The sequence below is a fragment of the Verrucomicrobiia bacterium genome (assembly GCA_035765895.1).
In the GTDB taxonomy this organism is placed as follows: Bacteria; Verrucomicrobiota; Verrucomicrobiia; order Limisphaerales; family DSYF01; genus DSYF01.
The window spans coordinates 1-45,920 of the sequence record DASTWL010000044.1 but is presented as its reverse complement, the minus strand read 5'-3'; the positions used below and the strand labels follow the sequence as shown (position 1 = coordinate 45,920).

Annotated in this window: 40 protein-coding genes; 19 read left to right on the top strand and 21 right to left on the bottom strand. The window is 62.0% G+C overall.

The genetic code is table 11. The features are described 5' to 3' along the window. Window positions 1-102: 102 nt before the first annotated feature. The 3 genes from VFV96_09775 to VFV96_09765 all read left to right on the top strand — a co-directional run bounded on the left by VFV96_09775 (window position 103) and on the right by VFV96_09765 (window position 3,262). The gene (locus VFV96_09775) at window positions 103-1,119 is read left to right on the top strand and encodes a M23 family metallopeptidase (GenBank protein HEU5070684.1); all 1,017 of its coding nucleotides are present in this window, start codon (window positions 103-105) and stop codon (window positions 1,117-1,119) included. 67 nt (window positions 1,120-1,186) lie between these two features. Beyond that, entirely contained in the window at window positions 1,187-2,014 is an 828-nt protein-coding gene (locus VFV96_09770) for a prepilin-type N-terminal cleavage/methylation domain-containing protein (GenBank protein HEU5070683.1), read from the top strand. Between the two features lie 72 nt (window positions 2,015-2,086). Then, window positions 2,087-3,262, top strand: a complete 1,176-nt coding sequence (locus VFV96_09765; GenBank protein HEU5070682.1) for a pyridoxal phosphate-dependent aminotransferase — start codon at window positions 2,087-2,089, stop codon at window positions 3,260-3,262. Window positions 3,263-3,337: 75 nt separating this feature from the next. Here VFV96_09765 and VFV96_09760 read toward each other — a convergent pair whose 3' ends face one another. The 4 genes from VFV96_09760 to VFV96_09745 all read right to left on the bottom strand — a co-directional run bounded on the left by VFV96_09760 (window position 3,338) and on the right by VFV96_09745 (window position 7,296). Further along, window positions 3,338-3,670, bottom strand: a complete 333-nt coding sequence (locus VFV96_09760; protein ID HEU5070681.1) for a P-II family nitrogen regulator — start codon at window positions 3,668-3,670, stop codon at window positions 3,338-3,340. 274 nt (window positions 3,671-3,944) lie between these two features. Next, window positions 3,945-4,883, bottom strand: a complete 939-nt coding sequence (locus VFV96_09755; protein HEU5070680.1) for an aldo/keto reductase — start codon at window positions 4,881-4,883, stop codon at window positions 3,945-3,947. Window positions 4,884-5,031: 148 nt separating this feature from the next. Further along, window positions 5,032-5,799 carry a DUF4412 domain-containing protein gene (locus tag VFV96_09750; protein HEU5070679.1) on the bottom strand — a complete coding sequence of 256 codons (768 nt, stop codon included), beginning with the start codon at window positions 5,797-5,799 and terminating at the stop codon, window positions 5,032-5,034. 54 nt (window positions 5,800-5,853) lie between these two features. Then, window positions 5,854-7,296 (bottom strand): deoxyribodipyrimidine photo-lyase, encoded by a 1,443-nt coding sequence (locus VFV96_09745; protein ID HEU5070678.1) that lies wholly within the window; start codon window positions 7,294-7,296, stop codon window positions 5,854-5,856. 172 nt (window positions 7,297-7,468) lie between these two features. On the opposite strand from VFV96_09745, the gene VFV96_09740 reads away from it, so the two are divergent. Then, complete coding sequence (locus VFV96_09740) at window positions 7,469-7,660, top strand: hypothetical protein (GenBank protein ID HEU5070677.1); 192 nt, start codon at window positions 7,469-7,471, stop codon at window positions 7,658-7,660. A 70-nt stretch (window positions 7,661-7,730) separates the two neighbouring features. On the opposite strand, the gene VFV96_09735 is transcribed toward VFV96_09740, so the two are convergent. Continuing rightward, window positions 7,731-9,509, bottom strand: coding sequence for a phosphoenolpyruvate carboxykinase (GTP) (locus VFV96_09735; protein ID HEU5070676.1), 1,779 nt, complete (start codon window positions 9,507-9,509; stop codon window positions 7,731-7,733). 188 nt (window positions 9,510-9,697) lie between these two features. Between VFV96_09735 and VFV96_09730 the strand changes: the two genes are divergently transcribed. Genes VFV96_09730 through VFV96_09720 form a run of 3 tightly spaced genes read left to right on the top strand, consistent with a single transcriptional unit; the run spans window position 9,698 to window position 13,177 of the window. Further along, on the top strand, window positions 9,698-10,282 hold the full coding sequence (locus VFV96_09730) for a universal stress protein (protein ID HEU5070675.1): 585 nt from the start codon (window positions 9,698-9,700) through the stop codon (window positions 10,280-10,282). Between the two features lie 56 nt (window positions 10,283-10,338). Continuing rightward, window positions 10,339-12,678, top strand: coding sequence for a heavy metal translocating P-type ATPase (locus VFV96_09725; protein HEU5070674.1), 2,340 nt, complete (start codon window positions 10,339-10,341; stop codon window positions 12,676-12,678). Between the two features lie 31 nt (window positions 12,679-12,709). Next, window positions 12,710-13,177: a nucleoside deaminase gene (locus VFV96_09720; protein ID HEU5070673.1), complete on the top strand. Its 468-nt coding sequence runs from the start codon at window positions 12,710-12,712 to the stop codon at window positions 13,175-13,177. 22 nt (window positions 13,178-13,199) lie between these two features. Here the strand turns inward: VFV96_09720 and VFV96_09715 are convergent, their stop codons facing one another. Then, window positions 13,200-15,005 carry a SulP family inorganic anion transporter gene (locus tag VFV96_09715; GenBank protein ID HEU5070672.1) on the bottom strand — a complete coding sequence of 602 codons (1,806 nt, stop codon included), beginning with the start codon at window positions 15,003-15,005 and terminating at the stop codon, window positions 13,200-13,202. Between the two features lie 122 nt (window positions 15,006-15,127). Then, window positions 15,128-16,165, bottom strand: a complete 1,038-nt coding sequence (nadA, locus tag VFV96_09710) for a quinolinate synthase NadA (protein HEU5070671.1) — start codon at window positions 16,163-16,165, stop codon at window positions 15,128-15,130. Between the two features lie 555 nt (window positions 16,166-16,720). On the opposite strand from nadA, the gene VFV96_09705 reads away from it, so the two are divergent. The 3 genes from VFV96_09705 to rny are packed head-to-tail and all read left to right on the top strand — an operon-like array spanning window position 16,721 to window position 20,153. Then, entirely contained in the window at window positions 16,721-18,001 is a 1,281-nt protein-coding gene (locus VFV96_09705) for a replication-associated recombination protein A (GenBank protein HEU5070670.1), read from the top strand. Next, a complete protein-coding gene (locus VFV96_09700; GenBank protein HEU5070669.1) occupies window positions 17,994-18,572 on the top strand; it encodes a 5-formyltetrahydrofolate cyclo-ligase in 579 nt (192 codons plus the stop codon). The genes VFV96_09705 and VFV96_09700 overlap by 8 nt, the downstream gene beginning before the upstream one ends. Before the next feature lie 18 nt (window positions 18,573-18,590). Further along, complete coding sequence (gene rny, locus VFV96_09695; GenBank protein ID HEU5070668.1) at window positions 18,591-20,153, top strand: ribonuclease Y; 1,563 nt, start codon at window positions 18,591-18,593, stop codon at window positions 20,151-20,153. Between the two features lie 8 nt (window positions 20,154-20,161). Here the strand turns inward: rny and VFV96_09690 are convergent, their stop codons facing one another. Then, entirely contained in the window at window positions 20,162-20,314 is a 153-nt protein-coding gene (locus VFV96_09690; GenBank protein HEU5070667.1) for a hypothetical protein, read from the bottom strand. A gap of 15 nt (window positions 20,315-20,329) precedes the next feature. After that, on the bottom strand, window positions 20,330-21,088 hold the full coding sequence (locus VFV96_09685) for a hypothetical protein (GenBank protein ID HEU5070666.1): 759 nt from the start codon (window positions 21,086-21,088) through the stop codon (window positions 20,330-20,332). A gap of 179 nt (window positions 21,089-21,267) precedes the next feature. Here VFV96_09685 and VFV96_09680 point away from each other — a divergent pair, with 179 nt between their 5' ends. Further along, window positions 21,268-22,449: an aldo/keto reductase gene (locus VFV96_09680; protein HEU5070665.1), complete on the top strand. Its 1,182-nt coding sequence runs from the start codon at window positions 21,268-21,270 to the stop codon at window positions 22,447-22,449. 47 nt (window positions 22,450-22,496) lie between these two features. Here VFV96_09680 and VFV96_09675 read toward each other — a convergent pair whose 3' ends face one another. Genes VFV96_09675 through dnaB form a run of 3 tightly spaced genes read right to left on the bottom strand, consistent with a single transcriptional unit; the run spans window position 22,497 to window position 26,970 of the window. Next, the gene (locus tag VFV96_09675) at window positions 22,497-23,120 is read right to left on the bottom strand and encodes an OmpH family outer membrane protein (protein ID HEU5070664.1); all 624 of its coding nucleotides are present in this window, start codon (window positions 23,118-23,120) and stop codon (window positions 22,497-22,499) included. Window positions 23,121-23,132: 12 nt separating this feature from the next. After that, entirely contained in the window at window positions 23,133-25,550 is a 2,418-nt protein-coding gene (gene bamA / locus VFV96_09670) for an outer membrane protein assembly factor BamA (protein ID HEU5070663.1), read from the bottom strand. Further along, complete coding sequence (dnaB, locus tag VFV96_09665; protein HEU5070662.1) at window positions 25,513-26,970, bottom strand: replicative DNA helicase; 1,458 nt, start codon at window positions 26,968-26,970, stop codon at window positions 25,513-25,515. Before dnaB ends, bamA begins: the two co-directional genes overlap by 38 nt. A gap of 464 nt (window positions 26,971-27,434) precedes the next feature. Here dnaB and VFV96_09660 point away from each other — a divergent pair, with 464 nt between their 5' ends. After that, window positions 27,435-27,950 carry a rhodanese-like domain-containing protein gene (locus tag VFV96_09660; protein ID HEU5070661.1) on the top strand — a complete coding sequence of 172 codons (516 nt, stop codon included), beginning with the start codon at window positions 27,435-27,437 and terminating at the stop codon, window positions 27,948-27,950. Between the two features lie 88 nt (window positions 27,951-28,038). On the opposite strand, the gene VFV96_09655 is transcribed toward VFV96_09660, so the two are convergent. From VFV96_09655 to VFV96_09640, 4 genes are all read right to left on the bottom strand, one after another. Beyond that, window positions 28,039-28,713 carry a response regulator transcription factor gene (locus VFV96_09655; protein ID HEU5070660.1) on the bottom strand — a complete coding sequence of 225 codons (675 nt, stop codon included), beginning with the start codon at window positions 28,711-28,713 and terminating at the stop codon, window positions 28,039-28,041. A 13-nt stretch (window positions 28,714-28,726) separates the two neighbouring features. Then, entirely contained in the window at window positions 28,727-29,860 is a 1,134-nt protein-coding gene (locus VFV96_09650; protein HEU5070659.1) for a hypothetical protein, read from the bottom strand. A 32-nt stretch (window positions 29,861-29,892) separates the two neighbouring features. Further along, complete coding sequence (locus VFV96_09645) at window positions 29,893-32,802, bottom strand: Ig-like domain-containing protein (protein ID HEU5070658.1); 2,910 nt, start codon at window positions 32,800-32,802, stop codon at window positions 29,893-29,895. Window positions 32,803-33,012: 210 nt separating this feature from the next. Then, a complete protein-coding gene (locus VFV96_09640; GenBank protein HEU5070657.1) occupies window positions 33,013-33,699 on the bottom strand; it encodes a response regulator transcription factor in 687 nt (228 codons plus the stop codon). A gap of 167 nt (window positions 33,700-33,866) precedes the next feature. Between VFV96_09640 and VFV96_09635 the strand changes: the two genes are divergently transcribed. After that, window positions 33,867-35,567 carry an MFS transporter gene (locus tag VFV96_09635; GenBank protein ID HEU5070656.1) on the top strand — a complete coding sequence of 567 codons (1,701 nt, stop codon included), beginning with the start codon at window positions 33,867-33,869 and terminating at the stop codon, window positions 35,565-35,567. Here VFV96_09635 and VFV96_09630 read toward each other — a convergent pair. The 3 genes from VFV96_09630 to VFV96_09620 form a co-directional block, all read right to left on the bottom strand. After that, a complete protein-coding gene (locus tag VFV96_09630) occupies window positions 35,564-36,757 on the bottom strand; it encodes a coproporphyrinogen-III oxidase family protein (GenBank protein ID HEU5070655.1) in 1,194 nt (397 codons plus the stop codon). The genes VFV96_09635 and VFV96_09630 overlap by 4 nt on opposite strands. 87 nt (window positions 36,758-36,844) lie before the next feature. Next, on the bottom strand, window positions 36,845-37,051 hold the full coding sequence (locus VFV96_09625; GenBank protein HEU5070654.1) for a cold-shock protein: 207 nt from the start codon (window positions 37,049-37,051) through the stop codon (window positions 36,845-36,847). A gap of 236 nt (window positions 37,052-37,287) precedes the next feature. After that, a complete protein-coding gene (locus VFV96_09620; protein ID HEU5070653.1) occupies window positions 37,288-37,659 on the bottom strand; it encodes a hypothetical protein in 372 nt (123 codons plus the stop codon). Window positions 37,660-37,875: 216 nt separating this feature from the next. Between VFV96_09620 and nusA the strand changes: the two genes are divergently transcribed. The 6 genes from nusA (at window position 37,876) to VFV96_09590 (ending at window position 44,962) form a co-directional block, all read left to right on the top strand. Continuing rightward, window positions 37,876-39,156: a transcription termination factor NusA gene (nusA, locus tag VFV96_09615; protein ID HEU5070652.1), complete on the top strand. Its 1,281-nt coding sequence runs from the start codon at window positions 37,876-37,878 to the stop codon at window positions 39,154-39,156. Between the two features lie 88 nt (window positions 39,157-39,244). Beyond that, entirely contained in the window at window positions 39,245-41,797 is a 2,553-nt protein-coding gene (gene infB / locus VFV96_09610; GenBank protein ID HEU5070651.1) for a translation initiation factor IF-2, read from the top strand. 72 nt (window positions 41,798-41,869) lie between these two features. Beyond that, the gene (gene rbfA / locus VFV96_09605) at window positions 41,870-42,232 is read left to right on the top strand and encodes a 30S ribosome-binding factor RbfA (protein HEU5070650.1); all 363 of its coding nucleotides are present in this window, start codon (window positions 41,870-41,872) and stop codon (window positions 42,230-42,232) included. 12 nt (window positions 42,233-42,244) lie between these two features. Then, window positions 42,245-43,228 (top strand): bifunctional oligoribonuclease/PAP phosphatase NrnA, encoded by a 984-nt coding sequence (locus tag VFV96_09600; protein HEU5070649.1) that lies wholly within the window; start codon window positions 42,245-42,247, stop codon window positions 43,226-43,228. A 9-nt stretch (window positions 43,229-43,237) separates the two neighbouring features. Next, window positions 43,238-43,951: a tRNA pseudouridine(55) synthase TruB gene (gene truB, locus VFV96_09595; protein ID HEU5070648.1), complete on the top strand. Its 714-nt coding sequence runs from the start codon at window positions 43,238-43,240 to the stop codon at window positions 43,949-43,951. 18 nt (window positions 43,952-43,969) lie between these two features. Continuing rightward, window positions 43,970-44,962 carry a bifunctional riboflavin kinase/FAD synthetase gene (locus VFV96_09590; GenBank protein ID HEU5070647.1) on the top strand — a complete coding sequence of 331 codons (993 nt, stop codon included), beginning with the start codon at window positions 43,970-43,972 and terminating at the stop codon, window positions 44,960-44,962. Here VFV96_09590 and VFV96_09585 read toward each other — a convergent pair whose 3' ends face one another. Together VFV96_09585 and VFV96_09580 are read right to left on the bottom strand one after the other, a co-directional pair. After that, complete coding sequence (locus VFV96_09585; GenBank protein HEU5070646.1) at window positions 44,963-45,706, bottom strand: isoprenyl transferase; 744 nt, start codon at window positions 45,704-45,706, stop codon at window positions 44,963-44,965. Next, a partial coding sequence (locus VFV96_09580; GenBank protein HEU5070645.1) for a ribosome recycling factor occupies window positions 45,703-45,920 on the bottom strand: 218 nt, incomplete at its 5' end. The genes VFV96_09580 and VFV96_09585, both read right to left, overlap by 4 nt.

The following is a 45,920-nucleotide window of genomic DNA, read 5'->3' as shown; positions in this document are numbered from 1 at the left end:
CTTGATTTTCACGCCGGACGTCAGCCGGGAGGACGCCGAACTCATCGCCCAGGGACTGGGCCACAAGACCGGCCTGGACAAGCCGATGAAGGACGACCAGTGATGGGCTCCCGATTTCGCACCGGGCTGGGCGCGCTCGCTGCCGGGCTTCAACTGGCTTCCACCTCGGCGCAGCCGTTTCAACTGCCCACCGCCAACCGGGCCATTTTTGAACCGGGCGGTGAGGAACGATTCTTCGTGCCAACGGTCGGCAAAACCTGGGAAAGCGGCACGTTCGGCGCCGTGCGCAGCAACGGCTATCAATTTCACGAAGGCCTCGACATTCGCTGTCTGCAACGCGACCGGCGCGGCGAACCGACCGATCCGGTCATGGCCAGCGCCAGTGGCACAGTCGCCTACATCAATGCGAATGCGGCCCTGTCGAATTACGGCAAATATGTCATTCTGCGGCACAACATCGAAGGGCTGGACGTTTACACGCTTTACGCGCATTTGAGCGAGGTGCGGGCGGGGCTGCGGCCGGGCAGCCCCGTGCAAGCCGGCGAGCCCATCGCCGTGATGGGCCGCACAGCCAACACGCGCGAGGGCATCTCCAAGGAGCGGGCGCACGTCCATTTCGAGATCGACCTGCTCCTGAACAGCCGCTTTGCCGACTGGTATCGGAAATTCCAGCCGGGGCTGCGCAATGATCACGGCGGTTGGAACGGCCAGAATCTCCGCGGCCTCGACCCGCGGCTGATTCTGCTGGCGCAGCAGCGCGAAGGCGCCGCGTTCAGCCTCCTCGCGTTCATCAAGGACCAGACGGAACTCTGCCGGGTGCAGGTGCGCGACACCGATTTCGAGTGGTTGCGGCGTTATCCCCAGCTCACGGTGCGCAATCTGGTCGCGGAAAAGGAAGGCGTCGCGGGCTACGAACTGGTCCTGAACTACGTCGGCGTGCCCATCCGCGTCATCCCCCGGGCCGCGTCCGAGCTGAAGAGCAAGGCCCGCTTTTATCTGGTGTCGGTGAACGCCGCCGAACAGCAAAAGAACCCGTGCTGCAAGCTGGTCACCCAGCGCCGCGGCCGTTGGGAACTGGCCAACAACGGGCAAAAGCTGCTTTCACTGCTGACGTATTAACGCACCCACCGCACTGGCCAAACGGGCGGACTTGGGCAAGGTTGGGAGGCAATCAGGCCCGAATCAAATGCAGCGCCTCGTCCAGTTTTTTCGTTGCCAGCCTCGTCGCCCCGGGGCCAAGGAGCGTTTGGCGGTGCACGCGTTCAGCCTCATTGAGCTGCTGGTGGTCATTGCCATCATGGCGTTGCTCGCCGCCCTGCTGTTGCCGGCATTGAACCGCGCCAAGCAGAAGGCCTGGACGGTTGCCTGCCTGAACAACCTGAAGCAACTGTCCGTATGTTGGCATCAATACGCCGGCGACAACGAGGATGTCATGGTGCCCAACAACTTCGTGTATTACATCACGCCGGGCGGTTCCGGCGGCCCGGCGCCGGGTGAGGACAGCCTGACGTGGTGCCGCTCCCTGGCGCCGCTGGACACCAACGCGATTGGCGAAGCGACGTCCCTGCTGTTTCGCTACAACCAAAGCCCGGCGATCTACCGTTGCCCGGCGGATCGTTCCACGGTGACCGGCCGCCCGGACCTGTTGCGCAACCGCAGCTACAACATGAGCAACAGCATTCAATGCAGCCAGGCGGATCACTATCGCAAATTCACCGAGATTCCCAACACCGCCTCGGTCTTTGTGTTCATCGACACGCACGAAAACGACATCTGGGATTCCACCTTCGGCATGTTCGCGGCGGGAAGCCCCTGGCAGGATTACTGGCTGGACGTGCCCGCGGACCGCCATCAGCGCGGCGCCAACCTGTCCTTTGCCGACGGGCACGTCGAACGTTTCGGCTGGCGCGCGGCGAAGGACGGCTACCTGCTCGGCCAGCACACGGCCAATGCCGACGATCTGGCGGATTTACGAAAACTGCAACAGCACATCAAGGAGGCTGATGGCCACTGAGCGCCGGCCGGCGCGGGCCAGCTCAATTCCACTTGCACCGCTGCGCCGCGCCGCTAATCCTCTGCGCCGCAAATGAACTACAAGATTTCGCAACGCGCCGCCAGCCTCTCCCCTTCCCTCACGCTCGCCATCGATTCGAAGGCCAAGCAGATGAAAGCCGCGGGGGAAGACGTCGTCGGCTTCGGCGCGGGGGAACCGGACTTTGACACACCGCAGCACATCAAGGACGCGGCGGCGCAGGCGCTGGCGGCCGGCTTCACCAAATACACGCCCAGCAGCGGCATCCCCGAGTTGCGCCAGGCCATTGCGGACAAGTTCAAGCGCGAGAACGGGCTCACTTACAAGCCCAGCCAGATCATCGTTTCCAGCGGCGGCAAGCATTCCTGCTTCAACGTCATCATGGCCACGTGCGAAACCGGTGACGAAGTGATCATTCCCGCACCCTACTGGCTGAGCTACCCCGAAATGGTCAAGATGGCGGGCGCCACGCCGGTCATCCTCCCGACCACGGACAAAACGGAATTCAAGGTCACTCCGGAACAGTTGCGGGCCGCCATCACGCCGCGCACGCGCCTGTTCATCCTCAACTCGCCGAGCAACCCGACCGGGTCGGTTTATTCGCCCGCCGAGGTGAAGGCGCTCGGCGACGTCTGCGTGGAGAAAGGGGTGCTCATCATGAGCGACGAGATTTACGAGCACCTGACCTACGACGGCGCCCAGGTGCAGAGCGTGGCGACGTTCAGCCCCGCGCACTTTGAGCACACCATCATCGTGCATGGCCTGGCCAAGGCGTGGAGCATGACGGGCTGGCGCCTGGGTTTTCTCGCCGCGCCCGAGCCCATTGCCAAGGCGATTGACGCCATTCAAAGCCACAGCACGAGCAACCCCACCAGCTTCGCGCAAAAGGGCGGCGTGGCGGCCCTGAACGGACCGCAGGATCATCTGCCCAAATGGCTCGCCGAATTTGACAAACGCCGCACCTACGCGTGGCAGAAGTTGAACCGCATGCCGGGCGTCAGCTGCGTCAACGCCAAGGGCGCCTTTTACCTCTTCCCGAACATTTCGCAGCTCGGGCTCAAGTCGTCGGAGTTCTGCGCCCGTTTGCTGGAACAGGAAAAAGTGGCCGCCGTGCCGGGCATCGCCTTTGGCGCGGATGACTACATCCGGCTCAGCTACGCCACCAGCATGGCCAACATTGAGAAGGGCCTGACGCGCATGGAGAACTTCTGCAAAACCCTGGCGAAGTAGCGCACGGCGGCGCGGGAAGCCGGCGACGCGCGACATTTTAAATAAACCAGCGCTGCGGGGCCCGCCTGACGAAACTCAGATGCCGTCGCGAATGCGGACGAGTTGATGCACGTCGGACACGGAGATTTTCCCGTCCCCGGGATGGCCGGTGCGGGCGATTTGCGTGACCGCCTCCACGATGCTGGAAACCTGCCCGTCCTCGACGATCATGATGAGCAGTTTCTTGGGCACCAGCCCGACCTCCATGTTCGGTCCGCGCCGGACCTCCTCATACACTTCCGAGTGGCCCGGCTGACGCCCGAACCCCAGGCTGTCCACGACGGTAACGCCGCCGACCTGCATCTTCACGAGTGCGGTCAGCACTTCGACCAGCCGGTGCGGCCGGATGACTGCTTCGATTCGCTTCATATCACGCTTCTCTACGAATGCCCAAGTTGCGTCACACCGACGGCAGCCGGCATGAAAAGAAAACTCCTCCGGCCGGCTTCTGAGGGCGGGCCGCCCGCTTGAACGTCATGCGCCTTGGGCGGTAAACACACGACAACCAAAGTGGCTCATCCTATAGCCATGGAACCCGCCAGACTCAAGCCCCGACTCGAAAGTTTGCGAGAAATTTGCCGGCGCCACCGCATCGCGGCGCGCGCGGCGAGTCCGGCTAATCCAACGCTTAAGCAAACCCGCTTCAGTAGGGCCCGCGAATGTGGGCAGCCACGTGGCGCTCGTAAAAATCAGCAAGGCGCGCGTGCAGTTCCGGCGGCAGTGGCGTCAATGCGGAAACCCGCGCGTTGGCTGCGGCCTGTTCAGATTGGCTGGCGCCGGTGATGACCGTGGAAACAGCCGCATGATCCAGAATCCAGCGCTGGGCCATTTCCGCCATCGTCCAGCCGGCAGGCACGAACGGCTGCAGCGCCTCCGCCAGTTCCACCCCTTTCTCAAACGGCAAGCCCGCAAACGTCTCGCCCACGTTGAAGGCCTGACCGTCGCGGTTGTAGGTGCGGTGATCCTTCGCCGGAAACTGCTGGCCCCGGGTCATGCGCCCGGCCAGCAGGCCACTCGCCAGCGGCAGCCGGACAATGATGCCCACGGACTTCTGGCGGGCTTCCGCAAAAATCTCCCGCCGGGGCTTTTGTCGAAAAATGTTGAAGATGATTTGCAGCGAGCACAGTCCCGCCTGCGCCAGGCAGACCCGGGCCTCGTCCATGGATTCGACGCTGGCGCCAAAATGTTTGATTTTCCCTTCGCGCTGCAGGCGACGCAACCAGTCGAAAATTTCCCCGTGCTCCAACACGACGGGCGGCACGCAATGCAGTTGCGTGAGATCCAAAGCCTCCACGCCGAGCCGTTTGAGCGAAGCCTCTGTGGCAGCCCGGACACCGGCCTCGGTGTATTGGTCGGGAAACAGGTCCGGCATGCGGCCCAGCTTGGTGGCCACGAAGAAAGGGCCCGGCCGGCGTTTGAGAAACTGGCCGATGAGCGACTCGCTGCGCCCGGCGCCATAGACATCGGCAGTGTCGAAGAAGTTGACGCCCGCATCGGCCGCGGCGTTCAGGATGGCAAAGGCGCGGGCGTCGTCGAGGGAGCCCCAATCGGCGCCGCCCAATTGCCAGCAACCGAAGCCCATTTCTGAAATCTGAAAGCCCGCTGTTCCAAAAGCACGGTGGTTCACGCTGCTAACATAGGGAAAGGCGCGCGCGCCGTCCAGCGGGCGCCTGGAAAAACAAACCGGCGGGCCGGAAAATCCGGACCGCCGGTTTTGGCCCTCAAGCCAGTCAGTGTTGCGGCGCCGCGCCCGCCGGCCCACCCATGCGATGCATCATTTCCTGCTGCATGAGCGTCATGATCGAATCGTATTTCTTGTAGCCGGTCGGCGGCTCGAACTGGCTCGTGGCGGGCTTGTCGAATTTGACGTGGTTGAACACCAGCACCACGTCCATGTCGCGCTCCGTGGTTTCAATCTTGACCGGAAACTTCTTCAGGTCGGTCGCGTTCCAGACGGTGTATTCGTGCTGCTTGCCCTCCTTGTCGGTGACCGCCACCTTGTTCTTCACGCAGTCGTGGGTCCCGACGGTTTCCTTCCCCAGTTCGGTCACCTTCACGTCAAAGTCCGCGGCGTTCTTGGTGTCGCTCAAATTCTTGACCTGCATTTCGGCGTAGGCCTTCAGGTTCGGGTATATCAGGCACAGCGATTTCTGGTCGGGCAGCGACAGGGTCACGAGGCTGTCCATGCCCATTTTCTTCATTTGCTCCGCGACGCCGGCCGGAATGTTACCGCCCTTGATGTCGGTCATGTTCATCTCAAAGCGGGATTTGCCTTCGAGGTAGGCGAGTTTGCCCGGCATGGAAATGTCCTGCCCGGACTTTTCATTTTTGGCCTGCATCTCGATGTCGGCGGTGAAGGCGGGATTGTCGCTGAACAAGCGCGCCATCGCGCCCGAAAAATCCGGTCCCGAGGGACCGCCACCACCCATTTGGGCGGGCACTGAAATCAGACTGGAGAAAAACGCCGCCAGGGCGAGACAGGGAATAATTCGTTTCATGTTGTTAGGATTGCCCCGCAGGGATAGCCAAAGCGCGAAAAGTTGCGAGGAAAATCAGCCGCGCATCCGGGCGTAGGCCGCCAACGCCACCTCCCGCGAAATGCTCAAACTGACGAGCGGCGCCGGATACGTCTGGCCGAGCCGGACGCTCGCGCGGGCCAGTTCGGCGGCCGGCGCGGCCCAGGGTTGATGAATCCAGGCCGCCGGCAAGCCGGCCAGTTCCGGCACCCAACGGCGCACGTAATGGCCTTCGGGATCAAACTTCGCGCCCTGGCTGACCGGGTTGAAGACGCGGAAGTAGGGCGCGGCATCGGCCCCACAGCCGGCCGTCCACTGCCAGCCCAGCGTGTTCTGCGCCAGGTCGGCATCCACCAGCGTATCCCAAAACCAGCGGGCGCCGTCCGTCCAGGGCAGCAGCAGATTTTTGACGAGGAACGACGCCACGACCATGCGCACGCGGTTGTGCATCCAACCCGTCGTCCACAACTCGCGCATGCCGGCATCGACCAGTGGCACGCCCGTTTGCCCGCGCTGCCAGGCCTTCAGCCAGTCCGCATTGGGCTGCCAGGGAAACTGGGCAAACTCCGCCCGCAACGGTTCCGTGGGCGTATGCGGAAAATGATACAACAAATGATGCGCAAACTCGCGCCAGCCCACCTCCGCCAAAAATTGCGAATCACGCCAGCCGCTTTCTGGGGCGGACTTGCCGCTGGCCGGCGACGCCTGCCGCAAGGCGTGCCAGATCTGTCGCGGCGAAATTTCGCCGAAGTGCAGATGCGGCGAGAGCCGGGACGTTCCGACCAGGTCGGGGCGATTCCGATGCTCCGGGTAGTCCGCGAAGGCGTCGCGCACGAAGCGGTCCAGTTGGGCCGCAGCGCCGGCGGTGCCCGGTTGCCACGCCTCCCGCAAACCGCCCGCCCAGTCAATGACAGGTTCCAACGCCAAATCCGCCAAGTTCAACGAGGCCGGCCAGCGCGCGGGCGACGGCCATTGATGAGGCACCGCCAAGGGCACTTCCGGTTCCGGCAGCGCGAGACAGTGCCGCCAAAACGGCGTGAACACCTGAAAGGGCTTGCCCGCTTTGTTCTGAATCTGCCACGGCTCGTGCAGCAGTGCGGCATTGAAGCTTTCCACCGTGATCCCCGCACCTTTCAACGCGCCCTTGAGCTGGGTGTCCCGCTTGACGATGGCGGGCTCGTAACGCCGGTTCCAGTAAACGGCCTGTGCCCCCGTTTCCTGAAGCAGCGCGCGCAAGGCTGGTTCCGTCGGGCCGCGGCGCAGCACCAGCCGCGCCCCCAGCGCGTGCAAGTCCGCCGCCAACGCGCGCAACGAGTGGTGCAACCACCAGCGCGACGCGCCACCGGGCGGCCATTCGCCCTCCTCTTCCGGCGCCCAGATAAATACGGGAAGCACGGGCTCGCCACGCTGCAGGGCAGCGGCCAGCGCGGGGTTGTCGGCCAGTCGCAAATCTTGACGAAACCAGAGCAAGGTGGGCATGGCGCGCGAATGTTGCGTCACTTTTGATGCGAGTCAAATGCACCCGGCAGCCGGACAAAAAACTCTTTGTCATTTGGAGGAACCCGGGCGAGAATGCCGATGTTCAACCAAGACCTTGAACGGTGGACATCCGGTTTGTCCGCGGTGCGGGTCTTAACCAGTAAATACAAGCATGAAAAAGTTGGTCGCATTAATGGCCCTCGTGGCCTTCACGTTCGCAGTCCAGGCCGGCGCCGGCGCCGACAAGAGCACCGACGCGAAGAAGAGTTGTGACAAGGCCAAAACGGAAGGCTGCTGCCCCGCCAAGAGCGGCAAGTGCCCCGCAGGCGGTGACAAGGCCAAGACCGCCGACAAGAAGAGCTGAACCGCTCGATAATTCATTTGCCCCGCGCGACGCGTCGCGCGGGGTTTTTTGTTGTCCGCCCGGGCGGCTGTTACAAGCGTGAGACGAGCAACTCGCGCTGCATGATGAACTCTTTCGGCAGATGGCCGTAAACTTTCAGGAATAGTTCATCCTGCGAAATCACTTCGCGCCGCCATTCCTCCACGTTCACGTTCATCAGCTTTTCCCAATCCTCTTCGTTGAACCCCTTGATGCCCGTGAGATCGATGTCGCGTTTGGTCGGCACCCAGCCCAGCGTGCTTTCATGCGCCCCGGCCCGCCCGTGGCAGCGGTCCACGATCCACTTCAACACGCGCATGTTTTCGCCGAAGCCGGGCCAGAGGAAATTGCCGTGCTCATCCTTGCGGAACCAGTTCACGTGGAAGATGCGCGGCGGGAACTTCAGCTTGCGGCGCATGTTGAGCCAGTTGTGGAAGTAATCGCCCATGTTCAGGCCGCAAAATGGCTGCATTGCCATCGGGTCACGCCGCACCTGGCCCAGCCCGCCCACGGCCGCCGCGGTCATTTCCGAACCCATCGTGGCGCCCACGTAAACGCCGTGGATCCAGTTGAAGGCCTGGAACACGAGCGGCATGGTCGTGGCGCGGCGGCCGCCGAAGATGATGGCATCGATTGGCACACCGTGCGGATTTTCGACCTCGGGATCGAGCATGGGGTTGTTGCGCATGGGCGCCGCAAACCGGCTGTTGGGATGCGCGGCCTTTTCCTTGGACCCTTTGACCCACAGTTCGCCCTTCCAATCCAGGCATTCGTTGGGTGGCTCCCCGTCCTTGCCTTCCCACCAGATGTCGCCCCCGGCGGTCAGGGCCACGTTGGTGAAGATGGTGTCCTTCGCGATGGTCTTGACGGCGTTGGGATTCGTCTTGCTGTTGGTGCCAGGCACGACGCCGAAGTAGCCCGCCTCGGGATTGATGGCGTAGAGCCGCCCATCCGGGCCGGGCCTCATCCAGGCGATGTCATCGCCGACAGTCCAAACCTTCCAGCCCTTGAAATGCGCGGGCGGAATCATCATGGCGAAGTTGGTCTTGCCGCAGGCGCTCGGAAAAGCCGCTGCGATGTAGCTCTTTTCACCCTGCGGCGATTCCACGCCCAGAATCAACATGTGCTCGGCCATCCAGCCCTCCTTGCGCGCCAGGTAGGAGCCGATGCGCAAGGCCAGACACTTCTTGCCCAACAGGACATTGCCTCCGTAGTTCGAGCCGACGGATACAATCGTGTTGTCCTCGGGAAAATGCGCGATGTAGCGGCGTTCCGGATGCACATCGAGCATGCTGTGGATGCCGCGGTTGAAGTCGTCGCTCTCGCCCAGTTGTTCGTAAGCCACGTCGCCCATGCGGGTCATGATGCGCATGGAGAGAACCACGTAGAGGGAGTCCGTCACCTGAATGCCCACTTTGGTAAGCGGCGAGCCGGGCGGTCCCATGAGGTAGGGAACCACATACAGGGTGCGCCCCTTCATGCAGCCCTTGAGGAGTCCGTCGAGCTTCACATACATGTCGCGCGGCGCCATCCAGTGGTTCGTCGGCCCGGCGTCATCCTCATTCGTCGTGCAGATGAACGTGCACTGCTCGACGCGCGCCACGTCGTTGGGATGGGAGCGGTGATAATGGCATCCCGGCCACTTCGCAGGGTCGAGCTTGATCAGGATGCCCTTCGCGCAGGCCTCGTGCGTCAACGCGTCCTTTTCCATCTCGGAACCGTCGCACCACCAGATGCGGTCGGGATGCGTCAGGCGCGCGACTTCGTCCACGAAGGCGCGGACGTGCTTGTTGGTGAGCTTCGTAACCCCCAGTTTTTTGGTATGCGTCATGATGATGAACGGATTGCCCCGGACGCCAGCCTAGCGAAACGGACCCCGGGTTGTCAGTCAGGTCCAGGGCGCGGCCCCAGAATTCAGCCCCGCTGACACACCGAATTAGCGGGGCGCACCCGCGTCACCCTTGCCCCGGCGGCGCTCCCGGGTGAGAATGACATGGCGAGTTGAATCGCTTCAAGGCTATGAAAGAGAAACTTACCCACGAGCGTGGCGGGGTTGCCCCGCAGCCTGAGCCGCGTGACGTCAAAGCGACCGAAACGGAATGCAAACCAGTCACCGGCAGCGATTCTCGCATCCGGTTGCGCACCATTCTGGCGCCAGTGGACTTCTCTGCGCACTCAGCCAAAGCGCTTGAATATGTGTGGGCCTTCGCCACCCAGTTTGGAGCGAAAGTTGTGCTGGTTCATGTCGTTGAGCCCACTGTCATTCCAGACAATTTTGGCATCGTCCCGCCGGCCTACGATGAAATGAGCACCGCGCTGACCAAATCCGCCGGCGAACGGCTGAAACGGCTGGCCACGGAACTGGGCCCGCTGCCCGGAGGCGCCAGCACGGTGGTCCGCACCGGCCGCGCCTCGTGGGAGGTCGTGCAATTGGCGGAGGAAATCGCCGCTGATCTCATCGTCATCACCACACATGGCTACACCGGGTTGAAGCATGTTTTGATGGGCAGCACGGCCGAGCTGATCGTGCGCCACGCCCCATGTCCGGTGTTGACGGTCCGCAATCCGGAACGCGATTTCGTGCCCCCCCGCTCCGCGGCGTGACGGCGCAAAATCCTGTTGCGAATGCCGGGACGCGTGTAGATTGTCCGCCGCCAAAGATGAAAGAGCGCCCCGCCACCGCCGCGTCCGCCGAGGAGACACCGTGCTGTCTCGCGCGCGCCGTCGTGCAGGCGCTGGAGGCGGAGCCCACGCTGGAGGCAGTCACCATTGACCGCGCGGAGCAGAAGATTTCCGTCGCCACGCTGGGCCGGACCGATGTGCCGCGCATTGCCGAGCGGCTGACGCACAGTTACGAGGAGGCCTGCGCCGGTGAAGCGTCACAACCCTGCCTGTTGCTCGAAGGCAGGGGGGATTGCAGCGTGTGCGGCCATCCGCTCAGCGCGGACGTGCGCCAGCGGCTCACCATTCGCCACAGCGGGGAACAAACCACCATTGCACGCGTCACCTGCCCCACCGCGCCAAGCTTCTGGCGCTGGCGCGACATCCCCCTGCCCAAGGTTGTCCAGCGCGACGTTGAGTTTCTCGAGGAGGAACACGACGTGGATGAATGGAAGGGCCAGTTGGTGCTGGCCGTGCTGTGCGGCGGGCTGGGGTTGCTCGCGGCTTACGCCGTTCCCGCGGCCTGGCGGACTCCGGTTTTCATGCTCAGTTACCTGGCCGGGGCCTGGTTCCCCGCGGAAGAGGTGTGGGAACGGCTGCGGCAACGCGCCATCGACGTGCATTTCCTGATGCTGGCCGTGGCCGCCGGCAGCGCGAGCATCGGTGCGTGGGGCGAAGGCGCCACCCTGCTCTTTCTCTTTTCGTTGTCCGGCGCGCTGGAACATTACGCGTTGGGCCGCACGCAAAAGGAAATTCGTTCCCTGTTCCACGAGGCCCCGAAAGTTGCCATCGTGCTGGATGCAACCGGCGGCGAACGCGAAATTCCCGTCGCGCAAATCCGCACCGGCATGCGCCTGCTGGTGAAGCCGGATTCGCAATTCCCCGTGGACGCCGAGCTGGCCAGGGGCGCAACAGCGGCGGATGAATCCAACCTGACCGGCGAGGCTACGCCCGTCGAAAAAAAGGTGGGCGACACGGTGCTCGCCGGCACCTTGAACCTGTGGGGCGCGGTCGAATGCGTGGTGCTCCGGCCGGTCACCGAGAGTGCGTTGCAGAAAATCATCAAGCTCATCAAGGAAGCGCAGCATCAGAAGGCACCCGCGCAAAAGTTCACCGACAAATTCAGCACGTATTACACTTACATCGTTTTGTTGATGTCGCTCGGCATGTTTTTCGTCTGGTGGCTGGGTTTCCAGCAGGCGCCGTTCAAAAGCGTCAACGAAATCCACAGCGCGTTTTACCACACCATGACGTTGCTCGTGGTCGCGTCTCCCTGCGCGCTGGTGCTGTCGATTCCCTCCGCCGTGCTCGCGGCCATTGCCTGGGGTGCGCGTCACGGCGTGTTGTTCCGTGGCGGGGCGGCCGTGGAAAAGCTGGCCGAAGTCAACGTGGTGGCGCTGGACAAGACCGGCACCCTGACCACCGGCGAACTGCGCGTCGAACGCGTCGAAAGTTTCCCCCCCGGACGCGAAGCCGAGGTGGCGCAGATCGCCTATTCGCTGGAGCGCTTGTCCACCCATCCCCTCGCCCGTGCCATCACCCGGCACGGCAAACAACAACGAATCCAGCCCGTGGAGTTCGCCCACTTCGAATCGGTCACCGGCCAGGGCTTGCTGGCGCGACGCAACGGCACCGTCTGCCGGCTGGGCAAACGCGACTGGGTAATGGCTGCGGCCGCTGCACAATCCCGGCCGCTTCCTGCCGAAACTGACCACGGCATTTCCGAAATCTGGCTCGCGGAAGGCGACCTGCTGGGGCGCATCTTGTTGCGGGATGACGTTCGCCCGCAGTCCCGCCACGTGGTGGATGAATTGCGCGCCGAAGGATTGCGCTCCGTGGTGCTGACGGGCGATCGTCGCGCCGCCGCCGAGCACCTCAAGCAGGATCTGCATCTGGACGACGTGCGGGCCGAACTCAAGCCGGAAGGCAAGGTGGAGGCCATCGTCCAGCTCACCCGCGAAGGCCGCAAAGTGGCCATGGTGGGCGATGGCGTGAACGACGCGCCGAGTCTCGCCGTGGCCCACGTCGGCGTGGCCATGGGCGCGCGCGGCTCGGATGCCGCCCTCGAACAGGCTGACGTCGTGCTCATGCATGATCGTCTGGAAAATTTTCTCGCCGCCTTTCAGTTGAGCGTCCGCGCCCGGCGCATTATCCGGCAGAACCTGGTCATTTCGCTGGGAACCGTGGTCGTGCTCGTCACGCTCGCCATGTTCGGTCAGATTCCCCTGACGCTGGGCGTGGTGGGACACGAAGGCAGCACCGTGGTGGTGGTCATGAACAGCCTGCGTTTGCTCCTTGGGCAGCGGCCGGCGGCCGTCATCGACGCACCCCGCGATTGAGTTTGACGCGCCGATCCTCCAGGGTTGTGGAATGAATAAGGAGTTCATGCGCGAGGCCATCCGGCTGTCGGTGCAGCAAATGCGCGCCGGCCAAGGCGGCCCCTTCGGCGCCGTGGTCGTGCGCCGCGGCCGGATTGTCGGACGCGGCTGGAACTGCGTCACCTCGGACAACGATCCCACGGCGCACGCCGAAATTTCCGCCATTCGCGCGGCCTGCCGGAAGTTGAAAACATTCAGGCTCGACGACTGCGAACTCTACACGAGTTGCGAGCCCTGCCCGATGTGTCTCGCGGCGATTTACTGGGCCCGGATCAGGCGGGTCTTCTTCGGCAACACCCGCAAGGACGCGGCCGGGATCGCGTTCGACGATGATTTCCTGTATCGGGAGGTGGCGCGCCCGCTGGGCCGGCGCTCGCTGCCGATGAAACAGCTCCTGCGCTCCGAGGCACTGGCGGCCTTCACCGAATGGTCGGCCAAGGCCGACAAAATCGCGTATTAGGAGCGGACCGACACTGGCCGCTTCAAATCGAGTAGTCCAGTGCCCGCTCGTCGTCCACCGGCAGTTTTTCGCGTTCGTAGAAAATGCGGATCTCGCCCTCGCCGTGCAGCAGCTTCTGCGCGCGTTCCAAGGCGCGGCGCGTAGAGAGCGTGGGGTTGGCGTCCGCGGGAAAGACATTCTCCTCGCCGATTTCCGCGAGCAATCCGCTGTTGCGCAGCACCCGGGTGACGTCGGGCCGGCAGCCGCTGATCAGCAGGTGCCGGTTGGTCTTGTGCAAATAATCGTCGAGCGACTGCAGCGCCATGATGGTGGTCGCATCGAGATGCCGCGCGTTTTTCATGCGCAGGATGAACACGCGGATGTTCTCGTCCTCCGCCTGCCGGCGCACCTGTTCCTGAAACAGGTCCGCCGCGCCGAAGAACAGTTCCCCTTCGACGTGAATGATGGAAATCTGCGGCGTGGCCCGCTGTTGTTTGTCCCGCATTTCGATCAGGTGGCCGGTGTCGCTGAACACGTATTCCGCCAGGGTCGGCGTGCTGGTTTTCTTGAGAAACAGCACCAGCGCCACGCCAATGCCAACGTAGATGGCCGTGTCGAGCCGGAGAAACAACGCAGCCGCCAGAGTGGCGAAGAAGACAATCGCATCCGACCGCGTGGCCCGCACGGAAATGCGGATTTGCGGGCGGTTGATCAGTTTGTAACCGACCCGCATGAGGTGGGCCGCGAGCGCCGCGACGGGGATGTAATTGAAAATGGGCGTTACAAACAGCAGGATCAACAGCACCACCACGCTGCTGAGCATCGATGAAAGCTGCGAGGCGGCGCCGGTCTGATAATTGACGGCCGACCGCGTGAAGGACGACGACCCGGGCGGCACGCCGAACAGTCCCGCCGCCAAGTTGCCCGCCCCCATGCCGATCAATTCCTGGTTGGGGTTCAGATGCTGGCCGCTCTTGGCCGCCAAGGACTTGGTGATGGCCGTGGCTTCCAGCATGCCGATGATGGCGATGGCGATGGCGGTATTGGCCAAGTGGGGCAGAATCTCAAATTGATCGTGGAGCGAGGGCAATGCGGTCAACTTGGGCAGGATGGCCGTCAACGCCCCTTCATCCTTCACCATGCGGAACGGGATTTCGGGATGAAACGCCGCGAACACCCGGGCGGCAATGCCGAGAAACGCCAGTCCCAACAGCGCCTCGGGCCAGGTGGGGCGAAACCGCTTGATTCCCTCGAAAATCAGCAGGGTCAGCAGACCGATGCCGATGGACCACCATGAGATGTTGCTGGCCGCGAACGCACTGACCGCGCCCTGAAACGTGCTCAAGAAGGGTTCGCCCGCCGGACTGGCATAACCCACAAAATTATGCCATTGACTCGCGATCAACAGCACGCCAATCGCGGTGGTGTAACCCACCACCACGGAACGGGAGATGAATTTGGTCACTTCCCCAAAGTTGAACATTCCAGCGACGAACTGGGTGAGGCCGATGAGAAACGCCAGATAGGCCGCCAGTTGCAACGGATGGAGATTCAGATCGGGGTTGGCCGCAATCGTGGCCGCCGTAATCAACGAAACCGAGGTCGTGGGCCCAAAGACGTGATGATGCGACGAGAAAAACAGTGCACTGACAAACCCGCCCACCACGACCGAGACGATCACGGTGACCGGCGGCAAACCCAGTATCAGCGCGAAACCAATCGCCTGGGGAATGGAAACCAGCGTGAGCGTGGCGCCCGCAATCAGGTCATGCCGCAGCTTTTCGCGCGAATACCCGCGCATTTCGCGCAGAAACGGCAGGGCAATTCTGGGCCGGAAGGCTTGAAGCATTCCGGAGTCGTTCGCGGGACCACTCGCGCTGTTCATGGAGGGGCGTTATGCCAGACATCGAACCACCGCGGCCGCTGCCCGGTGCCGGCGGGCAACGACGCGCTCTTGAAAACACGGAACCTTCAAACTGTCGGGGCCGTAGCGGGCCGCGCCGAAATTTCCAACATCCGCTCGATGGGCAACCGGGCGCGCTCCAGAACCGGCCGGGGCAGTTCGACGCGCGGCGCGAGGTTCTTCATGCAGTCACGCAGTTTTTCGAGCGTATTCAACTTCATGTATTTGCATTCGCTGCACCGGCAGTTGTCTGTCGGCAGCTTCATCACGTTGAACACCGGCGCGCAAAGGAATTCCTTGCCGGGACATTCCTTCCGCATCCGGTGGATGATGCCCGATTCGGTCACGACCACGAAACGTTTGGCGGGCGAATTGCGACAGTAGGCCACCATCTTTTCCGTCGAGCACACCGCGTCCGCCAGGTCGCGCACTTCACGCACGCTCTCGGGATGCACCACGATCCTGGCGTCCGGATACTGCGCGCGGGCGGCCAGCACGGCGTCGCGTTGGAATTCAACGTGTGCGTAGCAATTGCCCTTCCACAACGTCATCGGCCGTCCGGTCTGTTCCATGACCCATTGACCGAGATTTTCGTCGGGCACAAACAGCAGGTCTTTGTCCTTGGGGGCCGCGTTGACGATTTTTTCGGCGTTGCCGCTGGTGACGATGACGTCGCACAGCGCCTTCACTGCGGCGCTGCAATTGATGTAGGCAATTGTCCAAAAATTGGGATTCGTGGCCTGCAATTTGGCGAGTTCCTCCGCCGGGCAACTCTCCTCCAGCGAACAGCCCGCGTCGCGGTCGGGCAAAACCACGATTTTGTCCGGGTTCAGAATCTTCGCCGTCTCCGCCATGAAATGCACACCGCAGAAGACGATGACATCGGCGTTGGTTTTCGCGGCCTGCTGAGCCAGCCCGAGAGAGTCGCCCACGTAGTCCGCCAGATCCTGAATCTCGGGAATCTGGTAATTGTGCGCCAAGATGATGGCGTTGAGTTGCTTCTTGAGCACGAGGATTTCCCGGGCCAACGCCTCGTTGCGCGGCGAGTGGTCCACCGGGCGGAGGGTCAGCGCGGAAACCGGCTGGGCTGTGGCAGCGGTCGTCATTGCTGGCCAAAAGTAGTGCGCACGGCGACGGGCGTCAATGAAGCGCACCGCTCGAGGCGCACGGCACGAAACAAGCTCAGACAATTTTTGCTTGAGGCATCCGACAGCCCGTCGGATAGTGACGGCAGAAAGCGCGGTTGGAACGTTGCCAATACACGCGCGGCTCTTTGAAGAATAATTTCCCTGCCTATGCACGTGATTCGAAACCACGTCCTTTGACCGTAAATTGCAGACATGGGACACCAAAGTTCGGGTGGTGGCCGACAGGCCTTGACTGGAAGTCGAAATCCGTCCGACTCGTTCCATATATACCAAAGCAGTTCAAAGGAACTGTTGAACACGGCACTGGCGGGGGCTCTTTAGGCGGCGGTGAACGCCACCGCCCAGCAAGCCCGCTGTTCAGTCAGCGGGCTTTTTCATTTGGGCAACCCCGCGGCGAATTGCTAGCGTGCCGGCGTGGCCAGTGACGATCTCTTTGCAACCCCGCCCCCGCCGGAACCGCCTCCCGCCGGCGCCGCGGCGGAGCCGGCGCGGCACCAGCCGCTGGCCGCGCGCATGCGGCCGCGGTCGCTGGATGAGTTCGCTGGCCAGGCCCACATTATCGGCCCGGGCCAGTTGCTGCGCCGCGCCATTGAAGCCGACCGCATCCAATCGCTGATCTTCTACGGTCCGCCCGGCACCGGCAAAACGTCCCTTGCGCAAATCATCGCCCGGCAGACCAGGAGCCGCTTCGAACGATTGAGTGGTGTGGAATCGAACGTTGCCGACATGCGGCGCGTTCTGGCGGGCGCCGCCAACCGCCTGCAAAACACCGGGCAGCCCACGATCCTGTTCGTCGATGAAATCCACCGCTTCAACAAATCGCAACAGGACATTCTGCTGCCCGACGTGGAGAGCGGCGTCATCCGGTTGATTGGCGCCACGACGCACAATCCGTTTTTCTTCGTCAACTCGCCGCTCGTTTCGCGCTCGCAAATCTTCGAGCTGCGCCCGCTGACGGATTCAGATTTGCTCGCCCTGCTCCAGCGCGCGCTGGCCGATGGCGAACGCGGGCTCGGTTACTTGAAAATCAATGCGGAAGCGGAAGCGTTGCGTCATCTGGCGACGCTTTCCGACGGCGACGCCCGCAAGGCGCTCAACGCCCTCGAGATTGCCGCGCTGACCACGCCACCCGGGGTGGACGGCGTCATCCACATTGATCTCGCCGCCGCGGAGCAGAGCATCCAAAAGAAGGCGGTGGTTTATGATGGCGACGGCGACGCGCATTACGACACCATCTCGGCGTTCATCAAATCCATGCGCGGCAGTGATGCCGACGCGGCGTTGTATTGGCTGGCCAAGATGATTCACGCCGGCGAAGACCCGCGTTTCATCGCGCGGCGGATCGTGATTTGCGCGGCGGAGGACGTGGGGCTGGCGGATCCGATGGCGCTCGTGCTGGCCAACGCCGCGCTGGCCGCCGCCGAATTCGTGGGCTGGCCCGAGGCCCGGATTCCGCTGGCCGAAGCGACCATTTACATCGCCACGGCCAACAAGAGCAACAGCGCCTACCTCGCGATTGATGCCGCCCTGGAAGACGTCCGCTCCGGCCGGACGTTGCCGGTGCCCGAGCATCTGCGCGACAAAAACTACCGGGGAGCGGAACGGCTGGGTCACGGCCAGGGCTACGAATACGCGCACAGTCATCCGGACCATTTTGTCCCGCAGGATTATCTGGGCGCCGCGCGCCGCTATTACGAGCCCACCGAGCAGGGTGTGGAAAAGAAAATCAAGGAGCGCGTCGAAAAGTGGCGCATGCAACTGGAGCAGGCCCGCCCGCCAAAACCCCATGGCTGAATCGCCCGAACAACGCAAAGCCGCACTACGGGCGGAAATGCGCGCCTGCATTGCCTCCGTTCCGCCCGCCCGCCGCGCCGCCGCTTCGCAGGAGATCTGCCGCCGCCTGCTGGCACAGCCGGTTTGGCAGCAGGCGCGGCACGTTCTGATCTTCGTGCCCCTGCGCGATGAGCCGGACATCTGGCCCCTGACAGCCGCGGCGAAACGCAGCGGCAAGACCGTTGCCCTGCCCCGCTTTCAGCCTGACACTGGCGGCTACGCCGCCGCGGTGGTGGACGATGCCGCACGCAACCTCGCGCCGGGAAAGTTCGGCATCCGTGAGCCGGCGCCCGACTGTCCCGCAATCGCCCTAAACCGGCTGGACTTGGTGTTGGTGCCTGCGCTAGCTTTCGACTGGCACGGTCGCCGGTTGGGCCGCGGCAGGGGTTTCTACGACCGGCTGCTGGCGGACGTGTCCGGGACAACATGTGGTGTGGCGCTCGATGAACAACTCGTGGCCGACATTCCCGTTGAACCGCATGACATTCTTTTGAACTGCATTCTGACACCGTCGCACTGGCTCATGCTCTGAGCCGGTCCCGGTTGGTAAATGTTTTCGACAATCAATATCTGGGAAGGCGTCGCCGGCTTCGCCCTCGGCGCGGGGCTGATTTATCTCCTGCTGTGGTGGCGGAACCAACGCGCGGCCGCCGTCCAGCGCCAGCAAGCCGAGGCCGCAGCCGCGGCGGCACGCCGCGAAGCCGAGGAACTCACCGCAAAGGCCAGGCTCGCCGCCAATGAAGAAGCCCTCAAGCTGCGCCGGGAGATTGAGGACTCCCTTGCCGCCCAGCGCGCCCAGCAGATCGACCACGACCGCCGGCTCTCCGAACGGGAAAGCCTCATCAACACCCAGCTTGAACGCGTGATGCGCGCGGAAAAGGCAGTTGAGGAACGTGAACAGCGGCTGACCCAACAGGCCACGACCTTGGAAGCCCGGCAGCGTGAGCTGGCCGAACTGACGCAACGCCGCCGCGAACAACTTCAATCACTCTCCGGCATCAGCGAGGCGGAAGCCCGCCAGGAATTCCTCAAGGAGGTCGAAACCGAGGCGATGCGTGACGCCAGCAAGCTGTCCCGCCACATCATTGAGGAGGCCAGGACCCGCGCCGAGGAGAAGGCGCGCTATGTCATCAGCACGGCGATTCAGCGTTACGCCAGCGACCACACCGCCGAGACGACCACGGCCACCATCGCCCTGCAGGACACCGAACTCAAGGGCCGGATCATCGGCCGTGAAGGCCGCAACATCCGGGCCTTCGAGGCCGCCACGGGCGTGACGGTGTTGATCGATGACACGCCCAACGCCGTGGTGTTGTCCTCCTTTGACCCGGTGCGCCGCGAAACCGCCAAGGAAGCCATGCTGCGGCTCATCCAGGACGGGCGCATCCACCCGACGCGCATCGAGGAAGTCGTCGCCAAGGTCAGCCAGGAAATGGAGGAATCCATCGTCCGCTTGGGCGAGGAAGCCGTCGTCAAAGCCGGCCTGCCGCCGCTGCACCCCGAGATTGTGAAGCTGCTTGGCCGGCTGCATTTCCGACGCAGCTACTCGCAGAATATTCTCGATCACTCCGTCGAGGTCGCGCAGTTGATGGGCCTGATGGCGGCGGAACTCGGCGTGGACGTGAATCAAGCCCGTCGGGCCGGCCTGTTGCACGACATCGGCAAGGCGTTGAATCATGAGGTGGAGGGGCCGCACGCCGTCGTCGGCGCCGACTTCGTCAAACGCTTTGGCGAATCCGACGCCGTCGTCAACGGCATTGCCTCACATCACAACGATGTCGAGCCCGTCGGGCCGCTGGGCATTTTGGTCAGCGCCGCAGATGCCATCAGCGCCTCGCGGCCCGGGGCGCGTTCGGAGAACATGGCAACCTACCTGAAGCGCGTGGAAGATTTGGAGCGCATCGGCCTGTCCTTTCCTGGCGTGGACAAATGTTACGCCGTGCAGGCCGGACGGGAACTGCGCGTGTTTGTGCATCCCGACCAGGCCACCGACGAACAGGCCTTCGCCCTGGCCCGCAGCATTGCACAAAAAATTGAAAGTGAACTGCAATACCCGGGGCAGATCAAAATCACGGTCATCCGTGAAACCCGGTGCGTCGAAGTGGCGAAGTAGAGGCCGGCTCAGCGGCCTTCGTTGATCCCGGAGGGCAGACCGTTTTCCCAGCCCATCGGCGAATTCCAGGGGCGGGTTGAAACATTGTCCGATTCCGTGCTGGCGCAACCCGCCAGCAAAGCGAGGGAGGCCAGAAGCAGCAGCAGAGAAAGCAGGCGCATGGGCATGAATTGAACTTAGAAGGCCGGAATCGCGGAATCGCCCTCTATGACCTCGCCCAGTTTCCAGCCCGGAACCAGGTTGGCGATACAACGGTCCTTTTCCACGCGCAGCACACGCACCTTGGCAACCAGTTTGCCGTCGCGGTTGATGAGCAGCTCACCCCGATCCAGCACGCCCTGATCCTGACCGATGTTCAGCACCACGAAGTCCCACTTGGGATCGGAAACCAGCACCTTGCCCTTCAAGCCTTCGGGCAGATGGACGCGATAATCGGGATCGCGGTAGTAGGCGAGATCGTTTTCGAGGTTCTTGACCTTGGTCGAGAGGATTTTGTTTTCCTCCTTGGCGACTTCAACCGCTTCCTTGGTCTGGTTCAATTCAGCGATCATGACCTTGATCTGGTCCACGGGAATTCCCAAAACTTTCCACTGCGCCAAATTCGCCTGCGCATCATCGCGTTCCTTCGTGGTTTTATCGAGCCGGGCAGTCAAGTCCACCGCCTTCTTGCGATTCGTCTCCGCGTCGGCCAAGGCCGTGTCACGCGCTTCTTCGGTGGTCTTGAGCTTGTCCTTGGTCACGGCCAGCTCGGACTTGAGACCATCGCGCTCCTTGGTGGTGGTCCGGAGATTCGCCGTGGTGGTGACCAGTTGATTGCTGGTGGTGTTGAGCGTCTCACGTGTGGTGGTGATGACCTCTTTAACCTGGACGAAATTGACGACCGCAACGGCCAAACCGGCCACGATGGCGACAATTAGACTAATGCGAATCAACATGGTGTGCTGAATTGTTGAAAACCGGTGGGAGCGTAGTCCGCAGCCATGGGGGTGTCAACGCCACTTTCAAGCCGGCGCGCCTGAGAGTGATTGAGGAAACACACCCGGCCAGGGCGCGCTCCGTGCAAATTTGGTGTCCCGGATTTGCCCGGCGCGCCAACTTGTGCATATTGCCGGCCATGAATTATCGCCGTTTTGGAAGGACCGGACTGGCCATGCCGGTGTTGACGTGTGGCGGAATGCGTTACCAGTTCAAATGGCAGGATGTTTCGCCGGCGGACATCCCGGCGGACAACCAGGCCAATCTGGAGGCCACCGTGGAACGCGCGCTGGAGCTGGGCATCAATCACATTGAAACGGCCCGTGGCTACGGCACTTCGGAAATGCAGCTGGGTCGGATTCTGCCCCGCCTGCCGCGTGAAAAGCTCATTCTTCAGACCAAGGTTGCACCGCAGGCCAACGCCCGGGACTTTTACGAAACATTCAATCAATCCCTCGCCTACCTCCGCGTGGAGCATGTCGATTTGTTGTCGTTGCACGGCATCAACAACCGCGAACTGCTGGACTGGTCGTTGAAAAAGGGCGGCTGCCTGGACATGGCCCGGCAGATTCAGCGCGAAGGCCGGGCCCGGTTCATCGGGTTTTCGACGCACGCCAATACGGACGTGATCCTGGCCGCGGTCGAGTCCGACGAGTTCGATTACGTGAACCTGCACTGGTATTTCGTGAACGACCTGAACTGGCCGGCGGTGCAAGCCGCCCGGGCCCGCGACATGGGCGTGTTCATCATCAGCCCAAACGACAAGGGGGGCAAACTGTATGAACCGCCGGCCAAACTGGTCGAGCTGTGCGCGCCGCTGTCCCCCATGCAGTTCAACGACCTCTACTGCCTGGCACGACCGGAGGTGCACACGCTCAGCATTGGCGCGGCACGGCCGGGCGATTTCGACGAACACATCCGCGCGCTCGAACATTATGAGCGGGCCGCGGAAGTCATCGCCCCCATCGAAGCGCGCTTGCGCGCGGAAATGGAGAGGCAACTGGGCCGGGACTGGTGCGCCAGCTGGTTCAAGGGCATTCCCAATCATGATGTGGTGCCCAACCAGATCAACGTCCTTGAAATCATCCGCCTGTGGACCTACGCCAAATCCATCGGCATCGTGAACTGGGCAAAAATGCGCTACAACCTGCTGGGCCAGGCGGATCATTGGTTTCCGGGCGAAAATGCGGCACGCGTGCGCGAAACGAATCTAACCGCCTGTTTGCAGAACAGCCCATTCGCAACGCGCATTCCAGACGTCCTCGCCGAGGCGCATGAGCTGTTTTACGAGAAGCCCGTAAAACGACTCAGCCAGAGCTGACGCTCTGGCTGAGGCTGGCCGCAAGGGCCGAAGCTGAAAAAGCCCGCCTATTTTTTGGGCGCAGCCGCGTCGTCCGCCGGCTTGCTGGCCTCCGGCGGTGCGCTGGCATTGAGCTGGGAGAGAATCCCGTCGGTGATGTCGTTGTCTCCCTTGTTGAACAGGACCACCGGCGTGTTGTTGACGGTTTCCGCGGCAACGTCAATCACCAGGGAGTAGCCCGCCGACTTGGACTTGCTATCCACCGCCTTGCGGATTTCGGCCAGAATGTTGTCGCGCATCCGGCGCCGCTGTTCGTCGATGGTCGAGTTGGCCTGGGCTTTGAACTTGGCCATGTTCTCCTTCTGGTCGTTCAGATCCCGCAGCTTGTCCTCTGCCTCGTGCTTTTTCTTGTCCCGTTCGGCTTCGGACATGGCCTGGTCTGTGGAGGCCGCCATCAGCGCCTTGTAGGCATCCGTGGCCTTGTCGTAATCGGCCATCATGCCCTTGAACTCCTTTTCCAAGTCAGCTCCCCGCGCCTTCAGCGCCGCATCGGCCTGCTTGGTCTTCCAGTAACCATCAAAAAGTTTCTTCAGGTCCACCGTGGCAATCTGGCCGTCCGCATACGCCGGAGCAGCCGCCAGCAGCAATCCCACAGCACAGGTTAACGCAATGATCTTCACTGTTCGTTTCATACGGAAAGGGAATCAAAATTCGCGGGTGTAGCCGACTCCAAACTGAAAGCGCCCGCTGGAGCTGACGCCCGGCGGCGAGGTGATGGGGATGCCGTAGTCCAGCCGGAGCGGACCGATGGGCAGGTTCAGGCGCAGGCCAATGCCCCAGTTGTCCGCGTAGCTGCCGGTGTCAAAACCGGGGCCGCGCGACGGATCGGGCGAAAGACTGAATGAGCCGGGATAAACCATGCCGATGTCATAGAACACCGCGAAGCGCAAACGTTCAATGATGGGAATGCTGTATTCAGCCGAGGCGAACCAGTAGGTGTCACCGCCGATGGGCTCGCTGCTGCTGCCGTCGAGCAACTGCTCGCGCGGGCCGATTTCGCGATACCGGTAACCGCGCAGGGAATAGAGGCCGCCCAAGTAATAGCGTTCGTAGAACGGCACGTCTTCGTTGCCCTTGAGGCTGTCCGCCACGCCGGCACGGCCGAATAATTCCAGCACGTGACCGGTGAAGAGCCCCTTGAAATACCACGCGCTCTTGACTTCCAGCTTGTAAAACTCCTTGTCGCCACCGAACGGCCCGCCGGTGAATTCAGTCGAAAGCTCCGTGCGCTGGCCCCGGTCCGGCAGCATGGTGTTGTTGCGTGTGTCATACGCCAGCGACAGGCCCACTTTCGACAACAGGGAATGGCCCGACTCGGAAGTGATCGACGCCGGGGCATTGGTGGATACGTTGACGATGCCCGCGTCTTCAATGGTGTAGCTCAGGCTGCCAATGAGAAAGTCGCTGCCCAACGCCCGCGTCAGGCTGAGCCGCGTGCCCGTCCGTTCCTCATCGTAAAGGCTCTCCAAGCTTTGATAGTTCAGCTCGCGGCGGTAAAGATCCACGCCCAACGACAATTTGCGGCCCAGGAACCAAGGTTCGACGAACGACATCAAGTAATCCTGCCGCTGCGTGCCCAACTGGACGCGCAGCCGGAATTTCTGGCCCGCGCCCGTAAACAGCGGCGGATTCGCAATGTCAAAATTGCCCTGGCTGAATTCCGCAAAGCCGACGATGGAATCCACCGAACTAAACCCGGCCCCCACAGACAGATTGCCCGTGTTCTTTTCCTCGACGCCGATGACGAGGTTTTTGCGATTCGGGATGTCGGTGGGCTCCGGTCGCGTGTCCACCTTGTCGAAGTATTGCAGGTTCTCCAGGCGCTGCTTGCTGATGTTTACGCGCACCATGTCGAACACTTCGCCGGGCGCCACCGCCAGTTCGCGCCGGATCACGCGATCCTTGGTCTTGGTGTTGCCGCGGATTTCAATCTTCTCAATGTAAGACTTCTGCCCCTCGTCCACGTTGTAGCGCAGGTCCATTGTCCCCTTTTCGGTGTTGGGGATTTTTGCCACGCGCAGGTTGCCGGACGAGCTGTTCACGTCGATGTAACCCTTCGCGCCGTAGAAATCCTCGACGCGCTGGATGTCCTTGCCGAGATTGTCGGGATTGAAGACAGCCCCGGGCTTGAGGAGCATTTTGTCCACGCTGTTGGTGGGAAACATCGGCGCGCCCTGAAACGTCACCGCGCCCACCTTGTAGGGCGTGCCCTCGTAAACGCTGATCTTGACGACCATCGTCCGCGGCGTTGGCCGTTCCAGTTGCACGTCCTTGATTTCAAAGTCGAGGTAGCCGTGCTGGCGATAAAACTGCGTCAGCCGGTCCCGGTCCTCATCAAACTGGTCGGCTTTGTAAACGCCGCTGCCGGTGATCCACGAGAGGAACCAGCGTTTGCGGGTCTTGATCACCTTGCGCAGTTTGCCTTGCGGAAAGGCCGTCGCCCCCACGAAATCCACCTCGCGGATTTTGACCTTCGGACTTTCCTTGATGTCAAACGTCACGGTGCCGCGGCCGGCGGCCTCCTCGATGTTCAGGACGTATTTCACCTCGGTGCCGGGGTAGCCGGCCTTTTCATACATCTTCTGGATGTCCTGGCTGTCGGTGAACAGCTTCCGCTCATCCAGCGGGTCGCCCACCCGCGAGGTGATTTTCTTCTTCAGCTTGGCGTCGTCATACTTGTGGTTGCCCTGAAAGCGGATATCGGTGAGCCGCGGCTTGGCCTGCACAAGGTAAGTCAGCGCCACGCCGTCGGCGGTGTTTTCCTCGGCCACGCGGATGTTATAGAAAAGGCCGGTGGCGTAGAGGTTCTTAATGTCATCATCCACGTTGAGGCGGATGTAAGGATCGCCGACCTTGACGCGGATGTTGGCGCGAATCAACTCGTCGCTGACGGTGGCCGGGCCGACGGGCTTGATTTCGATGCTGGCCACCTTGACGGGGTCAAGCTGGGCAAGGGCCGCGGCGGTGAAGAACAGCAACCCCAACAGCGCAATGAGCCAGCGGCAGGCGGACACCGCCGGTTGCTCAACCCGGCACATCTTCTTCGCTGACTTTTGCGGCACTTTCAAAACGTGTAATCGAGTTGAGGAACGTCAGGTTAACGTCGCCGGTCGGACCGTTGCGTTGCTTGGCGATGAGGAGGTTGACGGGGCGTGAGTCTTGATCTCCGCTGCCGCCGCCTTCTTCATCGTCCACGCTGGGCTTGTAAAGCAACCCCACCAGATCGGCATCCTGTTCAATGGAACCGGATTCGCGCAAATCCGACAGCCGGGGCTTGCGGCTTTTGTCCTTTTCCAATTCCCGGTTCAACTGGGCCAGCACAATGACGGGAACGTTGAGTTCCTTCGCCAAGGCTTTGATGCCACCCGAGATGTCCGCAATTTCCTGCTGCCGGCTTTCCTTTGCTCGCGCCGCAGTAGAGTGAAGCAACTGGAGGTAGTCAATGACCAAAAGTTTGATGCCGTGCTGCTGGTGCATGCGGCGCGCCTTCGCCCGCATTTGCAGGATGGAAAGGCCGGCCGAATCGTCAATAAACAGCGGCGCGCTCGCCATCTTGCCGGCGGCCCCGGTAAGCTTCGGGAAATCCCGCTCGGCCAGGAAGCCCTCGCGCACGTTGCGCAGATTGACGCGGGACCGGGAGCACAACATGCGCAGCACCAGCGATTCCGCGGTCATTTCCAGGCTGAACACGCCGACGGGCAGCCGTTCCTCGAGCACCACATGCTCCACGATGTTCATGGCCAGCGAGGTTTTGCCCATCGAAGGCCGCGCGGCAATGACGACCATCTCGCCCCCGTGCAGGCCGCTGGTCATCTTGTCGAAGTCGGCAAAGCCCGTGGAAATGCCCGTCAACATCCCCTGCCGTTGGTGAAAATCCTCAATTGTCGTGATGGCCTTCTTGACCAGCTCCTTCATCGAACTGGTGGCCCCCTGAATGCGCGATTCGCTGATGCGCAGCACGTCACGCTCCACCTCATCCATCAACGTGTCCACCTCGCCCTCGTTTTCGTAGGCGCGGGCCACGATGTCCGTGCAGGTGCGGATCATCTTCCGCAGCACCGCCTTTTCGAGCACGATGTCGAGGTAGTAACTCAGGTTGGCCGCGGACGGCACCGTGTCCTGCAACGATGACAAGTAAGCCAGGCCGCCCACCTGCTCGAGCATCTGCTTGTCCTTCAGGCGCTGTTGCAGCGTGATCAAATCCACCGCCTCGCGCTTGTCATACATCGCCTGGATGGCGTCGTAGATGGTCTGATGCCGGAGGTCGTAGAACACCTCGGAATCACCCTTGAACTTGGTGATACACTCGCCCATGCAGTCGTTGGGCGACCATAACAAGCATCCCAGCACGCCCTGCTCCGCCTCGATGGCATGGGGCGGCAGGCGGTCCAGCTTGGCCGGATCCAACGCCGCCTGCTTGCGGCGACGGGCACGCTTCAAGTCAACGGCGGGGCCGCCTTGATCAGCAACTGAATCAATCACGCGACAACGAAACTTAAAACACGACCACAAAGCGAGTCGAAGTTTTCACCTTAGAATTGACCAACTATCCACAATCTTTCAGAAACGAGTCTTAGGTGAAAACGGCAACTGGGTTGCAATCTGCATTTGAGGAAAGCTTTCCTCTTGGTGAACAACCTTAATAACTTCCAATTGCTGTATGCTGCAATTGGGATCATGATCCTCCCGTAAAACGGTGCAGGATCGAGGGTGGTTTTGGAAGCCACCAAGTTTGCTCTCAGTTGCCAGTCGAGGCTTGGCTGGATTTGGACTCCAGCATCACACTGAGTTAAACCTTGCTCGATCCTGCATCGTCAACGAAACGCCAAAACCGGTTCGCGGGCAAACCTGAATTATTGGGCGTTGGTCACAGTTTCTTCACAGTCCACCAAAGCCGGTGATTCTTTGAGGTGGGAGCAAATCCCGCCGGCTTCCGTCCAAGGAGCATGAAAACGCCCCTGCTCGCCCTGCTGTTCAGCGCGCCGCTGCTGCTCTCCGCACAAAATTCCGTCGTCAACACGAACATCGACATGCCCGGCTTTTTGAAGCTCGCACATGAGGCGGCGCAACATCGCGAAAGCCGGCGCGTTTCGGAGGCGGAATTCATCCGGATGAGCCGGGAACCGGACACGCTGGTGCTCGACGCACGCAGTCACGCGATGTTTGAGTTGCTGCACGTCAAGGGCGCGGTGAACCTGAGTTTCCCCGACATCAACGTCAACAGCCTGGCCCGGCTCATTCCCGACAAGGGACGGCGCATTCTCATTTACTGCAACAACAACTTCCTCAATGCGCCGCGGGCGTTCGCGACCAAAAGCCCGGCGGCCTCGCTCAATCTCTCGACCTATGTGGCGCTTTACACCTACGGCTACACCAACGTGTATGAACTGGGTCCGCTGCTGGACGTGAATGCCACCCGGATCAAACTGGAATCCACGTCCCGGAAAGCTGCCAGCCCGTAAATGACGCCGGCCGGCCCACAACGCAAACGGCGCGCCCGCAGGCGCGCCGTCAGGGGATTGCTCCCCGGTTCCTCCAGCCAGCAAATTCCTATACGCCCAGCTTCATGCCGTCGTTCAACGTCACCCAGCCCTGGGCCAGGGCATACTTGGTCAGCCCCGCCACGCTGTGGATGTTCAGCTTGCGCATCGCACGTTCGCGGTGCGTTTCCACGGTGCGCACACCGAGGCCCAGCACGTCGGCGATTTCCTTGTTGCTCAGGCCCTCGGCAATCCGGATGAGCACCTCCCGTTCGCGCACCGTGAGTGATTGTTCGCCGGACATCTGGCCGCGCACGACCTGGTTCAAGGCGATCTGCGCCACGTTTTCGCTGAAGAACGGCTCGCCCTTGGCCACCTGTTCGATGCCGCGCACGAGTTCTTCCACGGGCGATTCCTTGAACATGTAGCCGGCCGCGCCCGCCTGCACCATGCGCAGCACGTGGCCGGGCGCGCGGTAGATGGAGAGCACGAGCACGCGGGCGGCGGGCACGTCGCGCGCCAGCGCCACGGTGAGGTCGGCCCCGTTCATCACGGGCATTTCCACATCGGTAACCACCACGTCGGGCTGAAGGGCGCGGGCTTTTTCCAGCGCCTCCCGACCGTCGGCGGCTTCACCCACCAGCTCGATTTGTTCCTGCCGGCTCAAGCAGGCAGCCAACCCACGCCGCACGACCGGATGGTCGTCCACGAGCAATACCTTGATCCGCGACTTTGCTTTGTTCATGACGGGCTTCTCCTCAGAATGAATAACCGACTCCAATGACACCAAACACCGTTTGGCCCAGGTCCAACACCGCGGCACGCTGGCTGCCGGCATCGCGGTGGGTGTATTTGCCCGCGCCCTGGAATTGCATGCCGCCAAATATGGTCCAGTTCTCGTCCACCGTCCATGCCAGATTGGCCGCCACATAACCGCCCGGCAGCAGGTCGGACTTCGAGCTGGAACTGCCGGGATGGATCTGGGTCAGATTGATGGACGGGTCGGTTGTGACGGTTTCATCCCCAAACGTCAGGTCACTGGAAACATAGACCAGTGCCAGACCGCCGCTGACGTTCACCGACAACCGTGAGCTGACGGGGATTTCCACATAGGGGCCGACTTTGAAGCCGAACAGATTGGCCTCGAACTGCCGCCGGCCACTGATGGTGGCCGCACCGGCCAGTGTTTCCACTGTGCGATTGGGATCGCTGCCCAGCAACGGCCCCGGTGAATCCGACCCCGCGTAAGGGGCCGGCGGCACATAGCGGTCCCCCGTGCCCTCGTCGAGCGGCACTTCAAACAAGTCGGTGATCCGGTTGACACTGCCACTCACCGGGCGGGCATCCGTCACGTCGAGCGAGGTGAAGCCAAAGGCGGCTTCGACGCCCCATTTCCAACTGCCGTGATCCTGCAACTCGCGGGCGTAATTGATTTCAAAGCCGTGCAGCGGGTCGTCATCGCGGCTGCCCGTCGCGCCCGTGGCCGGGGCCGAGGTCACGTGCATGGCGACGAACCGGCTGTCCGCCGTATCGGTGATCTGGCTCGCGCTGGTGTAACCCCAGTTCCGCGTGGCGTGCAGATCGCCGTAGGAGTTGTTGTTGTCGTCCAGATAATTGTAGCCGTCCTCGTAAGTGCGGTTTTCCTGGTAACCGGTGGCCGGCCCCGGATTGGCGCCGGATGGCGGCGTGATGCCACCGAGGTTTTCAAATTTGACGCCCACGTTGAATCCAGCGCGGTAGCTGACGCGGACCCGGTTGGGCCTGGCCGTGGCGGTTTTTTGCAGGCTGGCCGCGAGCGCGCTGCCATCCAGTCCGTCCGCCTGGGCGAACGCCGACGCAGCGCCCACCGCGGTGGCGAGCACGAGGTAATGAGGTTGAAGGCGACGTTTCATGGAAAGCATTCTCGGGTGAATCCGCAGCATGATTACGGCATCAACAGAACCCGGTAGAAGCGCGCTTTGGCATCCTTGGGCAGACTGGGCGTGTTGGGCTGGCCATTGTCAATCCAGACATACCACGAGCCGTTGCCGGCGACGGCGTTTGGCGTGGTGCCCCACGTCTTCAGGTCGCTGCTGTATTGCACGGCATAGACCCGATTTGACTGGGTGCCGAATTCCAGTTGAAAGGTGCCGTTGGGCAGCATCTTTCCGGTGCGGATGGGCTGCGCCACACCGCCCACAGCCACCGCCCCGCCGCCTTCCTCCACCGGCACGATCTCCGCAAACAACGTGGGGTTCGGCAGCACGCCGCCCGTGGAATAATACTGCACGATGATGTCCACGTAACCGCCCGCCGGCACGGGGAAATTCGACTGCACGTAAGGCACGCCGTTCAGCACGCCTGAGATGTTGAACAACCGCACTTCGGGCGCGAGATTGCCGACGAACACCCGCACCGCCGGATAGGCATTGTAGGTTGGGTTGAGCACCCGGATGGTTTGCTCATACAGGCTCGTGCGCGGATTCAAATGAATCCCCGCCACGGTCACGATCGGCGGATGCTCCAGCACTGTCACCCTGTTCGTGGTCGAGACGCCCACCGCCCCCCGGTCGTCCGTGGCCCGCGCGCTCAACTGGTAGGTGCCCGGCGGCACGTTGGTCAGCACCGTGAAATACGGCCCGCCGTTGGTGATTTGCGCGACGCGGTTGGTGCCGACGAACAATTCCACCTGGGCCACCGTGCCATCCGCATCGGCCGCGTTGGCCAGCAGCGTGAAGTCCACGGGACCAATAAACGTGGCACCATTCGTGGGGCTCGTGATGCTCACCGTGGGCGGCGCGTTGAGAGTGATGGCAAACGTCTGCGGCGCCGAAGTGTCCACACCGCCGTTCGCAGTGCCGCCATTGTCACGCGCCACCACCGACACGTTCGCGGTGCCGAAAGCACCAGCCGCCGGCGTGAAGGTCAGCGTGCCATTGGCGCTTAGGGCGGGTTGCACCGCAAACAACGCCTGGTTGTCGCTGCTCACCTGGAAAGTCACCACCTGATCCGCTTCATTGGCCGGACCGGCGCTGATGTTAGAGGCCCAGCCCGCGATGCTTTGGGCCGGCGCGTTTTCCGGCAGAAGTCGATCTGCGCCCTTCACAAACGACGGGGCGTCATTCACCGGCACCACCGTGATGTTGACGGTCAACGGCCCCACGTTGGTCTGGCCGTCGGAAATCGTGAATGTAAAGCTGTCCGCGCCATTGTAATTCGTCGCCGGCTGATACGTGAACGACCCATTCGGATTCAAACTCAGGCTTCCGTGCACAACCGAAGTCGCCACCGCCGCGCTCAAATTGTCCGCGTCCCCATCCACCACCCCGGCCAGAACGCCCGGCGCGGCCACCGTCAACACAGAATCTTCGTTGATGGTGTAGTCCCCGCCCGCCCAATTGTTGGTGTTCGGCGGATCATTCACCGGCGTCACCGTGATGCTCACGGTCGCCACGGCGCTGTTCGTCTGCCCGTCGTTCGCCAGGAACGTGAAGCTGTCCGGACCGTTGTAGTTCGCCGCCGGGGTGTAGGTCAGATTCGGAGCGGTGCCGCTCAAGGTGCCGTGCGCCGGCTGCGTCGACACCGTGAAGCTCAGACTGTCGCCGTCCAGATCGGAACCACTCAACGTGATCGCCTTCGCCGTGTCTTCCGGCGTCGTCACACTCTGGTTGTCCGCCACCGGTGCGTCATTCACCGGCGTCACCGTGATGCTCACGGTCGCCACGGCGCTGTCGGCTAAGCCATCAGTGGCCTTGTAAGCAAAGCTGTCCGGGCCGTTGTAATTGGTCTCTGGCAAGTAGGTGAAGCTTCCGTCGGCATTGAAGGCAAGCGTTCCATGACTGGGGCCGGTAACGAGGGTGGCGGAAAGTTGATTGCCATCCGCGTCCGTGTCATTCGCCAACACGCCGGGCGCGGACACGGCGAGCGAACCATCCTCCGGCACGGAATAGGCATCGTCGCCGGCCACGGGCGGGCGGTTAATGCTCAACACTGTCACCCAGCGGGAGGAGTTGTCCATGTAAGAGGCATCATCTTCCGAACTCAACACCTGGGCGTAATTGGTGATGGCCTGCCCAAATGAAATGTTGGTCGAAATCTGCGCCTGGAACGTCACCACACCGCCCATCCCTGGACCGACATCGCCCACATCCCAAAACACCGTGTTCCCGGCGACTTCACCCCCATTGAGTGACGCAATCACGGGGACGAGCTGCGGAGGCAGAACATCGCTGATTTGCGAACCCACCGCGATGTTCGTGGTCGTCGCCGTGTTGGTATAGGTCAAGGTGTAAGTGATGATGTCGCCGGCCGCCGCCGTGGCCGGACCGATCTTGGTCAAGGCAAGGTTTGGTGCGCCAGGCCCGGGTGCCGGTTTATGAACTTGCAGGTTCCCCATCGAGTTTGGGGAGCCACTGAGCATGAGTGAACTGCCCGTGTTCAAGTGGGCGCCGGCCGCCAGCCGGGCATCGAAGCTGACGAAGCCCGTCCCGCCGGCATAGTTGATGACAAATGTATAGGACCAATCCTGCCCCTCAGGAGCCGACAACGTCGGACCGGAAACGAAGGTCACATTCGTCGAAGTCGAAAAATTGCGGAGATCCTGAAAACCCGGTGTGGTGCCGGTGAGGTGCGGAAAAGTAATCGTTACGCTTTGGTTGTTGACTGCAGAACCAGATATCAAGAGCCGGCAGGGAATGTAATCAAGTTCGCGCCAATTCTGCAAATTGCTGGTGGTCCATGTGGTGCTGCCGCGCGACTGTCCTTGCAAGGAGTAGGACACGGCGCGGGCGGCGAGCGTGGAGAAAACCAACAGCCCGGCCGCGAGGCAGGTGCCCAGGGTGCGGTTTGCATTCATAACACAGAATTGCTTCATGTCGTTAACAGCAGGTTAATTCCGCGGGGAATATGCACAATCAGGGCAGGACAGTGACCCATCCCCCGGTCCACGACGAAACACCAGCCCGGGACAACCCCGGGATTCGCGGAGGGATTGAAACGGATTTGGGCCCGGTAAACAAAAAAGCCGGCCTAGATCGGCCGGCTGAAGAAGAATTTGAAATAAATGCTAACGCGTGGCTTCGCGCTGCACCCACGAAGTGGCGTAGTGGGTCAATTCTGCGGCACTCTTCAGGTTGAGCTTCTTTTTGATCTGCTCGCGGTAGTATTCAATCGTCTTGATGCTGAGGTGCAGTTGCGAAGCGATATCCTTCGTTTTCTTCCACTGGCCGATAAGTTGGAACACCTCCAGTTCCCGGTCGCTGAGGCTCTTCACCGGCGATTCCTGGATGGTGTTCTGGCCGCGCACCTGTTGCTGCAGCATGCGGGCCGCCTGCACGTCGCTGACGTAAATCGAACCGGCCAGGACACGGCGGATGGCGGTCAGGATCTTGTCCACCGCCTCTTGTTTCATCAGGTAACCGAGCGCCCCGGCGCGAAAGGCAATCTCGGCGTAAATGGATTCATCATGGACGCTCACCACGAGCACGGGCAGGCCCGGATGCTGCGCCTTGATGTTGCGCATCAATTCGAGGCCGCTGCTGTCCTTCAACGAAATGTCGGCGATGACCAGGTTGGGCTTCAACGTCCCGATGGCGCTCATGGCGCGCGAGGCGTCTTCTTCTTCACCGCATACAACAAGGTCGTTCTGCCGATTGATGAGTTGCGCGATACCGTAACGGACAACGGCGTGGTCATCCACCAGTAGAATTCGGGCTCTACTGTCCTTGGCTTGACGATCTTTGGCTTGTGCCATTTTTGGTTCACAGTGTTCGGTTGCGATTCTGGCCGCGTTGGTTCCAGGACTTCCGGTCAATTTTCAATTCGGATGCAACCGCATACTGGATAAAGCGCATCCGGGACGCAACTTGATAACTCGTCGGAGCATCTCGAAGCAAATCCCGCGCCCGCGACCAGTTCCGCATGATGCTGGCCCGCCCACCCGCCAAAATGTCCCGGTTCAAGACGTGCGTGACTCGAACCCGGCACCGCCACTGCCTTGACTCGCCCCGCTCCGTCCCTAGATTGCGCGGATGTTGTTTGTGCCTGCCCGGTTCCGGAAACGCTGATGCCATGAAGAAACCTTCCCTGCTCATCATCTTCCTCACCGTCTTCATCGACCTCATTGGTTTCGGCATCGTTTTACCCCTGCTGCCGCGTTATGCGGAGAAATTCGGCGCGGAAGGGTTCATGATCGGCGTCATCATCGCGTCGTTTTCGGTGATGCAATTTTTCTTCGCACCGGCGTGGGGACGGCTTTCCGACAAGATCGGACGGCGACCCGTGTTGTTGATCAGCACCGCCGGTTCAGCCGTTTCGTATGCCCTGTTCGCTCTGGCTGCGGCACCACGCCTGAGTCCGCACGCGGCCCTGGCGGTCCTGCTCGCCTCACGCGTCTTTGCGGGCATTTGCGGCGCCAACATCTCGGTGGCCTCGGCGTATATCGCGGATGTGACCCCGCCGGAAAAACGGTCCCGCGGCATGGGTATGATCGGGATGGCCTTCGGGCTGGGATTCATTCTCGGGCCGGTGATTGGCGCGCTCAGCGCGAGCGGATTCGGCCTCGCGGGTCCGGGCTGGGTGGCTTCGGCCATCTGCATCACGAATTTCCTCCTCGCCGTGATGATCCTCGCGGAAAGCCGCACCCCGGGCACGGCCAGCGCTCCGACCCGGCCGAAACTGGCCCAATGGGCGCATGCGCTGAAAATGCCGCGCGTCGGCTTTTTGATCGGCCTGTATTTTCTGGCCACGTTTTGCTTCGCCTGTTTTGAAAGCACCCTCCCGCTGCTGCTCGCGTCACCGGGGTTTCATCCCGATGACTTCAAGAATCCAACTGCTCTGGCGCAAAAAATCAGCGCGGGCACGGACCCGGTTTCGGCCCGCCTGCGCTCCCTGATGCCGGCCCAGGCACTCGCCGATTTGCAGCAAACCTCCGCCCCGACGGCACTCCGCCGCAAATTGTTCGATGACGTGAATGCGCTGTTGCTGCAGCCACACTTGTTCGACGTCGCCGCATGGCAGCAGGTCAACCTGCGCCCGGAGACGGCGAAACTGACCACCGCGAATCTGCGGTCGGATTCGTTGCGCCACTTCAACCGTCTCCTGCTGGAAGATGCATATCCGGCGGAAATCAAACGGCAGAAGTTTTATTACGACGAAAAGCACATCGGCTACCTGTTTGCGTTCTGCGGACTCATGTCGGCGATGGTGCAGGGCGGCATGATCGGACGGCTGGTGAAGCGCTTCGGCGAGCCAAAGCTGATTTCCAGCAGCCTGGTGCTGGTGGGCTTGAGCCTGCTCATCATTCCCTACGCCGCCACCCTCGTGGTTCTGCTGGTCGGGCTCGCGGCCGTCGCCATGTCGTCGGGCCTCAATCGCGCGCCCACCATGGGGTTGATTTCCATCTTCACACCGCAGGAAGAACAGGGCGGGATTCTGGGCGTCACGCAAAGCGCGGGCACGTTGGGCCGCATCTTCGGCCCGTTGTTCGCGACGAGCGCCTACGCGCTTTATCCGCATTCGCCATATCTCGCAGCAGCGGCCCTGTGCGTCATCGCCGGCTTGATTGCCGCGCAAAAATTACGTCACGCGCGGCCGGTGCACACCGAAGCCACGGCCGCCTAGCGGAGAAACATTTCCGCCGCCGCGTCGGCGAAGCGCAGGCCCAGGCGGTTCAGGCGGAACCGTTCATCGTTCGTTTCCGCCCAGCCGCGCGCCACCAAGGCTTGCATGTCCTGCGCCCAGTGCTCGCGAAGTTCATGGCCCGTGGCTTCCCGGAAGGCCGCAAACGGCCAGCCGGCGGTCAGGCGCAGTCCAAAGGCCGCGATTTCCCCGGCCCGCTTCAAGGGCGGCAGTTCCTCCCGTGATTCGAAGGCGCGGATGCCGCGTTCCAACTGCTCACAGTAAAGCGGTGTGTTGGACCAGTTACGGGTGCGCAAGCCCTTGACGTAGCCGGTGGCACTCGGTCCCAGCCCCAGATAATCGCCGCCGCGCCAGTAATTCACATTGTGCCGGCAGGCAAACGTCGGAATCGCGGGATCATCCAGATCGGGCTTGGGCAGCGGCGCGGTGGCGCTTTGATGGCGGGCAAAATTGGCCACTTCATACTGCTCGACGCCGGCGGCACCGGCACGGTCAATCAACGCTTCATACATGTCGCAGGCCAGATCTTCATCCACGTCAAATTCACCGGCCTGCAACTGCGCGAAGAGCGGTGTGTCCTGCTCGTAGATCACCTCATAGCACGACAGGTGTTCGCTCTCCAAGGCCAGCGCCTCGTCCAGCGTGCGCTGCCAGACTGCCATGCTCTGCCCGGGAATGGCAAACATCAGATCCACGTTGAGGTTTTGGAAGCCTGCCGCGCGCAGGATGTCGAAGGACTTGAATACCTGCTCCCGCGAATGAATGCGGCCCAACCGCTCAAGCAGCGTTTCGTCGAGCGACTGCACGCCCAGGGAGACGCGGTTCACACCGTGTTCCCGCAGCAAGCGGGCCTTGTCGGCCGAAACGGTGGCCGGGTTGCATTCGACCGTCCATTCCGCCGCGCCCAAAAGCCCCAAGCGGTCCATGGTTCGAAAAATCTGCTCCCATTGGCGCAGATTGAGCAACGACGGAGTGCCGCCCCCAAAGAAAACGGTCTGCGGCCGCACGGCGTCCGCCACGAGTTCCAGCTCGCGCGTCAGCGCGGCAACGTAACGGTTGATAATGTCCCCGGAAGATGCCTCGGAATAGAACGCGCAATACTCGCATTTATGCGCACAAAAGGGCACGTGCACATAAAGGCTTTTGACGGGTGAAACAACGGCATCGACCATGCCGCCAATTTAGCGGCGGGCGCGGGAGGCGTCACGCAAAAGCCCCGATGCCAGGCCCGTGCCCGGCACCGGAGTCAAGCGCGCTGCTCAGGCCGCTTCGCGATGCACATTCAGCGCCTTGGGCCCTTTTTCGCTGTCCACGAGCTCGAAGGTCACCGAATCGCCTTCATTGAGCGTCTTGAAGCCCGTGCCAGCGATGCAGGTGTGATGCACAAACACATCCTTGCCCTGCTCCTGCGCAATGAACCCAAACCCCTTTTTGTTGTCGAACCACTTCACTTTGCCACTGCTCATAACGATCTCCTTCCTTCCTGCCACGTGTCGCTCCGCACTCTTCCGCCCGACCGCTTTCTGGGCCGTGAGACATCAACGAAAGGAGCGAAGCACACTTTCGCCATGATAATATAAATTCACCTATAGGTGGTCAATCATTTGATATTCTAACCATCTTTTGACCCGAAGAGAGCAGCAAATGTTGTTTCGACGGTTCGTTGAACGCGGTGGCAATCCGCAACCAGCTGGGCAACCAGCTAGATTTCCAGCGCCCGGTCAAGGAGTTGGGCAAGATGACTCAGAATCGCAACTTCGTTGACGGCCATCGTGGCGCCGCGCGCCACGAGGTCGGCTTGCGTGTGGTCATTCATCTCCCGCCCGAAGGCGATCACGGGAATGTGCGCGGTGGCGGCATCGGCACGGAGTTGCATCAGGGCCTGCACCACCTCCGGCGTGTTGCTCTCAACGTCTGCCAGAATGATCATGGCTTTTTCCGTGAGGGCTGCGGCGACCAATTCCGGCGGCTTGCCCACGACGTGCAGGCGGTAGCGCAACGCCTCCAGGCGTTGCGTCAACTGCGTGGCAATCAACCCTCTTTCGCACAGCAACAGGGCAAGCGGTTCGTTCACGCGCCGAAAGTAGGTTGACGCAAAAAAAACGCAAAACGTTTCCTGCCGGCGGGTCGTTGAACCCATCCGCGCCAAAACGAGGCTTGACGCTCCCCCCCGCTGTATTTAGCGTTTGGCTAGAACGGTAAAGTTTGCTGGTTTACCAGCGCGCCAAGTCGGAAGAATAAAATCTGCCGACTTTTTTGTTCCCCAGACGGGGAGAAGAGAGAACGAGTTATGAACGCAGATCTTCTTGCAGTATTGGAGTATTGGGAAAAGGAAAAGGGCATCGGCCGCGATGTTTTGCTGGCTGCTGTCCAGGAATCCCTCCTTTCTGCTGCCAAGAAGGCCGTCGGTCCGGCGCGGGAACTGCGGGTTGATATCGAACCCAAAACCGGTGACATCAAGGCGTTTGCCAAACTCGTCGTGGCTGAACGGGTCATTTCCAAGCACGACCAAATTTCCCAGTTCGACGCGCGTCGCATCAACCCCGAGGCCAAAATCGGCGACGAACTGGAAATCGAAGTCACCCCGACCGGTTTCGGCCGCATTGCGGCGCAGTATGCGAAGCAGACCATCATGCAGCAGTTGCGCAAGGCCGAAAAGGCGCTCATTTTCGCGGAATTCAAAGATCGCGTGGGTGACATCATCAGCGGCACGGTCCGGCGGTTTGAACGCTCCGACGTCATCGTCGATCTCGGCAAGTATGAAGCCCTGCTGCCCAACCGGGAACGCGTCCCGACGGAAGAATACCAGATCGGCGAGCGCATCCGCTGCTACGTCAAGGCCGTTGAACAAACGGCCCACGGCCCGGAAATCATTTTGTCCCGCGCCGACCCGCGCTTCGTGGTGAAGCTGTTCCAGCTGGAAGTGTCCGAAATCAACGATGGCACCATCGAAATCAAAGGCATCGCCCGCGAACCGGGCTTCCGCACCAAACTCGCGGTCTGGACCCGTGATGAAAAAGTGGATCCGGTCGGCGCCTGTGTCGGCCTGCGCGGCCAGCGCGTGAAAAACATTGTCCGCGAGTTGAACAATGAGAAGGTGGACATCATCCGCTGGGATCCGAACATTCGCAACTTCCTCACGAACGCATTGTCGCCCGCCAAGCTGAAGACCTTCGAGATTGATGAGGAAACGCGGCGGGCCCGGATCATCGTCAGCGAAGACCAGCTTTCCCTGGCCATCGGCAAACGCGGCCAGAACGCGCGTCTCACCTCCAAGCTGACCGGCTGGCAGGTGGATATCGAACCCGAAGTGGTCGTGACGAAAGGCTTTGAAGAGAAAGTCGCGGAAGCCGTCGAGTCGCTGGCCGCGATTCCCGGGCTCACGCGCGAGCAGGCCGACGTGCTCGTGCATCATGGATTTGGCAGTCTCGAACTGTTGCTGCAGGCGGAGGAAAGCGACCTGGCCGAAATCCCGGAAGTGGCGGCCCACGCCGGCGCGATTTTGCAGTCTGCGCGCGAAGAGGCCGCCCGCCGCACGATCAAGGTTGGCGAGACCGAAATCTCCGGCTGATTTATGCCGCCGGTGGCGACCATTTGGAATTTTAGCTCGGGCCTATGAATGCTGGGGTGGCAGTTCAAGGCGCGAGCATATTGAAACTATGCCCGTTCGCATCTACGACATTGCTAAGAAACTTGGCTTGGAGAACAAGGAAGTAATAACCAAAGCCAAAGAACTGGGTATTTCCGCCGCCAAAGTCCCTTCCAGCTCTCTCGACAAGATCACCGCCGAATATCTGGAGCAGCAGATCATCGAGTCCCATCCGGCCCTGAAAGCCAAGATCGCGGCGCCCGAGCCCGCGGTGCCCCCGGCCCCGCCTGTTCCCGTCGAAATCAAGGTTGAAACGCCACCCCCCGAGCCGCCCAAACCCGAACCCGCGCCGGTGGTGCTCATCCGCCACGAACCCGCGCCAGAAACCAAGCCGGAACCCGCGCCCGCCGCTTCTCCCGCACCGGCAGAACCGGCAGAACCGGCCTCAGTCGAACCGCAGGCGCCCGCAACCGAGGCCGCCCCGGCTCCAGCCCCGGAACCGCCGCCCGCTCCGGAGCCTGCTCCGGCGCCGGTTGCCCCCGCGGCGCCACCCGCGCCGGCCGCCCCCGCCACTCCCCCGCCGCCCAAGGTGGGCCAGTTGGTGGGCCGCATCAATTTGCCCATGCGCAGCGGTCCCCGCTCCTCCGACCGGGGCGCCGGCCGGCCTGCCGGACGGCCCGGAGCACCGCAACGCGATGACCGTCAAAACCGACCCGGCACGCCGCCACGCGGGGGGCAAGCCGGGCGCGGAACTGGCGCGCCGGCTGCCAAGGCGCCGCCGACCCGGTCGGGTGGCCCGGCAGCCACCAACATTGATCTGCCCGAGGACGCCGCCATCATCCGGCTCAAGCCACCGATCGTGGTGCGCGACCTTGCCGAACAGTTGAAGCAAAAGCCATTTGTCGTCATCGCTGAATTGATGCAGCTCGGCGTGTTCGCCAGCGTCAATCAGACGGTGGACGAAGGCGTCGCGCAACGCGTGTGCGCCAAGTTTGGCGTGCGGTTTGAAGTTGAAAAACGCGCCAAGGGCGAGGGTCAGGTTCACAAACCGCAGCCGAAGGTCGAGGTGGTGGAGGACGAAGACCGTCCGGAAGATCTCAAACCCCGGCCGCCCGTCGTCACCATCATGGGTCACGTGGACCATGGCAAGACCACGCTGCTCGATGTCATTCGCAAATCGGACGTCGCCAAGGGCGAAGCCGGCGGCATTACGCAGCACATCGGCGCTTACACGATTTCCGTGCCGCATCCGGAGAAGAAGGGCGAACTGCAACAAATCACCTTCCTCGACACCCCGGGCCATGCCGCGTTCAGCTCCATGCGCGCGCGCGGCGCGAACGTCACCGACATTGTGGTGCTCGTCGTCGCAGCGAATGACGGCGTCATGCCACAAACGCTCGAAGCGCTGAGCCACGCCAAGGCCGCCAAGGTTCCAATCATTGTGGCCGTCAACAAGTGCGACCATCCGAATGCCAACCCGATGCAAGTGCGGCAGCAATTGCAGGACAAGGGCGTGGTGCCCGACGACTGGGGTGGTGACAACATTTTTGTGGATTGTTCGGCGCTGACCAAGCAGGGCGTGGACAAATTGCTCAGCGCGATTGTGCTGCAAGCCGACCTGCTCGAACTGAAGGCGAACCCCACGCGCGGCGCCAAGGGCAACGTCATCGAGTCCGGCCTCGAGCCCGGCGGCCCCATAGCAACGGTGCTGGTGCGGAAGGGCACCCTGCACGTCGGCGACGTCATTTTGTGCGGCGAGCATTACGGCAAGGCCCGTGCGCTGATCAACGAAGAAGGCAAACGGCTCAAGGAGGCCGGCCCCTCCGTGGCCGTGCGCGTCCTCGGCCTGAATGGCGTGCCTGAAGCCGGCATCGAATTCGTCGTTGCTGAAGACGAAAAGACCGCCCGCGAAATCGGCGAGAAACGCGCCCAGGAAAACAAGAGCGCCGAACTCGAGAACCGCGCCAAGGTGACGTTGGAAAACCTGTTCGCCACGCTGGACGCGCAGCAAAGCAAGGCGCTCAAGGTCATCGTCAAGGCCGACACGCAAGGCTCCGTCGAGGCCATCGTCAGCGAAATCACCAAGATCGAATCCGACAAGGTGACGCTGGAGGTCGTTCACAGCGCCGTCGGCACCATCACGGAATCCGACGTTGCGCTCGCCGCGGCGTCCAAGGCGGTCATCCTCGGCTTCCACACGCGCATTGACACCGGTGTCAATGACAAGGCGAAGCATCACGGCGTGCAGATCAAGCTTTACGCCATCATCTACGAACTCGTGGACGAGGTGAAGGCGGCCATGGCCGGATTGCTCGAGCCGGTCCTCAAGGAAACCACCACCGGCACGGCCGAAGTGCGCAAGGTGTTTGAACTCTCGAAGGGCGTGCCGGTGGCCGGTTGCATGGTCACCAACGGGCGGATCGTGCGCGGCAAAGTGCGCGTGCGCCGCCGCAAGGACCTCATCTACGAGGGGGTTACGCAGTCGCTGCGCCGCTTCCAGGACGAAGTGAACGAAATCCGCGCCGGCATGGAATGCGGCATCCGCATCGAGGGGTTTGGCGAATTTCAGGAAGGCGACATCATCGAGTGCTACGCGGTCGAGAAGGTGGCCCAGAAACTTTGACGTCACCGGTCAGCGCCGGATGACCCCGCCGGCGACCGGACGTCCGGCGGTCCCGCTGGAGTTAAGAGCATCATGGCTTCGCGCAGAATAGAACGGGTCAACGAACTGTTGAAACACGAGATCGGCGAAATTATCCGCCGCGAACTGTCCATCACCGACGTGGGCCTCGTGTCCGTCAACGCCGTGGAAACCTCCGGCGACCTCCGGTCCGCCAAGGTTTTCATCAGCCTGCTGGGCAAGCCCGACCAGCAAAAGCGCGCGCTCAAGCGGATCGAGGAAAAACGCGTGCTGATTCAAGGCCAGATTGGCCGGGCCATCGTGCTCAAATACACCCCCACCCTCACGTTCATCATGGATGACACGATTGAGAAGGCGCACCGGGTGCTGCAAATCATTGACGAAATCGAGCGCACTGGCTCCGGGCCCGCCGCTTGAATCGATTCCGGCATGAAGCCCCATCCCAAAATCATCGATCGCATCGTGGACGCCGTGCACGAGCACCAGACCTTCTGCGTGGTCGGCCACATGCGCCCGGACGGAGATTGTGTTGGCTCCCAACTCGGCCTGACCCTCGCCCTGCTGGCCGAAGGCAAAAAAGTCTCCTGCTGGAACCAGGATCCCATTCCGCAAAAATACCGCTTCCTGGATCTGGACAATGTCATCCAGCCGCCCAAACCGGGACAGGAGTTTGATTGCGTCATTGCCACCGACGCGGCGAGTTTCGAGCGGCTGGGCACCGTGGGCGAGCACATCGCCCGGCGCAAGTTTTTCATCAACATCGACCATCACGAGAGCAACACGCGTTACGCGAACTTGAACTGGGTTTCCGCCCGCGAGCCCTCGACTGGCGAGTTGATTTTCCGCCTCCTGAAAGCCGCCCGCTGGCCGATCACCAAGCCCATTGCCGACTGCCTGTTCACGGCCGTGTCCACCGACACGGGTTCGTTTCAATATCCGACCACGCGCCCGAGCACCTACCACACCGCCGCAGAACTGGTGTCGCGCGGAGCCAACCTCGCGCACATCTGCCACGAGGTTTATCAATCCTATCCGGTCTCGCGGGCCAAGCTGTTGCAGCACGTCTATTCCCATTTCCACCTCACGCACAACAACCGCATCGGCTATTTCTGGCTGCGAAAGCGCGACTTCACCCGGACCGGCGCCGACACCGCGGATTCGGAGGGGTTGATCGACCATATTCGCGCCATCGAGCCCGTGGTGGTGGCCGTCACGTTCGAGGAGATGGAACCGGAGTGCACGCGCGTCAGTCTCCGCTCCAAATCTCCCAAGGTGAACGTCAACGAGATCGCGGGACAGTTTGGCGGAGGCGGCCATCCCGCGGCCGCCGGCGCGCGCATTGCCGGTTCCCCGCTCTCGGTCCAGCGTCGCGTCATCGCCGCCATCAAACAGGCGATCAACCGCGCCAAGTAATTTCATCGCATGCACGAATTCACCGCGCTCGACGGCGCGCTGCTCATCGACAAACCCGCCGGCCCCACGTCGCATGACGTCGTGGACAAAATCCGCCGCACGTTCGGCATCAAGAAGGTCGGCCACTGCGGCACGCTCGACCCAAACGCCACCGGCCTGCTCATCATCGTGCTGGGCCGCGGCACGAAACTCTCCGAACGCCTGATGTCCGACGACAAGGTTTACGAAGGCACCATCAAGTTTGGCGAGACGACCGACAGCTACGATTGCGACGGTGAAATCACCGCGACCAAGGCGGTGCCGCCGTTGACGCTGGAGCAGTTGAATGAAGCCTGCGCGCCGTTCATCGGCGACATCATGCAGACACCGCCGATGGTTTCGGCCATCAAGAAGGACGGTGTGCCGCTCTACAAACTGGCGCGCAAGGGCGTCGAGGTGGAGCGTGAGCCGCGCCTCGTGCACATCTACAACTTCCGCTTCACGAGCTACGCCGAGCCGCTCGGCCAGTTCCGGCTGGCCTGCACCAAGGGCACCTACGTCCGCAGCGTCGCGCATGAACTCGGCCAGCAACTCGGTTGCGGCGCGCATCTCGCCACCCTGCGCCGCGCCGTCTCCGGCAAGTTCGACGTCGCCGATGCGCTGCCGCTCGAATCGATCCTGCAAATGAGCCAGGCGCAGTTGGAAAAACGCGTGATTCCGTTCTTGAAGCTGGCGTCCGCCTGAGGCAGGAAAAGTCGTCGTGTGAAAGTCATCCGCCAAGCCGCTGATCTCCCGACCAACGGACGCAAAGTCTGTCTGGCCATCGGCGTCTTCGACGGCGTGCACCTCGGGCACCAGCAAATCATCCGGCAAACCATCGCCGATGCGCGCCAGCACGACGGCCTCGCCCTCGTGGTGACGTTTGACCGGCATCCGGCGGTCATCGTGGCGCCGGACCGCGTGCCGCCGCTGATCCATCCGCTGCCGCAAAAGCTCCGCGCGATCGCCTCGCTCGGCGCCGACGCAACATTGCTCATCGAGTTCACCCGTGCCTTCAGCGAACAAACCGGTGAGGAGTTCATCCGTAAACTCGCGAATGAACTCGGCAAGCTCCAGAGCATCTGCGTCGGCGCGGACTTCGTCTTCGGGCACAAGCGCAGCGGCAACGTCCCCCTGCTCCGCCAGCTCGGCGCTGAACTTGGCTTCACGGTCCACGGCATGGCCGCCGTCGCGCTCGACAACGAAGTCGTCAGCAGCACGCGCATCCGCGCCGCGATTCAAGCCGGCGACTTCGACGCCGCGAGTCAGATGCTGGGCCGCACTTACTCCATCAGCGGGCCCGTGGTGCGCGGCGATCAACTCGGCCACCAGCTCGGCTTCCCCACGGCGAATCTGGACATGACCGGCCTCGTCCTGCCACCCGACGGCGTTTACGCCGCGCGGGTGTTTTATCGTGACGCGGGCGGGACGCCCGTGAGCCCCTCGGTTTCAAATGCAACAGAAGCTCACGGGCGGGGCGCCCGTGCCGCCACTTTCCATGCCGCGCTCAACCTCGGCACGCGTCCCACGGTGAAAACCGGCAAGCACGAACGCCGCTTCGAGGTGCATCTCTTGAATTTCGCCGGCGACCTTTACGGACAGGAATTGGAAGTGGAATTCATTGCCAAGCTCCGCGCCGAAATGAAGTTCGCATCGCTTGATGCATTGAAGGCGCAAATCACCGCCGACATTGCGGCAGCCGCGAAGTGCTTCTAGTCAAATCCCCCCGAACCGCCGGTGGCGCCGGGCGTATTCCTCCAGCGCTTCGATGAGTTGCGGTTTGCGGAAATCGGGCCAGAGGGTCGGCGTGATGACAAACTCCGCGTAGGAAATCTGCCAGAGCAGGAAATTGCTCACGCGCATCTCGCCGCTCGTGCGAATCAGCAGGTCCGGATCTGGCCAGTGGCGCGTGTGCAGGTGTTCGGAAATGACCCGCTCGGTGATCTCGGAAGGATCCAGCTTGCCGTCCTTGGCCTTGGCGGCGATGGCCCGCACCGCGTCCAACAGTTCGCTGCGCCCGCTGTAGCTCAGCGCGAGAATGAGCGTCAGTCCGTTGTTCTTTTCCAGCGTGGCAATGGATTTGCGAACCTGCTCCTGCACGTTCTCCGGCAGCCGCCAGATCTGGCCGATGACCTGGAGCCGGACATTGCTCTTGTTCAATTCGGGCGTCTCACGCTTCAGATACTGCACGAGGTATTTCATCAGCGTATCCACCTCGTCCTTGGGACGGTTCCAGTTCTCGGTCGAGAACGCGTAGAGCGTGAGATACTTGATGCCCAGCTCGCCCGCCGCGCGAATGATGGCGCGCGCCGATTCCGCACCCTGCCGGTGCCCCTCCACGCGCGGCAGATGCCGCTGCTTCGCCCAACGCCCGTTGCCATCCATGATGATGGCGACGTGCTGGGGCAGTTGATCGGCCGGCGGGACCCAATCGGGCGGCTGGCTACCGGGATCGGTCATACTTCGAGGACTTCCTGTTCCTTGCGCTGCCCGATTCGGTCAATCTCGGCGATCACCGTGTCGATATGCTTCTGGAGACGCTCCTGGCCGCGCCGCGAGTCGTCTTCCGAGATCTTCTTGTCCTTTTCGAGCTTCTTGAAGTGGTCGACACCATCGCGGCGGCAGTTGCGAACCGCCACTTTGCTCTCTTCGACTCGCTTCTTGATCATCTTTA

What these genes read in the sequence shown, in the direction of transcription:
- VFV96_09775 (HEU5070684.1), top strand. Translation starts at nt 103, where the DNA reads ATGGGCTCCCGATTTCGCACCGGGCTGGGCGCGCTCGCTGCCGGGCTT.
- VFV96_09770 (HEU5070683.1), top strand. Translation starts at nt 1,187, where the DNA reads ATGCAGCGCCTCGTCCAGTTTTTTCGTTGCCAGCCTCGTCGCCCCGGG.
- VFV96_09765 (HEU5070682.1), top strand. Translation starts at nt 2,087, where the DNA reads ATGAACTACAAGATTTCGCAACGCGCCGCCAGCCTCTCCCCTTCCCTC.
- VFV96_09760 (HEU5070681.1), bottom strand. Translation starts at nt 3,670, where the DNA reads ATGAAGCGAATCGAAGCAGTCATCCGGCCGCACCGGCTGGTCGAAGTG.
- VFV96_09755 (HEU5070680.1), bottom strand. Translation starts at nt 4,883, where the DNA reads ATGGGCTTCGGTTGCTGGCAATTGGGCGGCGCCGATTGGGGCTCCCTC.
- VFV96_09750 (HEU5070679.1), bottom strand. Translation starts at nt 5,799, where the DNA reads ATGAAACGAATTATTCCCTGTCTCGCCCTGGCGGCGTTTTTCTCCAGT.
- VFV96_09745 (HEU5070678.1), bottom strand. Translation starts at nt 7,296, where the DNA reads ATGCCCACCTTGCTCTGGTTTCGTCAAGATTTGCGACTGGCCGACAAC.
- VFV96_09740 (HEU5070677.1), top strand. Translation starts at nt 7,469, where the DNA reads ATGAAAAAGTTGGTCGCATTAATGGCCCTCGTGGCCTTCACGTTCGCA.
- VFV96_09735 (HEU5070676.1), bottom strand. Translation starts at nt 9,509, where the DNA reads ATGACGCATACCAAAAAACTGGGGGTTACGAAGCTCACCAACAAGCAC.
- VFV96_09730 (HEU5070675.1), top strand. Translation starts at nt 9,698, where the DNA reads ATGAAAGAGAAACTTACCCACGAGCGTGGCGGGGTTGCCCCGCAGCCT.
- VFV96_09725 (HEU5070674.1), top strand. Translation starts at nt 10,339, where the DNA reads ATGAAAGAGCGCCCCGCCACCGCCGCGTCCGCCGAGGAGACACCGTGC.
- VFV96_09720 (HEU5070673.1), top strand. Translation starts at nt 12,710, where the DNA reads ATGAATAAGGAGTTCATGCGCGAGGCCATCCGGCTGTCGGTGCAGCAA.
- VFV96_09715 (HEU5070672.1), bottom strand. Translation starts at nt 15,005, where the DNA reads ATGCTTCAAGCCTTCCGGCCCAGAATTGCCCTGCCGTTTCTGCGCGAA.
- nadA (HEU5070671.1), bottom strand. Translation starts at nt 16,165, where the DNA reads ATGACGACCGCTGCCACAGCCCAGCCGGTTTCCGCGCTGACCCTCCGC.
- VFV96_09705 (HEU5070670.1), top strand. Translation starts at nt 16,721, where the DNA reads ATGCGGCCGCGGTCGCTGGATGAGTTCGCTGGCCAGGCCCACATTATC.
- VFV96_09700 (HEU5070669.1), top strand. Translation starts at nt 17,994, where the DNA reads ATGGCTGAATCGCCCGAACAACGCAAAGCCGCACTACGGGCGGAAATG.
- rny (HEU5070668.1), top strand. Translation starts at nt 18,591, where the DNA reads ATGTTTTCGACAATCAATATCTGGGAAGGCGTCGCCGGCTTCGCCCTC.
- VFV96_09690 (HEU5070667.1), bottom strand. Translation starts at nt 20,314, where the DNA reads ATGCGCCTGCTTTCTCTGCTGCTGCTTCTGGCCTCCCTCGCTTTGCTG.
- VFV96_09685 (HEU5070666.1), bottom strand. Translation starts at nt 21,088, where the DNA reads ATGTTGATTCGCATTAGTCTAATTGTCGCCATCGTGGCCGGTTTGGCC.
- VFV96_09680 (HEU5070665.1), top strand. Translation starts at nt 21,268, where the DNA reads ATGAATTATCGCCGTTTTGGAAGGACCGGACTGGCCATGCCGGTGTTG.
- VFV96_09675 (HEU5070664.1), bottom strand. Translation starts at nt 23,120, where the DNA reads ATGAAACGAACAGTGAAGATCATTGCGTTAACCTGTGCTGTGGGATTG.
- VFV96_09660 (HEU5070661.1), top strand. Translation starts at nt 27,435, where the DNA reads ATGAAAACGCCCCTGCTCGCCCTGCTGTTCAGCGCGCCGCTGCTGCTC.
- VFV96_09655 (HEU5070660.1), bottom strand. Translation starts at nt 28,713, where the DNA reads ATGAACAAAGCAAAGTCGCGGATCAAGGTATTGCTCGTGGACGACCAT.
- VFV96_09650 (HEU5070659.1), bottom strand. Translation starts at nt 29,860, where the DNA reads ATGAAACGTCGCCTTCAACCTCATTACCTCGTGCTCGCCACCGCGGTG.
- VFV96_09645 (HEU5070658.1), bottom strand. Translation starts at nt 32,802, where the DNA reads ATGAATGCAAACCGCACCCTGGGCACCTGCCTCGCGGCCGGGCTGTTG.
- VFV96_09640 (HEU5070657.1), bottom strand. Translation starts at nt 33,699, where the DNA reads ATGGCACAAGCCAAAGATCGTCAAGCCAAGGACAGTAGAGCCCGAATT.
- VFV96_09635 (HEU5070656.1), top strand. Translation starts at nt 33,867, where the DNA reads ATGATGCTGGCCCGCCCACCCGCCAAAATGTCCCGGTTCAAGACGTGC.
- VFV96_09630 (HEU5070655.1), bottom strand. Translation starts at nt 36,757, where the DNA reads ATGGTCGATGCCGTTGTTTCACCCGTCAAAAGCCTTTATGTGCACGTG.
- VFV96_09625 (HEU5070654.1), bottom strand. Translation starts at nt 37,051, where the DNA reads ATGAGCAGTGGCAAAGTGAAGTGGTTCGACAACAAAAAGGGGTTTGGG.
- nusA (HEU5070652.1), top strand. Translation starts at nt 37,876, where the DNA reads ATGAACGCAGATCTTCTTGCAGTATTGGAGTATTGGGAAAAGGAAAAG.
- infB (HEU5070651.1), top strand. Translation starts at nt 39,245, where the DNA reads ATGCCCGTTCGCATCTACGACATTGCTAAGAAACTTGGCTTGGAGAAC.
- rbfA (HEU5070650.1), top strand. Translation starts at nt 41,870, where the DNA reads ATGGCTTCGCGCAGAATAGAACGGGTCAACGAACTGTTGAAACACGAG.
- VFV96_09600 (HEU5070649.1), top strand. Translation starts at nt 42,245, where the DNA reads ATGAAGCCCCATCCCAAAATCATCGATCGCATCGTGGACGCCGTGCAC.
- truB (HEU5070648.1), top strand. Translation starts at nt 43,238, where the DNA reads ATGCACGAATTCACCGCGCTCGACGGCGCGCTGCTCATCGACAAACCC.
- VFV96_09585 (HEU5070646.1), bottom strand. Translation starts at nt 45,706, where the DNA reads ATGACCGATCCCGGTAGCCAGCCGCCCGATTGGGTCCCGCCGGCCGAT.